This is a genomic window from Nitrosomonas sp. (assembly GCF_019635155.1).
Classification (GTDB): Bacteria; Pseudomonadota; Gammaproteobacteria; order Burkholderiales; family Nitrosomonadaceae; genus Nitrosomonas.
This window is the reverse complement of sequence record NZ_JAHBZY010000010.1, coordinates 1-57,671: the sequence shown is the minus strand read 5'-3', so window position 1 is coordinate 57,671 and position 57,671 is coordinate 1. Positions and strand designations below refer to the sequence as shown.

63 protein-coding genes (1 of these 63 running past the window's edge) are annotated in these 57,671 nt (G+C 47.9%); 23 read left to right on the top strand and 40 right to left on the bottom strand.

All coding sequences use genetic code 11. The features are described from left to right. The 13 genes from KF839_RS08520 to mraZ form a co-directional block, all read right to left on the bottom strand. Positions 1–111 carry the 5' portion of a D-alanine--D-alanine ligase gene (locus tag KF839_RS08520; RefSeq protein ID WP_292917415.1) on the bottom strand. Its footprint begins 807 nt before the window's first position, so 111 of the gene's 918 nt are visible here — the first part of the coding sequence; it begins with the start codon at positions 109–111; the stop codon falls past the left edge of the window. Further along, on the bottom strand, positions 111–1,055 hold the full coding sequence (murB, locus tag KF839_RS08515; RefSeq protein ID WP_292917475.1) for a UDP-N-acetylmuramate dehydrogenase: 945 nt from the start codon (positions 1,053–1,055) through the stop codon (positions 111–113). Before murB ends, KF839_RS08520 begins: the two co-directional genes overlap by 1 nt. Before the next feature lie 61 nt (positions 1,056–1,116). Continuing rightward, the gene (murC, locus tag KF839_RS08510) at positions 1,117–2,538 is read right to left on the bottom strand and encodes a UDP-N-acetylmuramate--L-alanine ligase (RefSeq protein WP_292917414.1); all 1,422 of its coding nucleotides are present in this window, start codon (positions 2,536–2,538) and stop codon (positions 1,117–1,119) included. Continuing rightward, positions 2,528–3,619 carry an undecaprenyldiphospho-muramoylpentapeptide beta-N-acetylglucosaminyltransferase gene (gene murG, locus KF839_RS08505; RefSeq protein WP_292917413.1) on the bottom strand — a complete coding sequence of 364 codons (1,092 nt, stop codon included), beginning with the start codon at positions 3,617–3,619 and terminating at the stop codon, positions 2,528–2,530. Before murG ends, murC begins: the two co-directional genes overlap by 11 nt. Then, positions 3,616–4,776 (bottom strand): putative lipid II flippase FtsW, encoded by a 1,161-nt coding sequence (ftsW, locus tag KF839_RS08500; RefSeq protein WP_292917412.1) that lies wholly within the window; start codon positions 4,774–4,776, stop codon positions 3,616–3,618. The genes murG and ftsW overlap by 4 nt, the downstream gene beginning before the upstream one ends. A gap of 3 nt (positions 4,777–4,779) precedes the next feature. Continuing rightward, positions 4,780–6,195, bottom strand: coding sequence for a UDP-N-acetylmuramoyl-L-alanine--D-glutamate ligase (murD, locus tag KF839_RS08495; RefSeq protein WP_292917411.1), 1,416 nt, complete (start codon positions 6,193–6,195; stop codon positions 4,780–4,782). Between the two features lie 7 nt (positions 6,196–6,202). After that, positions 6,203–7,288, bottom strand: a complete 1,086-nt coding sequence (mraY, locus tag KF839_RS08490) for a phospho-N-acetylmuramoyl-pentapeptide-transferase (protein WP_292917410.1) — start codon at positions 7,286–7,288, stop codon at positions 6,203–6,205. Continuing rightward, the gene (locus tag KF839_RS08485) at positions 7,279–8,685 is read right to left on the bottom strand and encodes a UDP-N-acetylmuramoyl-tripeptide--D-alanyl-D-alanine ligase (RefSeq protein WP_292917409.1); all 1,407 of its coding nucleotides are present in this window, start codon (positions 8,683–8,685) and stop codon (positions 7,279–7,281) included. Before KF839_RS08485 ends, mraY begins: the two co-directional genes overlap by 10 nt. Further along, positions 8,682–10,226: a UDP-N-acetylmuramoyl-L-alanyl-D-glutamate--2,6-diaminopimelate ligase gene (locus KF839_RS08480; protein WP_292917408.1), complete on the bottom strand. Its 1,545-nt coding sequence runs from the start codon at positions 10,224–10,226 to the stop codon at positions 8,682–8,684. The genes KF839_RS08485 and KF839_RS08480 overlap by 4 nt, the downstream gene beginning before the upstream one ends. Positions 10,227–10,231: 5 nt before the next feature. Continuing rightward, positions 10,232–11,962 (bottom strand): peptidoglycan D,D-transpeptidase FtsI family protein, encoded by a 1,731-nt coding sequence (locus KF839_RS08475; protein ID WP_292917407.1) that lies wholly within the window; start codon positions 11,960–11,962, stop codon positions 10,232–10,234. Further along, positions 11,949–12,257 (bottom strand): cell division protein FtsL, encoded by a 309-nt coding sequence (ftsL, locus tag KF839_RS08470; RefSeq protein ID WP_292917406.1) that lies wholly within the window; start codon positions 12,255–12,257, stop codon positions 11,949–11,951. The genes KF839_RS08475 and ftsL overlap by 14 nt, the downstream gene beginning before the upstream one ends. Further along, positions 12,250–13,206 carry a 16S rRNA (cytosine(1402)-N(4))-methyltransferase RsmH gene (gene rsmH / locus KF839_RS08465; RefSeq protein WP_292917405.1) on the bottom strand — a complete coding sequence of 319 codons (957 nt, stop codon included), beginning with the start codon at positions 13,204–13,206 and terminating at the stop codon, positions 12,250–12,252. Before rsmH ends, ftsL begins: the two co-directional genes overlap by 8 nt. A 23-nt stretch (positions 13,207–13,229) precedes the next feature. Next, entirely contained in the window at positions 13,230–13,676 is a 447-nt protein-coding gene (mraZ, locus tag KF839_RS08460) for a division/cell wall cluster transcriptional repressor MraZ (RefSeq protein WP_292917404.1), read from the bottom strand. Between the two features lie 313 nt (positions 13,677–13,989). Between mraZ and KF839_RS08455 the strand changes: the two genes are divergently transcribed. From KF839_RS08455 to KF839_RS08395, 13 genes are all read left to right on the top strand, one after another. After that, positions 13,990–14,607: a DNA-3-methyladenine glycosylase family protein gene (locus tag KF839_RS08455; protein ID WP_292917403.1), complete on the top strand. Its 618-nt coding sequence runs from the start codon at positions 13,990–13,992 to the stop codon at positions 14,605–14,607. A 105-nt stretch (positions 14,608–14,712) separates the two neighbouring features. Beyond that, positions 14,713–15,051: an addiction module antidote protein gene (locus KF839_RS08450; protein WP_292917402.1), complete on the top strand. Its 339-nt coding sequence runs from the start codon at positions 14,713–14,715 to the stop codon at positions 15,049–15,051. A gap of 296 nt (positions 15,052–15,347) precedes the next feature. Continuing rightward, positions 15,348–15,767 carry a hypothetical protein gene (locus tag KF839_RS08445; protein ID WP_292917401.1) on the top strand — a complete coding sequence of 140 codons (420 nt, stop codon included), beginning with the start codon at positions 15,348–15,350 and terminating at the stop codon, positions 15,765–15,767. Between the two features lie 7 nt (positions 15,768–15,774). Then, positions 15,775–16,575, top strand: a complete 801-nt coding sequence (locus tag KF839_RS08440; RefSeq protein ID WP_292917400.1) for a hypothetical protein — start codon at positions 15,775–15,777, stop codon at positions 16,573–16,575. A gap of 222 nt (positions 16,576–16,797) precedes the next feature. After that, positions 16,798–17,214, top strand: coding sequence for a nucleotidyltransferase substrate binding protein (locus KF839_RS08435; protein WP_292917399.1), 417 nt, complete (start codon positions 16,798–16,800; stop codon positions 17,212–17,214). After that, entirely contained in the window at positions 17,214–17,525 is a 312-nt protein-coding gene (locus KF839_RS08430) for a nucleotidyltransferase family protein (RefSeq protein ID WP_292917398.1), read from the top strand. The genes KF839_RS08435 and KF839_RS08430 overlap by 1 nt, the downstream gene beginning before the upstream one ends. Positions 17,526–17,579: 54 nt before the next feature. Next, on the top strand, positions 17,580–18,737 hold the full coding sequence (locus KF839_RS08425; RefSeq protein ID WP_292917397.1) for a cysteine desulfurase family protein: 1,158 nt from the start codon (positions 17,580–17,582) through the stop codon (positions 18,735–18,737). Positions 18,738–18,809: 72 nt separating this feature from the next. Continuing rightward, positions 18,810–19,559: a phosphocholine cytidylyltransferase family protein gene (locus KF839_RS08420; RefSeq protein WP_292917396.1), complete on the top strand. Its 750-nt coding sequence runs from the start codon at positions 18,810–18,812 to the stop codon at positions 19,557–19,559. A 6-nt stretch (positions 19,560–19,565) separates the two neighbouring features. Then, positions 19,566–20,021 (top strand): HIT family protein, encoded by a 456-nt coding sequence (locus KF839_RS08415; protein WP_292917395.1) that lies wholly within the window; start codon positions 19,566–19,568, stop codon positions 20,019–20,021. Next, positions 20,018–21,115: a fatty acid desaturase family protein gene (locus KF839_RS08410; protein ID WP_292917394.1), complete on the top strand. Its 1,098-nt coding sequence runs from the start codon at positions 20,018–20,020 to the stop codon at positions 21,113–21,115. The genes KF839_RS08415 and KF839_RS08410 overlap by 4 nt, the downstream gene beginning before the upstream one ends. After that, positions 21,115–21,855 carry a 2,3-bisphosphoglycerate-dependent phosphoglycerate mutase gene (locus KF839_RS08405; RefSeq protein WP_292917393.1) on the top strand — a complete coding sequence of 247 codons (741 nt, stop codon included), beginning with the start codon at positions 21,115–21,117 and terminating at the stop codon, positions 21,853–21,855. Before KF839_RS08410 ends, KF839_RS08405 begins: the two co-directional genes overlap by 1 nt. A gap of 13 nt (positions 21,856–21,868) precedes the next feature. Further along, positions 21,869–22,405: a DNA-deoxyinosine glycosylase gene (locus KF839_RS08400; protein ID WP_292917392.1), complete on the top strand. Its 537-nt coding sequence runs from the start codon at positions 21,869–21,871 to the stop codon at positions 22,403–22,405. A gap of 224 nt (positions 22,406–22,629) precedes the next feature. Then, entirely contained in the window at positions 22,630–23,703 is a 1,074-nt protein-coding gene (locus tag KF839_RS08395) for a VanZ family protein (RefSeq protein WP_292917391.1), read from the top strand. 48 nt (positions 23,704–23,751) lie between these two features. On the opposite strand, the gene KF839_RS08390 is transcribed toward KF839_RS08395, so the two are convergent. The 4 genes from KF839_RS08390 to KF839_RS08375 form a co-directional block, all read right to left on the bottom strand. After that, on the bottom strand, positions 23,752–25,128 hold the full coding sequence (locus KF839_RS08390) for a DUF4139 domain-containing protein (protein WP_292917390.1): 1,377 nt from the start codon (positions 25,126–25,128) through the stop codon (positions 23,752–23,754). A 107-nt stretch (positions 25,129–25,235) separates the two neighbouring features. Further along, positions 25,236–25,592: a DUF3135 domain-containing protein gene (locus tag KF839_RS08385; protein ID WP_292917389.1), complete on the bottom strand. Its 357-nt coding sequence runs from the start codon at positions 25,590–25,592 to the stop codon at positions 25,236–25,238. 232 nt (positions 25,593–25,824) lie between these two features. After that, positions 25,825–27,342 carry a methyl-accepting chemotaxis protein gene (locus tag KF839_RS08380; RefSeq protein WP_292917388.1) on the bottom strand — a complete coding sequence of 506 codons (1,518 nt, stop codon included), beginning with the start codon at positions 27,340–27,342 and terminating at the stop codon, positions 25,825–25,827. Positions 27,343–27,590: 248 nt separating this feature from the next. Then, on the bottom strand, positions 27,591–28,052 hold the full coding sequence (locus KF839_RS08375) for a YbaN family protein (protein ID WP_292917387.1): 462 nt from the start codon (positions 28,050–28,052) through the stop codon (positions 27,591–27,593). Positions 28,053–28,240: 188 nt separating this feature from the next. On the opposite strand from KF839_RS08375, the gene KF839_RS08370 reads away from it, so the two are divergent. The 4 genes from KF839_RS08370 (at position 28,241) to KF839_RS08355 (ending at position 33,456) form a co-directional block, all read left to right on the top strand. Continuing rightward, a complete protein-coding gene (locus tag KF839_RS08370; protein ID WP_292917386.1) occupies positions 28,241–28,708 on the top strand; it encodes an FKBP-type peptidyl-prolyl cis-trans isomerase in 468 nt (155 codons plus the stop codon). Between the two features lie 187 nt (positions 28,709–28,895). After that, the gene (locus KF839_RS08365) at positions 28,896–32,066 is read left to right on the top strand and encodes a DUF748 domain-containing protein (protein WP_292917385.1); all 3,171 of its coding nucleotides are present in this window, start codon (positions 28,896–28,898) and stop codon (positions 32,064–32,066) included. A 111-nt stretch (positions 32,067–32,177) separates the two neighbouring features. Next, the gene (locus KF839_RS08360; RefSeq protein ID WP_292917384.1) at positions 32,178–32,630 is read left to right on the top strand and encodes a DUF2141 domain-containing protein; all 453 of its coding nucleotides are present in this window, start codon (positions 32,178–32,180) and stop codon (positions 32,628–32,630) included. After that, complete coding sequence (locus KF839_RS08355; protein ID WP_292917383.1) at positions 32,602–33,456, top strand: alpha/beta hydrolase; 855 nt, start codon at positions 32,602–32,604, stop codon at positions 33,454–33,456. The genes KF839_RS08360 and KF839_RS08355 overlap by 29 nt, the downstream gene beginning before the upstream one ends. Before the next feature lie 123 nt (positions 33,457–33,579). On the opposite strand, the gene KF839_RS08350 is transcribed toward KF839_RS08355, so the two are convergent. After that, positions 33,580–34,128, bottom strand: coding sequence for a hypothetical protein (locus KF839_RS08350; protein WP_292917382.1), 549 nt, complete (start codon positions 34,126–34,128; stop codon positions 33,580–33,582). Positions 34,129–34,373: 245 nt separating this feature from the next. Between KF839_RS08350 and KF839_RS08345 the strand changes: the two genes are divergently transcribed. Beyond that, positions 34,374–34,856: a CinA family protein gene (locus KF839_RS08345; RefSeq protein WP_292917381.1), complete on the top strand. Its 483-nt coding sequence runs from the start codon at positions 34,374–34,376 to the stop codon at positions 34,854–34,856. Between the two features lie 19 nt (positions 34,857–34,875). Then, entirely contained in the window at positions 34,876–37,674 is a 2,799-nt protein-coding gene (locus KF839_RS08340; protein WP_292917380.1) for a PAS domain S-box protein, read from the top strand. Between the two features lie 35 nt (positions 37,675–37,709). Here the strand turns inward: KF839_RS08340 and KF839_RS08335 are convergent, their stop codons facing one another. Beyond that, positions 37,710–38,987 carry an APC family permease gene (locus KF839_RS08335; RefSeq protein ID WP_292917379.1) on the bottom strand — a complete coding sequence of 426 codons (1,278 nt, stop codon included), beginning with the start codon at positions 38,985–38,987 and terminating at the stop codon, positions 37,710–37,712. 98 nt (positions 38,988–39,085) lie between these two features. Then, positions 39,086–39,649 carry an HdeD family acid-resistance protein gene (locus KF839_RS08330; RefSeq protein ID WP_292917378.1) on the bottom strand — a complete coding sequence of 188 codons (564 nt, stop codon included), beginning with the start codon at positions 39,647–39,649 and terminating at the stop codon, positions 39,086–39,088. Positions 39,650–40,102: 453 nt separating this feature from the next. Between KF839_RS08330 and KF839_RS08325 the strand changes: the two genes are divergently transcribed. Together KF839_RS08325 and KF839_RS08320 are read left to right on the top strand one after the other, a co-directional pair. After that, positions 40,103–40,552, top strand: a complete 450-nt coding sequence (locus KF839_RS08325; protein WP_292917377.1) for a hypothetical protein — start codon at positions 40,103–40,105, stop codon at positions 40,550–40,552. Between the two features lie 165 nt (positions 40,553–40,717). After that, on the top strand, positions 40,718–42,064 hold the full coding sequence (locus tag KF839_RS08320; RefSeq protein WP_292917376.1) for a porin: 1,347 nt from the start codon (positions 40,718–40,720) through the stop codon (positions 42,062–42,064). 63 nt (positions 42,065–42,127) lie between these two features. On the opposite strand, the gene KF839_RS08315 is transcribed toward KF839_RS08320, so the two are convergent. The 5 genes from KF839_RS08315 to KF839_RS08295 all read right to left on the bottom strand — a co-directional run bounded on the left by KF839_RS08315 (position 42,128) and on the right by KF839_RS08295 (position 47,347). Beyond that, entirely contained in the window at positions 42,128–42,388 is a 261-nt protein-coding gene (locus KF839_RS08315) for a hypothetical protein (protein WP_292917375.1), read from the bottom strand. A 442-nt stretch (positions 42,389–42,830) separates the two neighbouring features. Then, entirely contained in the window at positions 42,831–43,829 is a 999-nt protein-coding gene (locus KF839_RS08310) for a VWA domain-containing protein (RefSeq protein WP_292917374.1), read from the bottom strand. A 390-nt stretch (positions 43,830–44,219) separates the two neighbouring features. Beyond that, positions 44,220–45,107, bottom strand: a complete 888-nt coding sequence (gene sucD, locus KF839_RS08305) for a succinate--CoA ligase subunit alpha (RefSeq protein ID WP_292917373.1) — start codon at positions 45,105–45,107, stop codon at positions 44,220–44,222. A 9-nt stretch (positions 45,108–45,116) separates the two neighbouring features. Next, entirely contained in the window at positions 45,117–46,295 is a 1,179-nt protein-coding gene (locus KF839_RS08300; protein WP_292917372.1) for a malate--CoA ligase subunit beta, read from the bottom strand. Between the two features lie 101 nt (positions 46,296–46,396). Continuing rightward, the gene (locus KF839_RS08295; RefSeq protein WP_292917371.1) at positions 46,397–47,347 is read right to left on the bottom strand and encodes an HpcH/HpaI aldolase/citrate lyase family protein; all 951 of its coding nucleotides are present in this window, start codon (positions 47,345–47,347) and stop codon (positions 46,397–46,399) included. A gap of 860 nt (positions 47,348–48,207) precedes the next feature. On the opposite strand from KF839_RS08295, the gene KF839_RS08290 reads away from it, so the two are divergent. Continuing rightward, positions 48,208–48,510 (top strand): hypothetical protein, encoded by a 303-nt coding sequence (locus KF839_RS08290; RefSeq protein ID WP_292917370.1) that lies wholly within the window; start codon positions 48,208–48,210, stop codon positions 48,508–48,510. Here the strand turns inward: KF839_RS08290 and KF839_RS08285 are convergent. Both KF839_RS08285 and KF839_RS08280 read right to left on the bottom strand, forming a co-directional pair. Next, positions 48,452–48,859 (bottom strand): lipoprotein N-acyltransferase Lnb domain-containing protein, encoded by a 408-nt coding sequence (locus tag KF839_RS08285; protein WP_292917474.1) that lies wholly within the window; start codon positions 48,857–48,859, stop codon positions 48,452–48,454. The two genes, KF839_RS08290 and KF839_RS08285, sit on opposite strands and share 59 nt — an antisense overlap. Before the next feature lie 159 nt (positions 48,860–49,018). Next, positions 49,019–50,092, bottom strand: a complete 1,074-nt coding sequence (locus KF839_RS08280) for an IS5 family transposase (RefSeq protein WP_292917369.1) — start codon at positions 50,090–50,092, stop codon at positions 49,019–49,021. Between the two features lie 65 nt (positions 50,093–50,157). Here KF839_RS08280 and KF839_RS14890 point away from each other — a divergent pair, with 65 nt between their 5' ends. After that, on the top strand, positions 50,158–50,322 hold the full coding sequence (locus KF839_RS14890) for an integrase core domain-containing protein (RefSeq protein ID WP_416362358.1): 165 nt from the start codon (positions 50,158–50,160) through the stop codon (positions 50,320–50,322). On the opposite strand, the gene KF839_RS08275 is transcribed toward KF839_RS14890, so the two are convergent. The 13 genes from KF839_RS08275 to KF839_RS08215 form a co-directional block, all read right to left on the bottom strand. Further along, entirely contained in the window at positions 50,298–50,540 is a 243-nt protein-coding gene (locus KF839_RS08275; RefSeq protein WP_292917368.1) for a hypothetical protein, read from the bottom strand. The genes KF839_RS14890 and KF839_RS08275 overlap by 25 nt on opposite strands. Beyond that, the gene (locus KF839_RS08270) at positions 50,537–50,767 is read right to left on the bottom strand and encodes an RHS repeat-associated core domain-containing protein (RefSeq protein ID WP_292917367.1); all 231 of its coding nucleotides are present in this window, start codon (positions 50,765–50,767) and stop codon (positions 50,537–50,539) included. Before KF839_RS08270 ends, KF839_RS08275 begins: the two co-directional genes overlap by 4 nt. Before the next feature lie 154 nt (positions 50,768–50,921). Next, positions 50,922–51,434: a hypothetical protein gene (locus KF839_RS08265; RefSeq protein ID WP_292917366.1), complete on the bottom strand. Its 513-nt coding sequence runs from the start codon at positions 51,432–51,434 to the stop codon at positions 50,922–50,924. Positions 51,435–51,477: 43 nt separating this feature from the next. Beyond that, positions 51,478–52,152 carry an RHS repeat-associated core domain-containing protein gene (locus tag KF839_RS08260; RefSeq protein ID WP_292917365.1) on the bottom strand — a complete coding sequence of 225 codons (675 nt, stop codon included), beginning with the start codon at positions 52,150–52,152 and terminating at the stop codon, positions 51,478–51,480. A 35-nt stretch (positions 52,153–52,187) separates the two neighbouring features. Further along, positions 52,188–52,373, bottom strand: coding sequence for a hypothetical protein (locus KF839_RS08255; protein ID WP_292917364.1), 186 nt, complete (start codon positions 52,371–52,373; stop codon positions 52,188–52,190). A gap of 75 nt (positions 52,374–52,448) precedes the next feature. Beyond that, positions 52,449–52,949: a hypothetical protein gene (locus KF839_RS08250; RefSeq protein WP_292917363.1), complete on the bottom strand. Its 501-nt coding sequence runs from the start codon at positions 52,947–52,949 to the stop codon at positions 52,449–52,451. 5 nt (positions 52,950–52,954) lie between these two features. Then, a complete protein-coding gene (locus KF839_RS08245; protein ID WP_292917362.1) occupies positions 52,955–53,722 on the bottom strand; it encodes an RHS repeat-associated core domain-containing protein in 768 nt (255 codons plus the stop codon). Positions 53,723–53,959: 237 nt separating this feature from the next. Then, positions 53,960–54,598 carry a hypothetical protein gene (locus KF839_RS08240; protein WP_292917361.1) on the bottom strand — a complete coding sequence of 213 codons (639 nt, stop codon included), beginning with the start codon at positions 54,596–54,598 and terminating at the stop codon, positions 53,960–53,962. Positions 54,599–54,740: 142 nt separating this feature from the next. Continuing rightward, positions 54,741–55,391: an RHS repeat domain-containing protein gene (locus KF839_RS08235; protein WP_292917360.1), complete on the bottom strand. Its 651-nt coding sequence runs from the start codon at positions 55,389–55,391 to the stop codon at positions 54,741–54,743. Further along, the gene (locus tag KF839_RS08230; RefSeq protein WP_292917359.1) at positions 55,382–55,933 is read right to left on the bottom strand and encodes a hypothetical protein; all 552 of its coding nucleotides are present in this window, start codon (positions 55,931–55,933) and stop codon (positions 55,382–55,384) included. The genes KF839_RS08235 and KF839_RS08230 overlap by 10 nt, the downstream gene beginning before the upstream one ends. Continuing rightward, positions 55,917–56,819 carry an RHS repeat-associated core domain-containing protein gene (locus tag KF839_RS08225; RefSeq protein WP_292917358.1) on the bottom strand — a complete coding sequence of 301 codons (903 nt, stop codon included), beginning with the start codon at positions 56,817–56,819 and terminating at the stop codon, positions 55,917–55,919. Before KF839_RS08225 ends, KF839_RS08230 begins: the two co-directional genes overlap by 17 nt. 109 nt (positions 56,820–56,928) lie before the next feature. After that, positions 56,929–57,264, bottom strand: a complete 336-nt coding sequence (locus KF839_RS08220; RefSeq protein WP_292917357.1) for a hypothetical protein — start codon at positions 57,262–57,264, stop codon at positions 56,929–56,931. Continuing rightward, on the bottom strand, positions 57,261–57,671 hold a 411-nt coding region (locus tag KF839_RS08215), incomplete at its 5' end, for a hypothetical protein (RefSeq protein ID WP_292917356.1). The genes KF839_RS08215 and KF839_RS08220, both read right to left, overlap by 4 nt.

Here is a 57,671-nt window from a genome sequence, read left to right as displayed (position 1 = left end):
GCTTCGGCGCAAGGCAGCTAACACCGCTTCTCCGCTTTGTAACGATATCTCACGTTCCGCAGATCGGCCGCCTAACAGAACCGCAACTTTACCGAAGTTATGGGCAGTCACTATGCCAACCTCCTTGGTTCCCCAATGACTCTAACCTCTGGAATCAAGTCTATTGCCGTTGCTTTTTTCACCCTGCGTTGAACCATCATAATCAATGCTTCGATATCCGCTGCGGTTGCATGACCGATATTGACAATAAAATTGGCATGCTTCGGCGATACCATGGCGTCTCCCAATTGGCATCCTTTTAAACCGCAGACCTCGATCAATCGTGCGGCAAAATCTCCTGGCGGATTACGAAATACCGAACCGGCATTGGGTTGATTCAATGGCTGGCTGGTCACGCGCTGCGATAGCAGTTGCTTGATTTTTTGCCGGGATTGCGCATGATCACTCGAGGACAGCCTGAAGAAACTCCCGGCAAACCATTCTGCCGACGCTTTTTCCGCCTTCTGCCGTAGCTTTACGCTGCGATACTCAATCTCGTATTCCTCTGGCTGGCGGATAAAGATTTGTCCGTTTCGATTGATAACTTTTACTTGCTCTACAAATCGCCACGTTTCCGATCCAAAACATCCGGCATTCATCGCTAATGCGCCCCCAACCGTACCAGGGATTCCGGCTAGAAACTCAACACCCGCCAAACCATGATTGGCTGAAAACCGCGCCACTTTTGCACAAGCGACCCCGGCGCCCGCATAAATCAGCCCGGTGGAATCATTTTTTTCAATCACTTGCAGATCGTTTAAGCGGGCATGCAAAGCAATCACAATACCGCGAAGACCACCGTCTCTAACCAGTAAATTGCTTCCCAAACCGATGACATAAATCGTCTGTTGCGAGAACTCTCGAAGAGCATTGGCCAAATCATCCAAATCCGCCGGAATGTAGTAACGATCGGCGATACCGCCCGCACGCCAAGTCACATGATGGCTCATCGGTTCATTGACACGCATCTCGCCGCGCAATGGAACTGCACCTGCTTCACCTGCAGTTCGATCCATCGCTACCATGTCCGGTCTCGAGTCGAGCAACAAAGCGATCATTTCCCATTAAGCTCCTGTTCTAATGCCCATTAACAACCGTCAACTTACTTCCCATTTGCGCTATCAACGGTGCCACCCGGGCCACCGATCCGGCTCCCATCACCAATACCACATCGCCATCTTGCACCACGCTAAGAATGCCATTCGCCAAATCATCGATTTCTTCGATATAAATCGGCTCCACTTTGCCTTGCACCCGGATAGCACGCGCCAGTGATTTGCTATCCGCAGCAATGATCGGTTCTTCACCCGCCGGATATACCTCAGTCAGCAACAAAAGATCAGCTTGCGACAACACCCGCGTGAAATCTTCAAACACGTCGCGCATGCGTGTGTAGCGATGCGGCTGAAAAGCAACAACCAGTCGCCTGTCTGGAAATGCGCCGCGCGCCGCTTTCATGGTTGCGTCCATTTCTGCCGGATGATGGCCATAATCATCAATCAATGAAAAACTTTTATGCGCGGATAGCCGAATCTCTCCAAATTGTTGAAAGCGCCTTTCCACCCCCTTAAATTCCGCGAGCGCTCTGGCGATGGCCGCGTCCGGCACACAGATTTCATTAGCAACTGCGATGGCAGCCAGTGCATTTTGAATGTTGTGAAGTCCGGGCAGATTAAGCGTGATATCCAAGTAACGAGCCGATCCGTTAACACCGATCACAGCGGTAAATTTCATTTGATGATGGTTATGCGTGATGTTGATTGCACGAACTTGCGCTGTTTCGGATAAGCCGTAAGTCGTAATCGGTTTGGAAATTGCCGGCATCACTTCGCGAATATTGGCATCATCCACGCAAATCACGGCCATCCCATAAAATGGTAGATGCTGAATGAAATCCACAAAGGTTTGCTTAAGCCGATTGAAGTCATGCCCATAAGTTTCCATGTGATCCGCATCAATATTGGTCACAACCGCCAGAACCGGCTGCAAATACAAAAACGATGCATCCGATTCATCAGCTTCTACCACTATAAATTCGCCACTCCCCAGCTTGGCGTGACATCCTGCGGCTTCTAGTTTTCCTCCGATGACAAACGTCGGATCCATATCAGCCGCCGCCAATATGCTGGCAATCAGGCTGGTCGTCGTGGTTTTGCCATGCGTGCCGGCAACCGCGATTCCGCTGCGCAACCGCAACAACTCGGCCAACATCATGGCGCGCGGAACTACCGGAATATTCTTGTTTTTCGCTGCAATCACTTCCGGATTATCCGGTTTCACGGCCGTCGAGGTTACCACCACATCCGCGCCTGCAATCTGATCACCGGCGTGACCGCCATACACGCGGATACCCAGTTTCGATAAACGCTGCGTGACCCGGTTGCTGACCAAATCCGAGCCGCTGACTTGATACCCCAGGTTCACAAAAACTTCGGCAATGCCGCTCATGCCTGCACCCGCAATTCCGACAAAATGAATGTGTTTAACTTTATGCTTCATGAAGAACTCCGCTTAATTCAATACATGCTTGCGCGACGATTTGAGTGGCTTCCGGTTTTGCCAGGCTTCGGGCGATCTTAGCCATTTCGAGCAATTTTTCCCGCGTCATACTCATCAACAAATCCGCCAATTTCCGTGCGTTTAATTCCGATTGCGGCAGAAGCACTGCAGCATCCCGGCTGGAAAGAAACCGGGCGTTCGCAGTCTGGTGATCATCAACCGCATGCGGATATGGCACCAATATGCTGGCTATTCCGGCGACACTCAATTCGGCAACCGTTAATGCACCGGCACGGCATATAACCAAATCCGACATGGCGTAACGTTTGGCCATATCATCGATGAACGCCAAAACTTCGGCCTCCAGATGCGAATCGGCATAATGCTTCTTAACCGCTTCCCAATGAATGGCGCCCGTTTGATGCACAACAACGGGACGCAAATGTTCCGGAATAAGATTAAGCGCTTGCGGAACCGTATCATTCAGAACTTGCGCGCCCAAACTGCCACCTACAACCAGCACGCGCAACTTTCCTTGCCTTACCTGATAGCGCTTTTCCGGTTCATCTATTTGCGCGATCTCGGCTCGCACCGGATTTCCCGACCACACAGTTTTTCCTGTTCCGGTCTGCATTGCATCCGGAAATCCGAGAAAGACCTTCTCCGCCAGCTTTGCCAAAATCTTGTTGGTTAACCCGGGAATCGAATTTTGCTCATGAATGACCAGCGGTTTATTCAGTAGCGACGACATCATGCCCCCCGGAAATGCCGGATAACCCCCCATTCCCAAAACCACATCGGGCTTAACCCGTCGGATGATGCGCAGACTCTGCAAAAATGCCCTGAGCAAACGCCATGGCAATAGCGCCCATGTCAACAACCGCTTGCCACGCAATCCTGAAAAACTAATCACTTCCGTTTGATACCCTCTTTGCGGCACCAGTTTTAATTCCATTCCCGCTTCAGTTCCCAGCCACACCACACGCCAACCGGCTTGCCGAAGATAATCAGCCACCGCCAAGCCTGGAAACACATGCCCGCCCGTACCGCCCGCCATGATCAGGATAGTACGCTCACTCATACGTTAAGCCCCCGCAAGCGTTGCCGATTTTCCCAGTCGATCCGCAACAGGACTGCCAGTGCGATGCAAATAGCCGTAATACTGCTGCCACCGAAACTCAACAGCGGCAATGTCAGACCTTTAGTAGGCAAGACACCCATATTGACGCCCATATTGATCAATGCCTGCAGCCCGATCCAGATTCCGATCCCTTGCGCCACCAGTGCGGAAAAAGGATTCCCCAGCTTCGCCGCTAAACGTCCGATTACAAATGCGCGGGTTATGAGCCAGAAAAAAAGAATGATCACGGTAACCACGCCCGCAAAACCAAGCTCTTCGGCCAGTACCGATAGTAAGAAATCCGTATGCGCCTCCGGCAAATAGAATAATTTCTCGACGCTGCCGCCCAGGCCTACGCCAAGCCATTCACCACGACCGAATGCAATCAATGCATGACTTAATTGATACCCTTTGCCGTATGGATCCTCCCACGGGTCCATAAATGCAATCACTCGATTCAACCGATACGGCGAGCTCAAAATTAATTCGTAGAGACCGACCGCCAATATACTGATCAGCGCGATAAAGATTTTCAAACTGACACCGCCAAGAAACAGGATGGACATGGCAAGCGCCGTAACGACAAAAAATGCCCCGAAATCAGGCTCCAGCAGCAACAAAGCGCCAACAACCGACAGCACCGCTGTAATGGGTAAAAAGCCTTTAAAGAAGGAATCGAGATCGATCACCTTACGATTGACGTAATCCGCCGCATACAGCACCATGCAGAATTTCATATATTCGGACGGCTGAATATTGACAACGTAGAGTGAAATCCAACGCTGGCTGCCATTGACTTCATGCCCGATGCCTGGAATGAGAACCAACACTAGCAATAACAAACAGATCATCAGCAAATAAGTTACATATTTCTGCCATACCTGCATGGGTATCTGAAAAGCGATTACCCCCAACAACAAACCAACCGCCAAATATGCGCTATGCCGCAATAAATAATGACCTGCACGATCAGCGCCAAATTGCGCCTCAGCAATCGCAATCGAAGCGGAGTAGATCATTACCAATCCGATACTAAGCAGCAATAACGCCGACCAGACCAGGGCTTGATCAAAATCACTCATGACTCTTGGTTTCTGGCTGTTAGCTTGATATATCATTGCTTAGTGCTTCTTCTGTCCAAAACTGAAAAATTTGTTCTCTATATCCTTGACCGCCGCTACAAATACTTCCGCACGATGGATATAGTTTCTGAACATATCGAAACTGGCGCACGCCGGCGAAAGCAGCACCACATCACCAACTTGCGCCAGCAAGAAGCTTTTCTGCATCGCTTCTTCCATCGTAACCGCAAAGTGCAAAGGCACACCGCAATTTTGCAATTCCGTTGCGATAATCCCGGCGTCGCGGCCTATCAGCACGACCGCCCGGGCATTATTGGTGACTGCATCTCGCATGAGTGAGAAATCCTGTCCTTTGCCATCTCCGCCAGCAATTAATATGACATTTTTTCGCATGCCATTTAATGCGGCCACAGTTGCGCCTACATTGGTGCTTTTGGAATCATCAAAGAACGTAACGCCATTGAATGCGGCAACCTTTTCCATCCGGTGCGGCAAACCGCGAAATTCCCGTAAAGCCGTCAACAAAGGCTCCAACGGGAGCTCCAACGAGCGGCATATTGACAATGCAGCCAATGCATTAGTCGCATTATGCAAACCGCTGACGACAAGATCGCTGGTTTTTATCAAGGGCCGATCACCCTCCATCAGCCACAGTTCATCGCCATTGTGCAGCATCCCGTAATCCGACTGCGTGGATGCGATATCCACCCCGAACGTTATGCACTTTCGCCCGGGCAATGCCATTGCATAAACCACGGGATCATCACGATTCAATATCTGGATAGCATTGTCATCGTGCTCATTCAGAAAAACTCTTGTTTTAGCCGCCATGTAATCTCCCATCGCGGCGTAGCGATCCAGGTGATCTTCGCTCAAATTCAATACCGCCGCGACATCGGCATTCAGATTAGCCGTGGTTTCCAATTGAAAACTGGATACCTCCAGCACCCAGGCTTGCGGCCAATCGCCGGCATCGAGACGCTGCATCAGTGCTTCTAAGACTGCAGGGCCGATATTTCCAGCCACTTCCACATTCCAGCCCGATTTCTTAAGCATTGCCCCAACCATCGAGGTTACCGTTGTTTTTCCGTTCGATCCGGTAATTGCCAGGATTTTGGGTTTTGGCAAATCCGACTGCTCCAGCGCCCACGAAAACAGCACCATATCGCCAACCACCGGTATGCCTTGCTTTACCGCTTGCTGAACACATGGATCCGCAACCGGAACGCCTGGGCTGATCGCAATCAGCTCGATGCCGTTCAAAATTGGGCTTTCGAATTTTCCGGTAAAAGTTTTCACATCCGGATGCTTATCCATCACTTCCTTTAATGCCGGGGGTTGCTGGCGACTATCAGCAACGCATACGTTTGCGCCCTGACGTGTCAGCCATTTCACCATGGATAAACCTGTTTCACCCATTCCAAGCACCAAGATTGTTTTACCCCTTAAATTCATCTGCTGCTCATCTTAATTTCAATGTCGATAGCCCTATCAATACCAAAATAATGGTAATAATCCAAAATCGCACGACCACTTGGTTCTCTTTCCATCCTTTCAATTCAAAATGATGATGCAACGGCGCCATACGGAAAATCCGCCGGCCTAGCAATTTAAACGATGCAACTTGCAGCATCACCGATAGCGCTTCCACTACAAAAACCCCTCCCATGATCACCAGCACGATCTCCTGGCGCACTATGACAGTCACAACCCCCAGCGCGGCACCCAATGCCAGCGCGCCGACATCGCCCATGAACACTTCCGCGGGATATGCGTTAAACCATAGGAATGCGAGACCTGCGCCAGCCATTGCCCCACAAAATACCGATAACTCGCCAACGTTCGGGATATACGGAATACCCAAATACTTGGCAAATACCACATGGCCGGTGACATAAGCAAAAATCGCCAGCGCGCTGCTGATCAAAACCGTCGGCATAATCGCCAGGCCATCCAGCCCATCGGTCAAATTCACGGCATTGCTGGTGCCGACAATGACAAAATAAGTCAACACAACGAAGCCTATTGTCCCTAGTGAGATCGCCACCTCCTTGAAAAACGGAACGATCATATCCGTTTGCTCCGGTAACTCCGCAATGGAAACAAGGTAGGCCGCCACACCGATAGCGATTACGGACTGCCAAAAGAATTTTGATTTGGCCGACAGTCCTTTCGGATTACGATGCACAACCTTGCGATAGTCGTCCACCCAGCCGATTATGCCAAAACCTAGTGTGGTTAAAAGCACGACCCAGATATAGCGATTACCCAGATCGGACCAAAGCAAGGTTGTCAATACGATTGACATCAGGATCAAAGCACCGCCCATGGTCGGTGTACCCATTTTCACCAGATGGGTTTGCGGACCGTCATCACGAACGGATTGCCCGATCTTATAGGCTGTCAGTTTGCGTATCATGATCGGACCGATAATGAACGAAATCACCAATGCGGTTAAGGTAGCCATAACCGTCCGCAAGGTAATATAACCAAATACATTGAACGCTCGAATATCCTGTGCCAGCCATTGCGATAAAGTCAGCAGCATGATAACTCCTCAGGCTGCTCCAACTGCTTGACCACCCGCTCCATATGCATAAAACGCGAGCCTTTTACCAGCAAAGTGACATCCTCCGCCAGCAAGCTCTCGGTAGCACCTAACAACTCATCGATGGATCCAAAGTGCCGTGCGCCTTTACCGAACTCTTCCGCAGCGTAAGCGCTCAGTTCACCCAGTGTAAGTAATTGATCTAACCCTGCATTGCGCGCATCCCGACCAATGGTGCGATGCAAATCGATCGCCGAGTGACCCAATTCACCCATATCACCCAATACCAGTATTTTTTTACCTTTTGCAGCAGCCAATACGGCCAATGCCGCTCTCACCGAATCGGGATTGGCGTTATAGGTGTCATCAATCAGCAGTGCATGATGCAGGCCGCATTTCTTTTGCAATCGCCCCTGAACACCCCGGAACGATTCCAATCCGGCTCCAATCGATTCGATCGGTATGCCCACTGCCAGAGCCGCGGCGGCAGCCGCTAATGCATTGTAGATATTGTGCTTTCCCAGCGCATGAAGTCTTACTTCGATTGAACCGCCAGGCAACTGAAACAGGATCCGGTTGCCTTCATGATCCGTTTGCAATTGCGCACTGATTTGTGCTTGCGGTGCAATCAATCCAAAATCAATGATCCGGTGAACACCGGCCATTTCGCGCCATAATGACGCATACGGATCATCGGCATTGATCACTGCTATCCCTTGCGGCCCCAATCCATTGAATATTTCTCCTTTGGCTTGCGCAACCGCCGCTACGGAACCTAAACCTTCGATATGCGCTGCACCGGCGTTGGTGATCACAGCGACATCAGGCTTGGCCAATTGCGTCAGATAAGCGATTTCCCCGACATGATTCATACCCATTTCTATCACTGCATAGCGATGATGAGACCGCATCCGCAATAACATTTGCGGCACGCCGATGTCGTTATTCAAATTACCCTCGGTCGCCAGCACGCCCTCGTTCTGCCCGGCAAGCAAGGATGATTCCGCTGCCGTTGCTTGCCGCAATATTGCCGCGATCATTTCTTTAGTAGTGGTTTTTCCGTTACTGCCGGTAACGCCGATCAAAGGCATCGCAAAATGGCTTCTCCATTGTGCAGCCAAACGCCCCAGTCCCAGTCTCGTATCCTTTACGCGAATCAATGGGAAATCTTGTGGCAGATCAACAGCATCGGCTGTTAGCGGCACTATCGCAGCAACCGCTCCTTTCAGCTTGGCGCTATGAACGAAACGGCTGCCGTCGAATTTATCACCGGTTAATGCCACAAAGAGCTCACCTCCGGTAAGCGTGCGGCTGTCGGTACTAACACCAATAAACCGCGCATCCGGTCCGTTCCATTCGGCCTGTAAAATCGTTGCGGCTTGCTGGACCGTTATCATGATTGCACGCGCGCCTTTTCGGACAAATCTTTTAATACTTGCTGCACCACATCCGCATCGCTGAAAGCCAGTTTCTTTCCCTTGATTTCCTGGAATTTCTCATGACCCTTGCCGGCGATCAGGATCATATCCCCTTTGCGCGCATTGGCTATGACCTGGTAGATTGCCAGCGCTCGTTCAGTTTCTATCTGGTAATTCGTTTTTACTGTACCGGCAACAATATCTTTAATAATTTCCATGGGATCTTCCGATCGCGGATTGTCGCTGGTAAAAATAACCTCATCCGCCAGCCGGGTTGCGACTTCACCTATTAACGCGCGCTTTCCTCTGTCGCGATCGCCGCCACAGCCCACCACACTGAACAATCTTCCACGTTTTGCCATATCGTTTTTTTGATTCATTGTCCGCAACAATTCTCGCAATGTGCACAGCACTTTCTCGAGTGCATCAGGAGTATGCGCGTAATCCACTATGACAATAGGCTGGTCAACCCCCCCGTATTTTTCCATCCGCCCCGGTATGGGTTGCACAGATTGAAGCGCCCGGACCACATCCGGCAATTGAATCCCGCTTGCCAGCATCATCGCTGCGACTGCCAGCAAGTTGGATGCATTGAATTTACCCAGCAAACCGACTTTTAAATGTTCGTGATTATCCTCAAATTCGATGTCAAACTCCAGACCATCGATATCAAATTTTAGATTGGCGCCATATACCATACTGAATGAATCGGGATAGCGTTTTTCCGGATAATAAAATCCATAACCCATTACTTTTGTTGATGGATTAGTGATCTGTCTCGATAACTCCACACCCAGCACATCATCCATGTTGACAATCGCATATTTCAAGCCCGGCCAAAAAAACAAGCGCGCCTTGGCCGCGGCGTAAGCATTCATATCCTTGTGATAATCCAGATGATCACGTGATAAATTGGTTAGCACGGCCATTGAAAAAACGGTGCCATTGATTCGCCCTTGCACCAAACCATGCGATGAAACTTCCATGACCGCAACCTGCGCTCCTTGCGCTATGTACTTGGCCAAAGAACGCTGCAATACCGTTGGATCGGGCGTGGTATTTTCGGTTAAACCGAGATCGCCGCTAAATCCACTGCCGAGCGTGCCCAATACGGCGGTTTTTCTTCCCAAGCTCGCCATGGCTTGCGCATACCAGTGACTACAGGATGTTTTGCCGTTTGTCCCGGTAATTCCAACCATCCATACCTTTTCCGAGGGATGATCATAAACATGGCTGGCAATCAGGCCGGCATTTGCTTTCAGCGCCTCGATCGGCAACGACGGAATATGCCAATTGGCGTTCCAGGTAAAATTGTGCGGATCCCAAAGTATTGCATTGGCACCGGCCACGATTGCCTGCGGGATGAATTTGCGGCCATCGGTATTTTCCCCCGCATACGCCAGAAATGTGTCCCCTGGTTTTATAAGCCGGCTATCCGTAACCAGATTCTTGATCGCTACCCCCAATTCATCAATCCGTTGGTGATCAAACACCTTTTCAGCATTCCTATTGGCCGTCATCACGTTCATCCTTCGTCACCTATTTCCGGTGTTGCGGTGAAAGTAATGACATTGTTCGCAGGCGCATCGGGAGGTATATTTAGAATGCGTAATGCGCTGGACATCACCTTATTGAAAATGGGAGCCGCCACGGCACCGCCGAAATATTTGCCTGCCGAGGGCTCATCGATCATCACGGCAATAATCAGACGCGGATTCGATACCGGGGCATAACCCACAAAGGTTGAGATATAGCGTTTATTGTCATAATTGCCGCCAATCAGTTTGTGCGCCGTTCCGGTTTTACCGGCGACGCGATAACCGCTGATTTGCGCCAATGGTGCGGTACCGCCGGGCTTCGTTGCCATTTCCAGCATCTGACTCATGGCCATCGCGGTATCCCGCGAAATAACCCGTTGCCCCATAACCGGCATGTTTTGTTTCATTAGCGAAACCGGTTTCAATTCACCACCGCTGGAGAATATCGTATAGGCTCGGGCCAATTGCATCAGGCTGGTTGATATGCCGTGACCGTAGGACATGGTCGCTTGCTCGATCGGGCGCCATTTGTTGTAAGGCCGCAAAATGCCGCTCGCTTCGCCGGGGAAGCCGGAATTGGTCAATGCGCCGAAACCCGAGCGATTAAACATTTCCCACATGGTTTGAGGTTCCAGTGACAACGCGATCTTGGCCGTACCGACATTGCTCGATTGCTGAATGATTTGCGCAACTGTCAGATCGCCCTTGTTGCTGACATCCCGAATAGTTTTTCTGCCGACTTGCCACATCCCTGGCGCCGTGTGAAAGACAGTGTTCGAGTTAACCTTACCGACTTCCATCGCAATTGCGACTGTAAACGGTTTTAACGTGGATCCGGGCTCGAAAGTATCGATCAACGCACGGTTACGAATTCTTTCGTTAGTAATCGTTGACCGCCTGTTTGGGTTATACGCGGGAAGATTGGTCAACGCCAAAATTTCGCCCGTTTGCGCATCCAGTACGACGATGCTGCCCGCTTTTGCTTGATTTTCCAATACCGCATTTTTCAATTCCGCGTGCGCCCGGTACTGAATTCTGCGATCGATCGATAACACCAGATCTTGACCGGGCTTGGGCGGGCGGATATTTTCAACGTCTTCGATAATTTGCCCTTTGTTATCCTTCAATACCCGGCGGCGCCCCAACTCACCCGCCAGCAAATCCTGCCAACCGCGTTCAACACCTTCCTGGCCTTCGTCATTGATGTCGGTAAATCCCAACACATGGGCTGCAAATTCGCTTTCCGGGTAATACCGCTTGGATTCATGCAGCAAATGGATACCCCGGATCTTCAGCTTCATGATTTTCTCGGCGGTATCCGGCACGATTTGCCGCTTGAGATAAACAAAACGTCTGTTTTCTTTATTGATTAACGCATTGATTTCAGCGCTCTCCATCTCCAGTAAACGCGCCAATTGCTTCAGTCTTTCGGGATCAATTTCGATCATTTTCGGATCAGCATAGATCGAGGCAACGGGTGAACTGATCGCCAAAATGTGGCCATTGCGGTCGGTAATCATGCCGCGATCCGCATTCATGTCGACCACCCGGCTGTAACGCGACTCGCCTTTCTTCTGCAAAAAATCGTGGTGCATGCCTTGGAGATACGCTGCACGAACCGCCAAACTGATGAGACCAAGCGCTAATAAACTGAACAACAGGATCGAACGCCATGCCGACAGTTTGATTTGCGGTAACGCGGTTTTAATCTTGATCATGATGCACCTCCGCTTTCGAACGATCTTCCGCCGCATTAATCGATACAATTTGAATACTCGAAGCTGGCGGCACCACCATCTTCAAATGTTCTTTCGCTATTTGCTCGATACGCCCATGCATGATTAATGTGCTCTGCTCCAGTTGCAATCGACCCCATTCAACTTCCAATTTCTGCTCGATCTCTTTCTCTTTCTCCCATGCCATGAAAAGCTTGCGCACGGTATGCTGCGATGTCACCACGCCCAGCGAGCACGCGATCAATACCAGGACAAAAAAAATATTCAACTTAAACATCCGCTGATCCGTCTAATTGAATTTTTTCAGCCACACGCATCACCGCACTCCTTGCCCGGATATTTTCCGTCACTTCAAATTCGCCCGGGCGAATTGCCTTGCCAATTACTCGTAACGATTGCTTGCTAAATCTTTTCAGTTCACTTTGCCGCAGCGGCACTCCGCGCGGTAATTCGTCTGTACTGGCTGCTTTTCGCATGAACTGCTTCACCATCCGGTCTTCCAGCGAATGAAAACTGATCACTACCAATCGCCCGCCCGGCTTCAGCATTTCCACACCCTGCGGCAGCGCCTGCGATAATTCTTCCAGCTCCCGGTTTAAATGAATCCGTATCGCTTGAAAAGTCCGCGTCGCCGGGTGCTTACCATGCTCGCTTTCACGTTGTTTGACGCGCACCACTGCCGCAACAATCCCGGCGAGCTGGCTGGTCGTAGCAATCGGCTGTTGCACTCTTGCCGCCACAATCGCACGCGCAATGGATTTAGCAAACCGCTCCTCGCCATATTCCTTAATCACTTTTTCCAGCTGTTCCGTCGTTACGTCCGCCAGCCATTCCGCCGCCGTTTGCCCAGCCGATGTATCCATGCGCATGTCCAGTGGCCCGCTCGCACGAAAACTGAAACCGCGCGATATTTCTTCCAATTGCGGCGACGACACCCCCAAATCCAGCAAGATGCCATCAACCTGCGTAACACCGAACGCCTGCACCATCCGTTGCATCTGCGAGAAACTGCCGTGACATATGCAAAACCGGGAATCCTCAATCGTTTCACCGGACTTAACCGCTGCAGGATCTCTATCCAATGCGATCAACCGACCATGCTTGCCCAATCGCGACAAAATCAAACGGCTATGACCACCACGGCCAAAAGTTGCATCCACATACACGCCACCCGGTTTGACCGCCAATGCATCAACAGCTTCGTGCAACAGCACCGGTGTATGCATGGACCGCTCGGTTGCCGCGTTGCCTACAGTGAAAATCCATGCAGCTCTGGCGGCATATCGCCGCTCTTGAGCGCCAATGCATTTTCAATCTGTACCGTCCATTGCGATGCATCCCACAATTCAAACTTATTGCCCTGCCCAACCAGCACCACATCCTTGGATAAACCAGCAAACTCGCGAAGCGGCGGCGACACCAAAATACGGCCAGCGGCATCCATCTCGACATCGCAAGCATTCCCCATCAACAACCTTTGCAAGTTGCGGATTACTGGATCAAAACTGGAAAGATTATTGAGTTTTTGTTCTATCGGTTCCCAGGCTGGCTGAGGGTAAATCAGCAAACACTTGGAAGGATCAACCGTCACGATTAAGTGACCGGAGCAAGAAGACACCAGCTCGCCACGATATCTTGCGGGTATCGCAAGCCTACCTTTCGCATCCAGACTGAGCTGCGTGACGCCACGAAACATGCTGTCTCCTCATATTACGGAAAATTCATCGAGGCCCACCAAATTTTCCCACATTCTCCCACTAACTCCCACTTTAATCAAAAAATCCGCACTAGTCAAGCAGGAAATTGGGTTTTTATAGTTATGCGACAAAGACTTAATGCTGTCGCGGCTTGCATTCAAATGATCAATAAAATGTTCAAATAAATAAGATAGATAGAAGAAAAATGAAATGTGAGTTATCAATCTGATTGAAGAAATGGGAGAAAACGGGATTGTTTTCGAAGGTAAAAAAATGCACACTCGCGATTTCAATTTCCCACTTTAACCGCCGATGACACCCGCTTATTGGACGCAAGCGACCCAAGAATTGGCCGCCCGCGATACCGTGATGCAGCAATTGATCGCGCAATTCGCCGATGCCGCGCTGGAATCGCGTGGCTGCGCATTCACCACGCTGGCGCGTTCGATCGTCGGCCAGCAAATTTCCGTCAAAGCCGCGGAAAGCGTGTGGCAACGGGTCATCGCCACGATTCCCGAAATTACCCCGCACACGATTGCCGCAGCCGAACAGGAATTATTGCGATCGTGTGGATTGTCCGCGCGAAAAGTGATGTACCTGCACGACCTGTCGCGGCACTTCCGCGAAGGCGACTTGAATGAAACCGCATGGGAAAACTTGGACGATGAAACCATCATCAAGCAACTGATTCAGGTCAAAGGCATCGGCCGCTGGACCGCGGAAATGTTTTTGATATTCCACCTGCACCGCCCGGACGTGCTGCCGCTCGACGACATCGGCCTGCAACGCGCAATCAGCCTGCATTACTTCGATAAACAAGCCGTCGACAAAAATACCCTGATCGAAACCGCCAAACCGTGGCAACCCTGGCGCTCGGTCGCCACCTGGTACTTATGGCGCAGCCTGGATCCGCTGCCAGTGGCGTATTGAGATTTTGAGTTTTTGTTCAATTGACGCATGCCAATCATGAAGTTACACTCAACCAGGCAGCCTCAAAATCGCTTTACGACTGGAGTGTGACTTTCAGGAATACCAATGACCGATAGCAAACTTCACACGACACCATTCGATGTTGCCGAACATCTGAGAACCCCGGAAGAAATGGCCGCCTATCTCGAAGCATGCCTTGAAGAAGCCGGTGACGATGCCGCCTTCATCGCCCGCGCACTAGGTAACATCGCACGCGCCAAAGGCATGTCACAAATAGCCCGTGATTCCGGATTGTCGCGCGAAAGCCTGTACAAAGCGCTTTCAGGTGAACGCAACCCGAGCTTTGACACAATTCTGAAGGTAATCCATGCATTAGGAATCAAACTTCATGCAACGGCAGCACCAGCATCGGATCAGCAGACCGCTTCTGAGGTTAATGGATGATATTTTTTAGCTATCTGGCTAATTCTAGTTAAGCGCTTTGGAAGGACACGACACAATGAATCAACGAATTCTTGTTGCATCACTATCCCTTTGCCTAGTCACAGGGTGTACAACCAGAGATGGACACATCGCTGTATGTGAATGGGAGACTGAACGAGCGATGGTTTCTTATACACAGATTGATCGAGAGTCCACGAAACAAAATCTCATCGGAATGTGTATGAAGTCAAAGGGTTTTGTTCGTGACTCTAGGGGCCAATGGATCTACCACCTCTTCGCGTACTGAGTTTTGTGCAATGGAACGCCTAATTCACTTGGCAATCGCATTCCGAGACGCGATTGAAGCATGCCCAAGAATAATGTTGCCAATTACTTTCTCCAATTTTCCACGCGGGGCCTGCGGAGACGTGACACCTTTGCTCGGAGCATTTCTGATTGGGCATGGTTTCGAACCATTTGATTACATGCTTGGTGAGCGAGGGCCTTCGTCTCACGCTTGGTTACAGCGTGGCGATCTCGTTGTTGACGTTACAGCCGATCAGTTTGATGATTGCAATTGTTCCGTAATCGTTTCTCATGGCTCCGTGTGGCACCGCCAGTTTGATGGCAAAAGACAGCACATTGCTGATTACCGCATCTTTGACGAAAGAACGAAAGCGATTCTTGGCAGCGCGTATTCAGTGATTATTGCCAACTTGCCATCGACACTCAAATAGGACAAATATGCCACTATCATTGCAAGACAGAGTTCGTTTATATGGTGCACTCCGATCAGAGCTAAATAAGTTATCCGTTCAGGATATTCGGAATACAGTAGCTGCAGCTGGTTTTGATGTTTCGAAGATCCCCGCAAAGGCCGAAGCCCGCAGCGGCCTCGGTAGCAGAGCCGAAGTAATGCCGGTCATTGATCAGCTATATGGTCAAATGCATGAAGATCAAAAAGAAGCGGCATTATGTATTTTGGCAGAACGGCTCATCGGTCGTAACGATGAATTCGATTCTAGTGTGCAAAACATATTAAGTCGACATGGATTCCAATATCTACATGGCACTCTCGTTCCCGTAGCTGCACTGGACGCCCGAGAGTCCAAATTCATACCTCCATCCGCAGCGACAGAGTTAGCTCGAGCAATGTCCCGTCTTCTTGAGGGAGACTATAGTGGAGCAATAACTTCTGCTTGTGGAGCCGTAGACTTAGTTACACAAGATATTTACAAAACGCATGATCTCGGCGATCCAGGCAAGTCGTCATTCCAAACAAAAGTGAATACCGCACTTCAACGACAAAAAATTTTTGAAACTATGGCTCAGGAGTTTGAGCAAATTGGAATGAAGCAAAATGATGTCAATGATTTGATATGTGAAATGAGAAAGTCTAGTAATCATGCGGCGCATGCACTCCAAATACTACGCCGGGCAATGGGTGATACGCACGGCTCTAAGCCCGCACTTCGGCAAACCGCATACGATGCTATCAAATGGTCATCAGCTCTTTGTGGAATTCTTGAACGTGCTAAGGAATAACGAACAAGAAAATATCACTACCGAAATCAGATCTTGAATTGTGCACACAAACATTCAAAACTATTCAACAAGCAGCATTTTTTTAATTGCAATATTTAGAAAAGAAGCTATTTTGTAGTGAGAAATGTACCGATTGCTTTCTTGAATCTACTCCCTTTTTCCATCATCCTCTTTACTCTGGGCATTTGTTTATAATCCATCATCTCATCTAATTTGCACCTCATGATCAACTACCAATACTTTCAGAAATCGCTGAATCACTTGCAAGCGCAATTTTTAAACTACCAATCGCTGGATCCGGCATTGCCGAAGTTGATGCAGGAGGCGGTGGCAGAGTCGGTGATTCAGCGTTTTGAGGTGTGTTATGACTGCTTGTGGAAAGTGTTGAAGCGCTACCTGGTTGAAGTATTGGGCATTCCGGAGATACCGAACAGTCCGAAGCCGATTTTCCGGTTGGCTGCTGAAAACAACCTGTTGCCTTCCGCTGTTGAGCGATGGCTGGATTATGCCGAAGCGCGGACTCATACCACGCACGATTACAGCGGCGAGAAAGCCAAGGCATGTTTGTCGCTGATGGGCGATTTTATTCGCGATGCGACTGCGCTTTATCAGTCGCTGAGTAAGCAAACTGGAAAGTAATGCAGGCTCTTGATGTTACGCCAGATCAGCGCAGAATCCTGCTCGATCTGCTGAATGACTATCTGCCTGACGTGACGGTTTGGGCTTACGGTTCACGTATCAAAGGAACGGCGCGCCCGCAATCCGATTTGGATTTGGCGGTTTTTGCATCCGCGGAGCACAAGCGGTCTGTCGCCGCATTGAAAGAAGCATTGGAAGAAAGTCAGCTGCCGTTCCGGGTCGATTTATTCGTCTGGGATGAAATCCCGGCACAGTTTCGCGACAATATTCAACAGGCGCATGTGGTTTTGGTCAATGCGCGTTCGTCATAACTCACTCTTCAGGTTTATCATACGGTCTTTACCGATTGATCACATTCAAAATTTATGGAACCAGTCTATTTCGACCACAACGCCACCACCCGCGTCGACGATGCGGTTCTTGAAGCCATGCTGCCGTATTTTCAGCAGCAATTCGGCAACGCGTCGAGCCGTCATAGCTATGGCATCCAAGCGCGGCGGGCGATTGATAAGGCGCGCAAGCAGGTGGCGGAGGCAGTCGGGGTGCAGCCGGTGCAGGTGATTTTCACCAGCGGCGGTTCGGAAGCGAATAATTTGTTCATTCGCGGTGCGGTGGATAGTTTGAAGCCCGACAATCTGTTCATTAGTGCGATCGAGCATCCGTGCGTGCTGAAACCGGCGCAGGCGATTGCGCGGCGTAGTTGCGAGGCATGGAACATACATCAGTTAGCGGTCAATGCGGACGGACAAGTCGATGTGACTGCTGCCGGAACCGCGATGCAAGCGGCTAAACCGGGGGTGGTATCGGTGATGCTGGCGAACAACGAAACCGGCGTGATTCAGGATGTCGCCGCCATTGCCAAACTGGTCCGTTCACAGGGTGGATACGTGCATACCGACGCGGTGCAGGGATTGGGGAAAATTCCGGTGGGTTTCACCTCGCTGAAAGTCCATGCAATGACGTTGTCGGCGCATAAGATTTACGGTCCGAAGGGGGCGGCAGCGTTGATCGTGGATAAACGACTGTTGCTGAAACCATTGATTTATGGCGGCGGGCACGAGAACGGCTTGCGTTCCGGCACCGAGAACGTACCGGCGATTGTCGGCTTCGGCCTGGCGTGTGAATTGGCAGCCGCACGCCAGACGGAAACCGCGCAGCATACCGCCCGCTTACGCGAGCAGCTTGAAGCCGGTTTGACCGGTATGGGCGCGGTAATTTTCGGCGGACAGGCGTCGCGTATTCCGAATACTTGTTATTTCGCGCTACCGGATATTGAGGGCGATACGCTGGTGGTGAAGCTCGATAAAGCCGGTTTTGCTGTTGCCGCCGGGGCGGCTTGCTCCAGCGTCAATCCGGGACAAAGCCATGTACTGAGTGCGATGGGTATCGACCCGATGCTGGCGCGCTGCGCGGTGCGCGTGAGCCTGGGGCGCGACAACACGGTGGAACAAATCGATGGCTTTTTGCGCGCCACACACCAAATTGTTGCGGAGTTGCAGCAAATGGGCGGTATTTCGCTTTAATAACGCACGCTTTTTGCAAACTTCGCTACAATGCCGGATTGATCAAACTGCTCCGCGCAATTAATCCCGTTTATGACAAATCCAACCGTACAGCCGATCAAAGCGATCATTCTCAGCGCCGGTCAAGGCCGGCGACTGCTGCCGCTGACCGAAAATACGCCGAAATGCCTGCTGCCGGTCGCCGATAAGCCGGTATTGGCGTGGCAAATTGACGCATTACTCGCCGCCGGCATCGGCAACATTACCGTTATTACCGGTTTTCAAGTGGGATTGATCGAAGAATTGCTGCAACAGCAGTATGCGCAATATCCCGGCATCAACATCCTTTTCAATCCTTTTTACGAAGTGGCGGATAATCTCGCGAGCTGCTGGATTGCGCGCGGTGAAATGGATTGCGATTTTTTAATCCTGAACGGCGACACCGTGATCGAGCCTGCCTTGCTAAACAAAGTCTTGAATTCACCTGCGGCGCCGATTACACTCAGCGTTGATTTTAAGAACAGCTACGATGCCGATGATATGAAAGTACAACTGGATACCGGCGGATGGGTGCAACAAGTCAGCAAAATTGTGCCGCCGCATCAGGTTAATGCGGAGTCAATCGGCTTGATTTATTTTCGGGGTGACGGTGTGCGTCTGTTCCGGCAGGCGGTGGAAGAAGCGTTGCGCCACCCGGCGGAATTGAAATCGTGGTATCTATCGATCATTGACCGGCTCGCCAAACAACATCAAGTGAATTCCTGTCCGATCAACGGATTACGCTGGTGCGAAGTCGATTTTATTGAGGATTTATCGCGCGCTGGCATTATTTTCAGCCAATAACCGGATATGACAAGCCTTTCGATTCCATCCGAATTTAACGCCACAATGCGCAAATTCGGCGCACCGCAAACCATTATCCGTTCGTATCGCTACTGGTCGGTGTTGCTGCGCCCGGCGCAAGCCACGCTGGGTGCGTTGGTATTGGCTGCGCACGAACCGGTCACGGCATTTTCGCAACTAAGCACGGCCAGTTTCACCGAACTGCATGAAGCTACACGCGATATCGAAACCGTACTGACCAAAGCATTTCACTACGATAAGATCAACTATCTGATGCTGATGATGGTCGATCCGGATGTGCATTTTCACGTGTTGCCACGCTATGCGCAGGCTCAATCGTTTGCCGGTATCGAATTTACCGACGCCGGTTGGCCGGCAGTGCCGAATTTAAGCCACGTCAATGCTACCGGCGCGGCGATCAATCAACAAATTATCGATCATATTCAAGCTTGCTGGCCATGAGCGACACTGTCAATTCCTCCGAAGCCGAAGAAAAAACACCTTACGTCAAGGAATTTCCATTGCGTGAAGCGCATCATCTGGTGCGCGACTTGATGACGCCGAATCCCTGGATCTACTGGACCGATTTTCTGTTTCATATCACCCTCGGCTGGGCCGCTTTTATCACGGCCTTACTTTCTCCGCTATTTTCACTGTGGCAACTGGGAAGCTTTGTAGTCGCCGTGTTGGCTTTGTACCGTTCCGCGATCTTTGTACACGAACTAGCGCATTTGAAAAAAGGCACGTTTCAAAATTTTCGCCTGATATGGAACATTCTGAGCGGCATCCCATTTATGATCCCGTCGTTTACTTACGACGGCGTGCATAATGACCATCACAAACCGGATGTTTACGGCACGACTGCGGACGGCGAGTACCTGCCGTTCGCCACGCGTAAGCCGGCGGAGATAGTGATTTACGTATTGTTGTCGTTTTTGATTCCGATCGCATTGGCGGCACGCTTCGTGCTACTGACACCGATTTCGTACCTGATTCCGCCGTTGCGTAGAATCGTTTGGGAACGCGCTTCGTCGCTGACCATCGATCCCACTTACCGGCGCGCACCGGATGCAATCCGCAACGATCTCAATTGGCAGCGGCAGGAACTCGGCGCTTTTGTATTCGGTGCCAGCGTCATCGCGATGGTCTGGTTCGGTGTGTTACCGGTTTCGGTGCTGGTATTGTGGTACCTGATTGCTGTCACCATATTTATTCTCAATTCGCTGCGCACATTGGCGGCGCACGCCTACCGCAATCCCGGCGACCGCAAAATGACCTTGCCGGAACAATACCTCGACTCAATCAATATTCCCGGTAATATCCTGGTCACACCATTATGGGCGCCGGTCGGATTGCGTTATCACGCCACTCACCATTTGTTCATGAGCATGCCATACCATAATCTGGGGCGGGCGCAACGCCGCTTGGTTAACGAGCTCACTGACAATTCGCAGTATATTAAAACCATCCGCAGCGGCCTCTGGCCGGCACTCAAACAAATTTGGCGCGAGTCGTCAGAGGTCACCGCAAAAGCTTCGCAACAGCAAAACAGTTGATGTTGAAAACCATCCACCCGCCCGCAGAAGATCCGCAACCAGTCATGAACAAGCTGGTACTGCTCCGGCATGGACAGAGCCTCTGGAATCGCGACAAAATATTTACCGGCTGGAGCGATGTCGCTTTGAGCCCGAAAGGCGAGCAGGAAGCCAAGCAAGCAGCTTTTCTGCTGCAGCAAGCCGGTTTTACATTTGATCTATGTTTTACCTCGATGCTGCAACGCACGACTACAACCGCGCGTATCGTGCTCGCGGCGATGCAACTCGATATCCCGGTTCATCAAAACTGGCGCTTAAATGAACGTCACTATGGCGCGCTGGAAGGAATGGAGCGATGGCCGGCTATAAAACAATTCGGCGTCTGGCCGATTCTCGGTTGCCAAATCAAATTTGACGCCATGCCGCCGGTGTTGCACCGCGACGATATCCGATACCCGGGTCATCAGCGGTTGTATCACGGCATCGACCCGGCGCTGCTGCCGGCTGGCGAGAGCATGCAGCAAACACGCGCGCGCCTTGCGCCCTACTGGCTCGATACCATTTTGCCGGAAATCCGGCACGGCAAGCGTATTCTAATCGTTTCCCACCGCAATACTTTACGGGTGCTGCGGATGCTGCTGGATCAACTGACGCCGTTGCAAGTGATGAAGCAAAAATTTGCGACCGGACGACCTATCGTGTACGAATTGGATCAACAAGGCCGGGCACTGCAACATTATTATGTGGATCAACGAATCTGAGCTTCGATTCAAGATGGCGCTGATTCACAGCTTTGCTCCGATCGTAGGTAGTCATGCCAGAATCCTGATCCTTGGCAGCATGCCCGGTACAGCATCACTTGCCGCCAATCAATACTACGCGCATCGCCGCAATGCATTCTGGCCGATCATGACTTCATTCCTGCGAATTCAAGCGGATGCGCCGTATCATGAAAAAGTCGCCGCCCTGCAATCATCGCCAATCGCACTCTGGGACGTGCTGCAGTCTTGCAAGCGCTCAGGTAGTCTGGATTCCAGCATCGAAATCGACACTCAATCAATCAACGATTTCCAAACCTTTTTTTCAAACTATCCCACTATTTGCTATATCTTTTTTAACGGCAGCAAAGCCGAGGCCTGCTTTAAACGCTTCGTTCCGTTAACGAATGATGTTAAGTCCATGAATCTATCGCGCTTACCTTCGACCAGTCCGGCAAATGCCCGACTATCGCTTGAAGACAAGTTTAGAATCTGGCACAAAACCATTAATCAGGCGTTAGCAATCGATCATCCGCTCCCGGAAACAAAATAGGAATACTTGACTACCGAGCATGGAATACGTTTAACTAATACATGCAATGAAAAAAACTTCTAACTAAATACAAGGAACTCGTGAAATGAAAAAACTCGTCATTATTGCTTTTGTCATTTTCGCAGCCGGATATGTGGCGTTAATGATTCAACATTTTTAATGAAGCTTTAATTAATAACGCACATCGAGAGGGCATATAGCGCATCGCATGTTAAAAAAATTGCATGACCTTTGCCATCAATCAAGCAACGGTTTTTTATGCGGATATGCCCTTATTTAACGTCAACTGCCTGCTGTTCATCTTCCTGGCTTTAACAACCCTGGTACTGCATACTCAGATTGATCAGTATGAACCAATCGGAACTGATATTCTGGACGGCGATTGGAAATATCGTCCTGCACGCAGCAATCACGTCGAAATCTCCGGCAATACCCTCACCCTTTATTCCGACGATGCGAATACTGGCATCAGCGTGCAGCACGACTTATTTCCGGTAAAACCGGGCACCCTCATTTTGGTATCTGCCGAAGTGAAATGCATAAATGTTGTCCCTGGTAAAAATACTTGGAGTTTAGCCAGAATTCTGTTTGCACAAAATGACGGCAAATCAGATCAATGGCAGCTGCCACATACAGTGGTCAAACTGACCGGTGATCACGATTGGAAAACTTATCAAACAGCTTTTTTAATTGACGAGGATACTCAATCGATCAAATTGTATGCACAAATAAGTCAATCAACCGGGCTGCTGAAAATCAGAAATATCCGTGTTTTTCCCGTCTTGGAAAATGAAATTTATCCAACAGTGAAAAAGATTATTCTGACGGCTTGGGGGGGATTTTTCTTGCTTCTGGCCGGCTCACTGCTTTTCGCTCATCAGAAAAACATTGTTCTCCGCGTTACGTTGCTAGTTCCCTTGATTTCTATCCTTGCCGGCACAACGGTTCCGAGCGATATTAAAATTTCATTGTTGGACGAAGTCAAAACTCAGATCCATGCGGAGAGCGATACTTTCAAAGAAATGATTCCGTGGGACTTGGATAAGGTCGGTCATGTGTTTTTCTTTTTTCTACTGGGACTGATAATTCGCGTGACAATGGCGGATGGATCTATCTTCCAAATTATTGCTGTCGTTCTGATGCTGGCAGCCGGAACTGAAATAACGCAGTTGTATATCGAAGGGCGAACACCACTGCCAAGCGATTTCTATATTGACATCGCGGGTGCTGCTGCTGGTATCGTTTTGGCATCACTTCTGGGGTTTATTGGAGGAAAGGTTTTTGCTGCCAGGAAGTGAATCGGAGTCCGGTTAATTCTGCTTCGTTTTCCCTGCTGGGGAATTCACTCAAAATTTCACACGCACACGATATGTGAGTGCGGATGAACCCTCCGCAGGCACTGCCACTTTCCATTCCGCGGTATTGCTAACCGGTTTTTTGTGAGGATGATTTTCCTCCAGCATTTTCCAGTCGCCCGGAATAGGCTCTTGCACAGTCACTGTGACCGCTTCTTTCTTAGCATTTTTAATCACGATTTCATAAGCGCTCTCAAATTGATTTACATTGTCGCCTTTGTTTAAGCTCTTGAAGTCAATTTGTTTCTTATTGGCTGTCACATCAAATGCTTGGCCTAACTTGATGCGCACCGTCTCGTTTTTAGGTGTGTGATCAATGTTATCCTCCCCGACAAATTGCGCATTTCCGGCTTGATCACGTTTGTACACCCGGATCGTGCCTTTGGGTAAGGGTATTCCTAATCGGTCTGCCTGTTTATTATCAAATTGCACCATGACACTCACTTTGTTTTTCCGGCCCAGATCACCATGTCCGGAAAAGTAATAATAGTCGTTCCCCATCAGAATAAGTTCTTTTCTTATCGGAATGCTGGAAGCATTCAGTAACGCAACTTGCTTGGATTGATTCTCATTGATCGTCGTCAATCTATCCAAGCTATATAAGTGATACTCCATTAACGATTCTTGGGCCATTGAAGGAGCTGCGGCGTCCATCGCACCTTTCGCATGCATCGCTAGCGGCCTTATGACTTCATTTTGCACCCGGTTGATATCACCAGCCACCAGTTGCAATCTTGCATTGACATAACTGGTACCGCTGGTATTAACCAATGTAACCCAACCCGACAAATCCATCCGCTCGTCACTATCGTTGAGTTCCGCCACATAATCCGCTTTCCAGGATAAACCACCGGTCAAATAGCTAAGCTCGAGCTTTTGTATTGTTTGACCGCCAATCACTCCTTTCATGACCAAAGTAGGTCGATCACGTAAATTATCAGGCACATTCTCAAAGATTATTCTGCCCGGCACTCCAGTTTCTATGCGATCGGCAATTTTGAGCACGACGCCATCATTAACAGCCAATACCGTCGCACTTTCTTTACTTTCTACGCCGGTAGCCGGATTAATTCTCGCAACAGATACCGTCTTCCCTACATATTTATTCAGAAGACTTTGTGGCGTCAGCAAGTCAAAATTAAAATTTTGCTCAAGGACCGTAAGACCGGTTGGATCACTGATACTCCGCAACAATGCGGTTTCAGGCCGGATCAGCGCGCTCACATCACGCCAGGCCAAATTAAACTCGCCATTGATGATGTCAATATGCCGCAAATCTTTTACTAGCGCCAAATCATTGTTATAAATAGTGACGGCGACCGATTTCTGATCTTTCAGAGTACTTAACAACTCTTCGGAATCGGTCATCGCGGCTGCAAAATTGTAAAACCATACACAACAGAATGTAATTAACCCATGACTAAACTGACGATGAATTTGGACCATTTTCATGAGGCGCAACTTGTGTTTTAAGATTATTTGTCAGGTTTGGAGCGCCCGAAAGATAAAACTTTAGCGGTTGGCGCATTCTCGAGTGATTTAAGTATTTCTTTAGGTTCTTGGAGTACTTTTAAGAGCCCATTATCGCCAAGAACATTGGCCCACATTTTCTGGGATATCTGCAAACAAGCGGCCATAGGGTTACTTGCTTGCCTGCGTATTTGATCGACTTGCCACTGCAAGCCCGTCATGCGCTGCCTTAAATGCAATGGTGACTGCGTTATCAGATCATCGATCATTTGTTGTCGCAGCGCTTCGAATTTTTCGGGCTCCTGCTGTGCAAGCTGCGACCAAAGATCAAAGTCAAAATCTGGTGCTTTTTCTTCATCCATAGAAATATTAGCATCCCATTCTTAACGAATATGCTCGCTCTTGGTTGATGATACTCGTTGAAACTAATTGATATAAGCCAGCAAGAACTTACTGCGAAATACCCAAGCTATCATCAGCTTTGTCTCATGAGAGACGAAACACTACATGGGTTATTATAGGTGAAAAATAAAAAAGCCGGAGTCCAGTATCATTTGAAATCCGGCTTTTTGTTGGATGCAGCTTTACTGCAGGTTATTTAAACTGATCTGCCAAACCAGAGAGCATTTTAACTTTCTCGGTCATTGCACGGCTCGATGTCGATAATTTTTCAACCAGCTGCCCATTATGCTGAGTGACCTCGTCAATTTGTGAAATCGCCTGGTTGATTTGCTCGATCCCGTTGGCTTGCTCCATAGATGATTGAGAAATTTCACCAACGATGTCCGAGATTTTCTTAACACTGTTTGTAATCATTTTCAATGAGTCAGCGGACTGATTAACAAGCTGCGTACCACCTTCCACTTTAGCCACGCTATCATTAATAAGATCCTTAATCTGTTTTGCAGACTCTGCGCTACGGCCAGCCAAAGTGCGCACTTCATTAGCAACCACTGCAAATCCCCGTCCCTGCTCACCGGCTCGTGCTGCCTCAACAGCCGCATTCAATGCTAGCAAGTTGGTCTGAAAAGCTATCTCGTCAATGACATTGGTAATGTCGGCAATTTTTTTACTACTTTCGTTAATTTGTGACATTGCCTGAATAGTGCTGGAAACCACATCGCCGCTTTTCTCGGCCTGTTTACGCGCTTCCATAACCAATATATTGGCTTGTTTTGCATTTTCAGCATTCTGCTGAACCGTAGAGGTAATTTCCTCCATGCTGGAAGCGGTTTCTTCCAAACTGGATGCTTGATTTTCAGTACGCCCAGACAAATCAACGCTACCTGTAGCAATATCTTCCGCTGCATGTTCCAGTATCAGCGATGAATCTTTCACCCGGCCAATAGCGGTGCGAAGTTTTGCGACTTGGAATATCTGCGCATACTCCAATTGCCCCAGCTCATCAGTCCGTCCGGTATAAACGTAACGCGCTACCGGATCATTGTTAATTTTTTCAGATTTCGCGGCTAACGCTCGGAGAGGGGCGAGCATTTGGTAAATCACCGAAAAACTAATCATGCTGCCTACTGAAAATCCGATTAATGCAAAAAGTAATGAAACCTGTTCTGCTGCCGCCAGGCCGGCAAACAGCAATGCAAAAACACCCGTAATTGCCAGCGCAATTTTGGTTGATATTCCCATAGGAAATCGAGTGAGTTTTACTGCATCTAATTTTGAACGCTTTTTATCTTCAGGAGATTTTTTTGACATGATCTTAGCGTACAGAGCCTCCGCACGATCAACCCAAGCTTTTTCCGGTTTAACCCGAACCGATTGGTAGCCAACAATTTTGCCATCTTCATACTGCGGACTGGCAAAGGCATCAACCCAATAGTGATCACCACTCTTGTGACGGTTCTTTACCATACCCATCCATGGATTTCCCGCTTTGAGCGCTTCCCATAACATTGCATAGGCTTCAGGCGGCACATCGGGGTGACGAATGATATTGTGATTTTTATTTTCGAGCTCTTCCCAGGTATAACCACTCATTCGCACGAAATCTTCGTTCACAGCTGTGATCGCACCTTTCATATTAGTAGTCGAGATAATCACACAATCATTATTCATTCCCATATCGCGTTGGGTAACGGGCTCATTAATTCTCATAGCATATTCTCACTCTGTTGAACAAGGAAGGTAGGTAGGTTTTTTCTTACGACAAAAACCTTAGTTACTTTAGTATTTTTGCTATGCTATTGAAGAAAAAATTTTCACATGCGCATAAGATAATGAAAAATAAGGTTTTACATTGACCCGCTATCCGATAAACATCAATACTTTCTTATCGGGATCCCTGCACTTAGCAGTGCCATTTCGCTAACAATGACTACATATCAGTAGGAATTATTACTACCTTAGCTCTCGGATTCTCTTTCAGGTATGCGCTTTATATAAAAGGCTAAAACGCCGCCAATCACAACCAGCATGACCTTCTGCCAAATTTCCGGGACAATCAAAATGGAACTCCCGAATGAGATTGCCATCAATAGATAAGCCCAGCGCTTAACACGCGGTGGAATACTGTGATAGAGCTGCCACTCACGAATAATCGGACCAGCTATACGATTTTCCAGCAATTTCCGATGAAAACGTTCCGAGCCTCGCGCAAAGCAGGCGGCTGCCAGCAAAATAAAAGGAGTTGTGGGTAACACTGGCAAAACAGCACCCAATATCGCCAGGAATAGTGCTAAAAAACCCGCGCCCAAATATAAAAAACGAACAAATGGCGATTCATGCAGACACAACAAGTCGACCGATTGCACGTTTCCGGTTAATCGAACATTTTGGTTTGGCTCACGCGGTTCTGATACACTCATTTGAAATTAGTCGATTTCTCGAATGATTTGAAAAAGACGATAGATTATTGCCAGTTAGACAATATAAATCAAGCACTATCAGCGCGTCATAACGCCCAAAAATGATCGCTAAAAATGAAATGGCGTTACCAGCTATAATATAAGGCGCTATTCTTATTAACCTGGTTTCTTTTATTGTTGAGGACACTATGAAGAAGATAAAAGCATCATTGAGTTTCATTACTATCCTGCTTGCACTGGCGATACTTCCCCAAGCGACCTTTGCTTATAAGGATTCGGCTAGCAGCACGGACGATCCTGCATTTCAAAAAATTGACACAAAAGTCGGTACCGGTGAAGAAGCTGAAATCGGTAAAACCGTTAATGTGCACTATACCGGCTGGTTATATGACGAGGATGCTCCGAACAAGAAAGGTCCCAAATTTGACAGCTCGCACGATCGTAAGGAACATTTTTCATTCATGCTGGGTGCCGGGCGAGTAATCAAAGGCTGGGACAAAGGCGTTCAAGGTATGAAAGTGGGAGGACAACGCACATTGATCATCCCGCCATCGATGGCTTATGGTTCACGCGGCGCAGGCAATATTATTCCACCGGATGCTACGTTGATTTTTGAAGTGGAGTTAATCGGCTTAAAATCCGGTTCGTATCATTAGCCTTAACCTGAAAGATTCGTTCGTCCAGCGGATGAATCTTCAGTTGCGTGACCCACATAATCACTAGCCCGTTAGCCTCGTTGTACGTTATACGTTGTATCTTGAGACAGGATAAATTCACCACCGCTTGTTGATTAATCAGCATACGAAACCATCAACCGGCGGCAGAAACTGAGGGAGTTCCGTGATGACTGCAACCGGACAGCAACTTCACATGAAACGATTCCGCCGACTTGGTATCGGCTTTGGTATCGCAAGCGCGCTGATTGCACTGCTTGTCGCACTCGGTGTATTCTGGTTACCCGGCTTTGCCAAATCACAACTGGAAACACGCTTATCCGAACTGCTTCAGCGTCCGGTTACTATCGCGTCAATGGAATTCAAGCTGCATACGCTTGAGTTAATTGTTCACGACTTTCGAATCAACGACAAAGCGATCTCTCCAGAAACACCCGCTCCGTTGCTTTCATTCCAAAAATTGCATGTCGACCTAAGTATTGAATCGCTTAAACACCGAGCGCCGGTAGTCTCCGCAATAACACTCACAAATCCGCAAATACGCTTAATCCGAGAAACCAATGGACAATTCAATATTGCCGATCTGCTGGAAAAATTCGGTAAAACCGACGATAAAGATACTGAGCCAGACAAGCAAGCCAATCAATTTTCTATCAGCAATATCAACATTCAAGATGGTCGCATCGAATGGATCGATCGCAATAAAAACAGCGAGAGCACCATTTCGGAAATCAATTTGAATATTCCCGTCATCGCCCGCTTAAACGGCGCCGAAACCGCTTGGATAGAACCGCGATTCAGTGCCAAAATTAATGCTGCACCGGTTTCATTGACCGGTAAATTACAGCCCTTCGCCGCGCGGCAAGAAGCGACACTGAATTTGAAATTCGATAATATCGACATTGCGCATTACAAGCGCTACTTGTCGCTGCCGAAAGGTGTTCAACTGTTAACCGGCTATTATGACGGTGATTTAGCCATCACTTTCGATCAAGAATCCGACAAAGCGCCTAAATTCCTGTTAAACGGCACCACTACACTGCGACAGCTCTCTTTCCGTAATACCGCAGTAGCGACCCCCTATCAGGCCAGCTTGCAAAAACTCAATATCGCCTTCACAAAAACCGACCTTACCGGTAATGCGCCATTCCGCATCCAATTAAACAGTAATAAAATTGCGTTGATCCGCCAGAGCGATAATGAATCGGTCCTGGCGCTGGACAAGTTAAACATCAAAAGCATCAGCGTCAATAAAAACAAACAGCGCATTGCATTGGGCGACATCGCGCTGGATGGCCTTAAAGTTTCACTCCGGCGCGATGCACAAGGCGTAATTGATATCACTAAGTTATTCAGTTCCCAAACCGACATTGAAGCGGAAGCCACAGCTACCGTTGTGGCTGCGCAATCACGTATTCCGATTCCGTTGCATAAGCCTTCGCCAGGCTCAAGGAGCGCGATAACCACCGAAACCCAACCGGCAGCGGCAACTACTGCCAGCAGCAAACCGTGGACACCTGAGATTAAAAGCATTCAGCTTACCAATACCACACTCCGCTACGAAGACCTTTCGCTGGCTAAAGTCGCACCAATGGTTATCGATTCGTTGAACTTAAGTCTTGATAACATTGACCCGCACGGCGTCAACCCGCTTCATCTCATTTTGCAAGGACAAGTGAATCAACATGGCAGCATCAAAGCCAGCGGCTCTCTTGCATGGTCACCACTTGCTGCGGATTTGTCGCTCGATCTCAATTCTGTGGATATTGTATCTTTACAAGGCTGGTTGGGCGATCAATTGACCGTATTATTAACAAGCGGCGATATCTCCTTTAGCGGAAATATAAAAGCAGGTGGGGATCCTTTGAAAACTGAGATTAAAGGCCAGAGCAAATTGGCCAATTTCAATTTCTTTGATAGCCATCGCGCACATGATTTGCTGCATTGGAAAAAACTGGATATCGGCCAGCTCAATTTTATCAGCGACCCTCTTCGCATTGATATCGGCTCCATTCATCTGAGCGACTTTTTTGCGCGCATGACCATCCGGCCGGATGGCACGCTCAATCTGAAGCAAATCATCCGGCAAGAACAAAAAGCGCAGGATGCAGTGGCAGATACTGCCACCGCAAGCGCTTCACCGGCCAACACCAAACATGAAACACCGATTCATATCGATAAAATTTTTCTGCAAAATGGCCGCATCAACTTTAATGATCGTTTCATTAAACCGAATTATCACGCCAATCTGACCGCGCTCAACGGGCAAGTCGGTCCGCTGTATCCGGGCAAGTCAGGCAAAATCGATATTCGCGGCATGGTTAGTCAAATAGCACCATTACAAATCAGCGGAACAATTGATCCATTCAGTGCCGAATTGCTGCTGGATATCGTTGCGCATGTGAAGGATATCGATCTGCCGCCATTAAGCCCCTATTCGGCAAAATACATTGGTTACGATATTGAGAAAGGGAAATTGTCCGCAGATGTCAACTATCAAGTGGAAAATGGCGCACTGACCGCCGATAATAAAATCTTTCTGGATCAGTTCACTCTTGGCGAAAAAATCGACAGCGAGGCCGGATCGCTTCCAATCAGCCTTGCAATCGCGCTGTTGAAAAACCGCCGCGGTGAAATTAACATCCACCTACCGCTCAAGGGATCGATCAACGATCCCGACTTCAATCTCGGCGACATCATTTTTCAAGCAATTATCAATCTGATTACTAAAGCGATTACTTCCCCGTTCTCGCTACTCGGCGCGGTCATGGGCGACGGTGAAGAGATTTCGGAGATTCCCTTTGCCTCTGGTTATGCCACGATCGAGGAATCATCCGCCCAGAGACTGCAAACCTTGGCCGATGTGTTAAAAGACCGGCCCGCACTGGAACTGGAAATTTCCGGCCACTTCGATCCGGTAACCGACCATGAAGGACTAAAACACGCCATCCTGAAAAACACTGTCAAAGCGTATAAATTGGCGGATGATGCAAAAAAAGGTATAGCCGGCGGCACCATCGAGCAACTGACATTAACCCCGGAAGATTATGATAAATACCTCGAAATTGCTTACAAAAAAGAAAATTTCGACAAACCCAGAAACGCTATCGGCTTGGCAAAAACCCTGCCCAGTGCTGAAATGGAGCAACTGATGCTAGCGCACATCACGGTCAAAGACAACGACTTGCAAGTGCTAGCGGAAAATCGTGCGATCGCCGCGAGGAATTGGCTCATCGAAAACGGCAATGTCAACAGTGAACGGATTTTTGTTGTCGGCAGTCACAAAGATACCAGTGATGAACAGCACATGGGTAGCCGGGTTGAGTTTTTATTGAAGTAAGCGTTGTATTTTTCCAATTTCAGCTATTGAATGATTATTTCTCAATTTACTATGAAACACCGATTGTTTTGGGAACCGCTATCTCAGGTTCTATTCATTTGCCTGCTCATAGTGTTTTCGGCGCATTCCCATGCCGCCGAATCGCTTGCCATTAAACCGCATGAACAACCGGATACTTGTAACCCGAATGTTCCTCAAATCCGTGTAACCATAAACGGCGTGGGATCGGGTGGTGTGCTCAATGTTGAGCTGTACGACAATCCGGATTACTTCCTATTCAAAAAAGGGCGGGTGCTCAAGATTCGTGTTCCGGCATTGGAAACGCAGCAAAAAGTCTGCATGGACCTGACCCAGCCTGGTACCTACGCGGTGGCGGTTTATCAAGATTTGGACAGCAACCGCAAATTAAAAAAACAGTGGAACCAGCTCCCGCTTGAGCCATTTGGCTTATCGAACAACCCCGAGCAGCATTTCGGTTTTCCCAGATTCCGGGATTCGGCTTTTACCACTGGCCGTTTGGGTGCGGATATAGCGATTGATCTTAAACAACCGCCTGATCCATAACATCATGCGCATGTTAAGCAATCTTTTTATTACCCTGCTGATCGCTTACGTTTTCTTGGTGTTACTGGTGTATCTCATGCAATCCCGCTTGGTTTATTTCCCTGACAAGCACCTCAGCAATACACCCAGTGCACTCGATCTGGATTATTCTTCAATCAGTATCCCAACCAACGACGGTGAAACGTTGCACGGCTGGTGGATACCGGTGATGGAGGCCAAAGGAACGATCCTGCTGTTTCACGGCAATGCCGGCAATATCTCTCATCGTATCAATTACTTGACGATGTTTAGAAAGCTCGGCTACAACACTTTATTATTCGATTATCGCGGCTATGGCCAAAGCAGTGGCAAACCATCGGAATCCGGTACCTATCTGGACGCACAAGCGGCTTGGCGCTACTTGACTGAAACCAAAGGCATTTCGTCTGAACACATCGTTTTGTTCGGCGAATCGCTTGGCGGCGCCGTGGCCGCCTGGCTGGCTGCCCGGGAAAAACCGGGGCTGCTCGCGCTGGCTTCGGCATTTACTTCCGTTCCGGGACTGGCTGCGGAAATTTATCCCTTCTTACCGGTACGCTGGATCAGCCAGTTTGAATATAACACGTTAAGATCGTTGCAATCGGTCCGTTGCCCGGTTTTTATCGCACACAGTCCGCAAGATGATATTGTGCCGTTTCACCATGGCCGGCAATTATTTCAAGCAGCCCATGAACCCAAGCAGTTTCTCGAACTGGAAGGCAGTCACAATACCGGCTTTATTTTTATGCAACCTGCATGGAAAAAGACTTTAGGTACTTTTATGGGCGATCATTTAAGTTCTGAATAATTGTCATTTTGAGCATCGTGAGAAATCGATAGTAGTGACTAGCCAAGATTCCTCATTTTATTCCGTGACATATAAATATTATTCAGAGACCCTTCAAATTCCATCCTTTCAGCAAATTCTTCATTAATCCCTTCGATTACCGTGCTCATGATCTTTTTTGCCTCGACCTCCATGATCATCTTTGTCACGGTCTTTATGATTGCCGCGCCCAGGATGATCGCGCCCCCCCTCTCTGTCTTGAAAATACTGCTGTGAATGTCGGTGCGAATCACCATTGCGTTCCCGATAATGATCGGATTCGCGCCCGCCATAATAGCCTCCTGGTTGTGGACTCTGGTTGTGATAATGTGGCACATAGACATTGTTGTACCATTCTTGTTGCACAAAATAAACGGGCTGATAGCATGCGTTATAACGGTGGCAATATTTGTTCCATCGTTTGGCATGGCCCGGAGGCACATATAAGTATATCGGCTGTTGTTGAACAGCTATCGCGGGGGGAATCGCCAAAACCGGATTCGGAAAAATCAATTGCGGTACCGGATACTGATTACCCAAGGTGATTTGGCCATAAAATCCAGGTTGACCGATGCTGATGGTAACGCCTACATCACCTGCCAATGCGGGTATTGGAATAACTGAAGCCAGTGCTATCAATAAAAAAGTTCGCATGTGGAAACCTCTTGTGCATGAAAAAAACATGGTTAAAAATGAAGTATGTCTTTGGCTATTTCTTTAAATAGTACTTTACTCTCGGCATCCAAGTAAAAAAATAAATGGCTGTATCCAAACAATACGATTCCCCTATAATCGTTTTGACGGTGATCACCTATATTCGCTATGAAAAATAGCATCGTAATATTAAACACAGAACACAGGAGTCCAAAATTTCTGGCATCAAGCAAACCACTTACGATTTGGCTGCCAAAGTCGGAGTAAACCTTACCGCACGAGGCTGGATGCTGGTAACCGCCGAGTCTTGTACCGGTGGCTGGGCCGGGCAGGCTATCACCGCCATATCCGGCAGTTCCGCATGGTATGAACGCGGTTTTATCACTTACAGCAACACCTCAAAACACGAAATGCTTGGCGTGCAAAAAACTACACTGGATCAATTCGGCGCAGTTTCGCCACAAACAGCAACGGAAATGGCAGCCGGCGCGCTAAACCGGAGTTATGCGCAAATCAGCATCGCCATCACCGGCATTGCCGGACCAGATGGCGGCACTGCCGAAAAACCGATCGGGATGGTGTGTTTCGGTTGGGCTCACAAAAACGGTTTAATACGGCAGGAAACATATTATTTCAACGGAAATCGCGAAACTATCCGGTATCAGGCGGTTATCACTGCCTTGCAAGGTGTTCTGAAACTAATCGATGAAATACCGCTGATTGCCTGACGATCATGAGCTTTAACCGATGAACCGCAACACTTCTCTGCTCAAAAGGCATTATGTTTTTCTCTCGGTTCTGTTGATCGGTGCTTGTCTGCTTGCTATGGGAATTTATGTCGACCGGCTGCATTCCCGTCATAGCCAGCATGAATTGCACAATTCGATGTTAATCCGGTTGAGTCTGTTGCGCGCCAACCTGGAAGGAAAAATCACCAGCAATGCGCAATTGGTTCAAGGGTTGGTTGCTTCGATTTCCGTTGAACCGAATCTGTCGCAAGACAAATTTGCGGAACTGGCGCGTCATTTGTTTAACAAACAATCGCAACTGCGCAACATCGGCGGCGCCCCCGATCTGGTTATCCGCTACATGTATCCTATCCAGGACAATGAAGCGGCTATCGGTCTCGATTTGCGCAAGCACCCCGAACAACTCGATGCAGTTTTACGGGCACGCCGCAGCGGTCAAATGGTGTTAGCCGGACCACTTGATCTGGTGCAAGGAGGACTCGGCTTGATCGCACGCATACCGGTATTTACGGATGACCCTGAAACCGGCAATCAGGTATTCTGGGGCGCCATTTCCGCAGTCATCGACGTGAACCGGCTGTATCGAGCCAGCGGCTTGCCGGATTTCGCCCGGGAATTCGATATCGCCATCCGCGGTAAGGATGGGTTAGGTAAGGACGGTGAAGTATTTTTCGGCGCCGCGCAAATTTTTGAGCAACAACCGGTATTGCTGGATATCACCTTGCCAACAGGTTCCTGGCAAATAGCGGCGATTCCGAAAGGCGGATGGCCTACGGTTAGCAGCGATCAATTATATTTCCGCTTAGGATTGATTGTTACCGGCGCGCTAATACTGTTGCCATTGATCATCATCGGTAAATTCCACCAAAAAAGGCTGGCAAGCGAAGTACGCCTAAATGCGCTATTCGAGATGTCACCGGTCGGAATTACCCTTAACGATTACCGTACCGGAAAATTTCTCGAGGTTAATAACGCCTTGCTAACACCCACCGGTTATACCCGCGCGGAATTGTTGAATCTTACTTATTGGGATATTACGCCCAACGAATACTTCCAGGGTGAGAAAGAGCGGCTGAATACTTTGGATCGGCAAGGATATTACAGTGCTTTCAAAAAGGAATATATCCGCAAGGATGGCAGCCGTTATCCGGTTGAATTGAACGGCGTGGTCATTTACGATGCTTCCGGACGAAAGCTTATCTGGTCGATTGTGGAAGATATTACGATCAGCTTGCACGCTGAACGCGCGTTGCTTGAAAGCAAGAAAAAATACCAGCAACTGGTCGAAAATATTGGCGATAAATTCGTCATTTACAGCCACAAAGCACATACCGGTGTCATGACTTATGTGACCGGCGGTATGGAAAAGATTTTCGGATTGAATAATGCGGAAGTGATTGGCAGATCCTGGGATCAGCTAATCAATTGGCTGCCCGATTCCCGTGAACAAGCCTATGGTGTGGTTAAAAGCATGATTGCAGGAGAAATCGGCTTTTTCCAGTTCGAGATGAGTTTCATTCACCCCAATGGCACTGAACGAACGATTCTCGCCTCCTGCCATCCTGCAACCGATGAGCAGGGTGACATAGCCATCGAAGGCATCGTTGAAGACATCACGGAACGTAAAGCCGCCGAGCGCGCAATAATCGCCGCACAGCAAGAAGCCGAACGCGCCAATAAAGCGAAATCCGAATTTCTCTCGCACATGAGCCATGAACTGCGTACCCCGATGAATGCCATTCTGGGCTTCAGTCAGTTATTGGAAATGGAAAAACTCGATGAATTACATTTGAAATATATCAAGGAAATTAGAAACGCCGGTGTTCACTTGCTGACGTTAATCGACGATGTGCTTGATTTGGCTAAAATCGAATCAGGACGAATCGATTTGAAACTGGAAGCGGTTGCGCTAACGCCGCTGCTGGAAGAATGCCTGGTGTTAACCGAGCTGCAGGCTGCCAGGCATGCAATTGTTATGACGCATACCGATTGTACTGACGCCGTGCTGCGTGCGGATCGCATTCGCCTGAAGCAGGTATTGATTAATTTGTTGTCTAACGCCATCAAATATAATCGCAAGGGTGGCAAAGTGCATATCGATTGCCGCCACTCCAATTCCCCCGGTTTTGTCCATATACGAATTACCGACACCGGAAAAGGGATCGCTGCAAACAAACTGATTGAGCTTTTTCAGCCATTTAACCGTCTTGATGCTGCCTATTCCGGGATTGATGGCACCGGTATCGGACTTTATTTGACGCGCCAATTGGTGGAATCCATGCACGGCCGGATCGGGGTCGATAGCACACCGGATCAAGGCAGCACTTTCTGGTTTGAATTGCCCATTGATTCCTTGTCCGGTTACTCCGCGACATTCGTCGACTTACCCTCAGCGGGCCCCTTCTTACCCTTGCCATCACCACACAAAGAGCAAGTCATTGTCTACATTGAAGACAATGTATCCAACATCGAGCTGGTCAAACAATTCATGAACCATCGCCCGCAAACCCGGCTACTGACAGCACTCACGCCGGAGCAGGGACTGGAGCTGCTCCAACAACACCAACCGGATTTAATTTTATTGGATATCAATTTGCCGAGCATGAGCGGCTTTGAAGTACTCAATCGCATCCGGCAACTACCCGCCTACACCACCACACCGGTGATCGCGGTGACCGCCAGAGCCATGCCGGATGATATCGAAGCCGGCCTGAAAGCAGGCTTTACCGCTTATCTGACGAAGCCTCTCGATATCGAGCGATTTCTGAAAATCATCGACAGCATTGATCGCCTTTGATCGTTGCCATAATTCTGTCAGTCCGTCCGGTTCTATTATTGTCTGAAATAAAACCGCTTATAAATCCATTCCGCAGTAAAGCAGAAAAACACGATAAATAGCGCCACCATAACCCCTGTCATATTGGCATTCCATTGCTGTTGTATCAAAACGGCCAAGGCAAGCGAACACAAAACAAACCCGCTGAGTGGCACGACATTGTTACTTCCTGTAGCAGCGGACAATCTGTATCCCGAAAGATTGACAACAGAAAAAATAAGCAGGAATCCGACGCTACCCGCTGTCGAAATGCTTTCCAGATTCAAGGTATTCGACAGGATCAGGGTCAGTACCGCGGTAATCAGCAATCCGACCGGCTGGTTCCATAACTGGTATGTCAATTCCCTGGGCAGTTCGTCGTCCTCGGCTATTTCGTAACTGACCCTGCTGCCGCCGTACAACGTTGCATTGATTGCTGAAAACGTTGAAATAAGCGCAGCAACGGTAATGATGATAAATCCGGTATTTCCGAGCAATGGTCTTGCAGCTTCGGCAAGCACATAGTCTTTTGAATCGGCTATTTTGTCGAAAGACAAGGATCCTACGGTTACGACGGCGATCACAATGTACAGAACAATTACAAAAACCACGGAGTAATAATACGCCCGGGGAATGTTTTGTTCCGGGTTCTCGATGTCAGGCACCGCATTTGCGATCAACTCAAAACCTTCATACGCCACAAAAATCACCATTCCGGCTGTAACGAGCAGAAGCGGTTTTTCCCAGTTTTCAGGCGAAAGCTGCGGTAAATTCGGATTGCCGGTCAATCCATAAATACCGATAGCGACAAAAGCCAGCAAGATGATCAATTTGATTATAACTGCATAGGATTCAATTTCTCCAACCACCTTTATGCTGAAATAATTGATCGCGGAAGCACACAAGACAACGAGACTTGCATAGATATGATAATCCACAGTGCTGTTCACAATGCTGAAAAGATTGGGCGCATACGAACCGAATGCCGACGCGTAAAGTGACAGCATGATGACGTAGCTTACCCACAGAAGATTATTGATACCGCCGCTGAAGACAGTATAACCAAACCCTTGGTTAACAAATTTCACGGTGCCACCTCTGTCGGGATAAGCCAGCGACAGCTTCACATAGCTGTACGAGGTTACCAGGGCAATAATTCCGGCAAATAAAAACGCCACAGGCGTTCCTCCTTTAGCCAGAATAACTGCCAACCCCAGCACGGCAAAAATACCGCCGCCGACCATTCCGCCGATCCCGATTGATATGGCCTCTTTCAGTCCGATTTTTTTGTTCATTTGCAGCTGTGATATTAACTCTTTTATTTTATTGCCATCAGCTTGTATAGAATGCACATCTTAAAACCAATGAAGACAACAAACTTCCAGGCGTTGTATCAATGATCCTTGAGGTTCCTTATTGCGAAGGATGTTAATATCAGCATGGTGCCGTTCATGATCAAGTTGATCGCAAGCAAAGTCCCAAGAGCAACGCCGGCCAGTTGATCAATCTGAACGAAAAGGGTGATGCCCAGCAGGATCGGAATGACACCACCGAACAATAACCAGCTCCAACCGCGAAAAGCCCGCAGCTGAAAGGCATAAAAAATCTGCGCGCCGCCATAGACTACCAGTAGCACCGCAACGACAAGCGTAAGGCTGATAATGCCGTCCAGCGGTCTGAGAATAAGTACAATACCCAGTAGCACGGACAAGACACCCGATGCGGCAACCCAGAATTTTCCTTTTTGTCCGCTTTGAAAGGCCTGCAAGATACTCGCAATGCCGGAAAAAACGAATATCCAGGCAGCCAGCATTTCTGCGGTAAAAGTCGCAAAGAACGGGCGATATACGGAAAAAAAGCCTCCGATCAGACAAATAATTCCTACGATCAGAAACCAGTACCAATGGCTGCGTAATTCATGAATATCTTCGGGCTTCAGGTCAATAACGGTTTTCATACGATTTCAATCCCATAAAAATTGTCTAGATTCACTCCCACGAGCAGACGGCAAAACCCGGCTTTCATGGTTTTATCCTATTGCAAAAAAAATGGAGCGACGGAAAGCATTGTACTCCGGTATTCCACCTCTCTTTCGACCCTGGCGGGTCGCATGCGTTCAGCAACACGCCATTTTGCCATTCATGAGAGAATGGCTTGAAGCAGAGTAATCAATTGATTGACCGGGATTCGATAGAGAAAGCGTTATTGGTTAAAAAAATACCCATTAACTTTCAGATAAATCTGGAATCACATCAGAAATCACGAGATTCCACAAATATTTCAATCAGATAATTCTCCTGGGTGCATTAATCTAAGGGTTTCCCCTAGAACAAAACCAGAGTTTCCCCAATATTAATCCTTCACTTGCTTCGTTATTATGCACACCATAATCAATTGGGAGCCATTCATCATGAATAAAAAACTATCTGTCTATCTCGCTATTGTACCTATCTTCATGGTATTGATCGGTTGCGCACAAGTCGGATCGGTCAACCCGCAAGACACAGTTGGTAAGAATGCAAAAACCCATCAAGAGCATAATAACTTGGCTTCGTACTACGATAACATAGCTATGGAAATGGATAGCAAAGTGGCACAAAATAAAGCCCTACTCAAAGATTACGAAGGCCATAGCGAATACTATGGAAGACGTGGACAGGATTTTCATTCTCACGCAACGGCAAATCTTCGTCATTATGAGCAAGAAGCACAAAATGCGTTGAAAAAAGCTGAATTTCATCGCAAGATCGCAGCGGAATTGCTGAAACGGGACTACGCTCAATCATCTGAAGCCGATCCAACTGCTACCCGCAAAATTAAAGTAAAGCTGGAATCAGATTCAGACAATAAATTGAATTAAAATCATTGGATAAAAATACTATTCATATCCATTATGTAACTTTAAAGCGTATCTAAGCGCAACCTATAGGAAATTCCATTCCCCTTGCTTTCGGTCTTAATAAGACCGGACGCGGGGGAATGGAATTTTTGCGTATTCCGGAACCTCACAAATGCTTATTGATAAATGATGCGAACGTTTAAACTGCTGGCTGCTGTCGCAAGCAGCGCATTATTTTGTGCTTTTTTTTCAGGAACTATCCAGGCTGCCGATCCGCTACAAAATTTTATCAAATACAGTCGGTTGGAATTAGGCGGCTGGGTCAATGGCGGTGCAACCTTCAATCCGAGTCAATCGGGTGGATTCAACGGCCCGGTGATTTTTGCCGATCAAGCGAACCGCTTTCAATTAAACCAATTGAATCTGTTTTTACGCCGTTCGGTCGTCTCCGAAGGGAAAGCATGGGATTTCGGCGGGCGCTTCGATTTCATGTTCGGAACCGATGCCATCTTCACGCAAGCCTTCGGTGTGCCAACCTTTGATGTCAATTCCGGCGAACCGCTCAAGCGAAACAACTGGGATTTGGATTTATGCTGCAATTCATCGCGAACCTACGGCATCGCATTACCGCAAGCGTATCTGGAAACCTTTGTACCGATCGGTAATGGATTGAATGTCAAGCTCGGACACTTCTATACCCCGACAGGCTTTGAAACCGTTCCGGCGCCCGATAATTTCTTTTATACACGCGCATACACTTTGAATGTTGGCGAACCTTTCACGCACACCGGCATGTTGGCCAACTACACCATCAATAATAACTGGCAGATTCTAGGGGGGCCGCTTACCGGCAGCGCCAATGGCGGTTGGGATGGCGGCTGGGACAAGCAATTGGGAAATTGGTCCGGGCTCGCCGGGTTTACCTGGACAAACGACAGCAAAGCAACCACGTTTCATTTTTCCGGAACGTATGGACATGTTTCCACTCGGACTGATGAAATCTGGGCATTCTACAATGTGGTCTTACAACATAAAATAACACCCAAAACGTTGCTGGTTCTGCATCATGTGTATGGTGAAGTCAGCGGAGTGCTGCTGAACAATTTGAAATATACCAACGTCGTTCGAGATGCCGAATGGATGAGTGCCATTGTGCATTTGTACCACGATTTCACCGACAATCTGGCAATCGGTGCGCGCGCTGAATGGTATCGCGATCAAGACGGTTTCCGCAATCCGTCGCCGTTCCGGATCGCCGCCGCCACCAATGTAGTCAACGGTGCCGCAGTAAGTTATGCGGGCAACCTGAACAGGGTTACGATAACCCCGGCCGATTATTACGATCTAACTGTCGGTTTAAATTGGAAAGCTGCCAAATCGTTAGGACTGAAATCCGAATTATTGCAGAAATTACGCATCCGCCCCAATATCCGCTACGACCGGGTGGATGCCTTCCGCGCGGAAGCATACCGGCCTTTTGCAGGCCATAAAGACCAAATTTTGTTTTCTCTGGATTTTGTACTGCCCTTCTGATCTTGCCCAGCGAATGCTGGAAAGTGTCGTGCAAGCATCTCAATACGATTGGCGGCAAATTGATCAACTGCTTTCCCGTCTCTGTTGCCACTTCAGCGTTCCATAGGTACCCAGGTAAGTCCCGATAAACGCTGCCACGACATACGCGTGATTCTCGACATAATTGGTAATGGTAAATGCATTGGCCAGTATCAGCGTCGCCGACCAAAACGCCGCAGCATGCGGGTTTTTATTACTGAGGTTAATGAAATACAAGGTACCGCAAACGTTAGCAAACCCCATGGATAGGGCAACCAAACAAAAGGTAACAATCGAGAAATCCATATTATTGCCCGATAATCAGGCCACTTGTTATTTCATACCTCATTATAATTCGGTGCAATAACTCTTGCGCGCGACTTTGCTATCAACGACCCCATGGAATTAAAAAATCCGCATCGGTGTGAAATAGTGCTTAAATGCAGTGAAAATGATCCGGCAAAATAGCAATGGCATTCATGCAGAAAGGATAGCGTTATTGGGTGTATTCGAATGCACTGCGAAATAAATCGATTTGTTCAATCAATAAAGCGGTTAACCTTACGTTCGGCCTACCTCATCGGACGACACTATCATTAGTTATAAATTAAGCTAACAAAGGGAGTCCAACATTTACCTGATGGCTTCTAAAAATTTTAGAGTGATTTGCTCGAATGATATCGCTAGCAACAAAAAAGGCCGCATCATGTAAGAATGCGACCTTCATTTACATGGTGCAGCTTCCTCGTTAGTCGGCAATACGGCGACGACTTATCCACCCGATCAGCACTAAGCCCATGCCAAGCATTGCGTAGGTGCTAGGTTCAGGTACAGCGGTGAGTATCAGTTCCGCTGTAGCGCTATTGCCTACCGTGTCATATGCAACCGCAGTGAAGATATTGGCACCAAAGAATAGTGTGGCGTTGGGTAGTACGAAGTTACCCAGGCCATCAATAGCGATATGGCTGATGAACGAACCATCATTCATCGTTACATCCACGTGATCGATACCAACCAGATTGCCAGCCGTGCCATTGAACAGATCCACTAAACCGGTTAGATCGCTGGCGTTAGTATAGATGCCGTTCCCTGCAGTAGCGATACTCTGCATCGTCAACACGTCATGGCCAGGAATACCTACAGTATGAATAGCATCGACACCGAAACCCAGTGCGGCAGCAGCACTGGCAACTGCAGCAGCGCGATTGCTCTCGCCGTCTGACACCACCACCATCATTTGGGTGCGGCCATCGGTATGATTGGAACCGATAAGCTCGGTAGTTGCGCGATCGATACCTGCGTCAATGGCTGTTCCGCCCGAAGCATCAATTGCTGCGATTGCCGAAAGCACCGAAGCTGAGTCGCTGGATAACGGTGTAAGTCCTTGAAGAAGCGAAGCACTACTATCGAAATCGACTACGGCAACCGAAGTACTACTCACCGGCAGCGCATTTACCAGCGCGGTAGAAGCTTCTTCCAACCAAGCGTTGCGCGTTTTTCCGCTATCTATAATTCCCATGCTGCCGGATGAATCAAGCACCAAAGCAAGGTCGAGACCGGTACCACCAATGATGCCGCTGGCATTGGCATTACCAAACGGATTCACCACTTCACCTACAGAATACGTTGCAAGAGGAGAGGGTCCTGTCCACGATACCGCCACTGCAGCCAACGATGCACTCGATACACCGAATCCAAATGATGCTACTGCGGAAACTGCAAGCCAATGTTTGATAATTTGTTTCATCAGTATTTTCCTTTATCGATAATTTTTGACCATACCGCTACGAGATATTTGCTCAGAAATGAATAGCAGAGATAAAAAACTACTATCCACCTAATGGCAACAAGATTCTAACCAATCCATCTCTATCGGAACAGATGTCATTTGTCCTTCGTAAGGTGCTATTTCTCAGCATCTTACCGGAAAAATATCCCGAGTAGATAAGGCTCTTTAAAGTAACTTATCGCAGATCTTTCAGACAAAGCCCCTTTTGCTTTTTGATACCGGATTTCTTATAAATAACTGAAATTTCGGTTTCGCATTATTTTTCCCGCGGCAAAACAAAAAACCCGGAGGTTAACGCCTCCGGGTTTTTTGTTTTAACTAATTTTAACAACAACTACAATGACAGAATTACAGCTTCGCCAGCACTTCCGCGATGGTTTGTCCCATCAGTGACGGGGTCGGGCAGATGGTGACGCCGAGTTCTTTCAGCATTGCGACCTTTTCGGCGGCGCTTTCACCGGCAGACGAAATGATCGCCCCGGCGTGGCCCATGCGGCGGCCTTCGGGTGCGGTCAAACCAGCGATGTAAGCGACCAGCGGTTTGCTCATGTTTTCTTTGGCGAATTGTCCGGCTTCGACTTCTTGCGGGCCGCCGATTTCGCCGATCATCAACGCGATTTTGGTTTCCGGATCTTGCTCCAATCTCTCCAGAATGTCGCGGTGCGAGCTGCCGGGGATCGGGTCGCCGCCGATACCGACGGAAGTGGTAATGCCGATACCGAGCGCGCGCATTTGGTCGGCGGCTTCATAGCCCAAGGTACCGGAACGACCGACCACGCCGACATTGCCGCGGATGTAAATATGGCCGGGCATGATGCCGAGCATCGCGCGGCCCGGGCTGATGGTTCCGGCGCAGTTCGGGCCGGTCAGCAGCATGCGGTCTTCTTTCGGAAAACGGCGCAGAAAGTTTTTCACCGTCATCATGTCTTGTGTCGGAATACCGTCGGTAATCGAGACGCAGTATTTAATACCGGCATCGGCAGCTTCCATGATCGAATCCGCGGCAAAAGCGGGTGGCACGAAGACGATGCTGGCTTCCGCGCCGGCTTGCTCGACGGCTTCCTTAACCGTGTTGAATACTGGTAATCCGAGGTGCGTTTGCCCGCCTTTTCCGGGTGTGACGCCACCAACCACGTTGGAACCGTAGTCGATCATTTCCTGCGCGTGAAAGGTACCGATTCTGCCAGTAAACCCTTGAACAATAATGCGTGTTTTTTCGTTGATTAATATCGCCACTTTATACTCCTAAGCTTTCGCGACGACTTCGTTACGGGCACGGACGACTTTTTCCGCGGCTTCCGCTAACGTATCGGCGGTGATGATCGGCAGACCGCTGTCGGCAATGATGCGGCGGCCTTCTTCCACGTTGGTGCCCGATAGACGTACCACCAGCGGCACTTTCATATCGATGTTCTTGACGGCTTGCACCACACCTTCGGCGATCCAATCGCAGCGATTGATACCGGCGAAAATATTGACCAGCATCGCTTTGACGCCGGAATCCGCCAGCACCAGGCGGAACGCTTTTTCGGTGCGCTCGGCGGATGCGCCGCCGCCAACATCGAGGAAGTTGGCGGGTTCGCCACCGGCCAGTTTGATCATATCCATCGTCGCCATCGCCAGACCGGCGCCATTGATCATGCAACCGATGTCGCCGTCCAGTCCGACATAACTCAAACCGGCCTCTCCAGCTGCGACTTCACGCTGATCAACTTGGGTATTGTCGCGCAACTCAGCAATGCGGTGACGACGGAACAATGCGTTTTCGTCGAAGACCATTTTCGCGTCGAGCGCCACGATGTCGTGATTAGCGGTAATCACCAGCGGATTGATTTCCAGAATATTAGCATCCAAGTCTCGTAGCGCGCGGTAGCAGCCTTTGATGGTTTTCACCGCCTGATTCAGTTGCGCCGCATCGATGCCCAAAGCAAATGCCATTTTACGTGCTTGAAAATCCTGCAAACCGACCGCCGGTTCGACGTAAATCTTGATAATCGCTTCCGGATTGGTCACCGCCAGTTTCTCGATTTCCATGCCGCCTTCGGCGGAACCGATAATGATCACACGTTCACTGGTACGGTCGATCATGAACGACAGATACATTTCCTTGGCGATGTTGGTGCCTGCTTCGATATAAAGCCGGGAACAGATTTTCCCCGCCGGACCGGTTTGATGCGTCACCAATTTTTTACCGAGCAAGCTTTCGGCGGCCTGCTCAACTTCCGCGTGTGTTCTGCAAACTTTGATGCCGCCCGCTTTACCGCGCGCACCGGAATGAATCTGTGCCTTGACGACCCATACGTCGCCTTCTATTTCCCTGGCGCGTTGCACGGCTTCCACCACGCTATAGGCCAGACCGCCTTCAGCGATCTTGACACCGTATTCCGCCAGTATTTCCTTTGCTTGATATTCGTGAATATTCAATTCAATTCCCCAATAATCGCAACTACTGCGTTAATTAATCATTACATTGTCACTCGTCATAAAGCTAAAGGCCGCTCAACGCGGCCTTTAGTCATTAATCATTAACCGTTTTTAGCGGCTATCGCGTCGGCGATTTTCACCACATTATTGGCCATTCTTTCGGATGCCGCATCGATCAAACGGCCATCCAGCGCCGCAGCGCCTTTACCCTGTGCGGCAGCTTCCTTGAGCGCCGCGAGAATGCGCTTGGCTTTTTCGATTTCGCGCTCCGGTGGTGTAAACACGTCGTTTGCCAATGGAATTTGCGTCGGATGAATTGCCCATTTACCCTCACATCCCAGTGCGGCGGCGCGCTTGGCTGCCAGGATATAACCATCGGGATCCTTGATGTCGCCGAACGGCCCATCAATCGGGCGCAACCCGTAAGCACGGCAAGCGACAATCATGCGGCTGATAGCAAAATGCCATTGATCGCCGGGATAATCCGGATTCAAACCGCCGATATTGGTGGTTCTGGCGCGATTGCTCGCCGCGTAATCGGCTACGCCGAAATGCAACGCTTCCAATCGTCCCAGCGCGCCATTGCGCGCAATGTCTTCCACATTGGCCATGCCGAGCGCGGTTTCGATCAGCGCTTCCAAACCGATGCGGTTTTTCAATCCCTGCTGCATCTCAAGCTGGGTAACCATCGCCTGTACCATGTAAATATCCGCGTACACGCCGGCTTTCGGGATCAGCAGCGTATCGATCTTACCGCCCGCTTGCTCGACCAGATCAACCACATCGCGCACCATATATTGCGTATCCAAACCATTGATACGCACCGAAACGGTAATGCCGTGACCTCTCCAATCCAAGTCGTTAAGCGCTTGAATAACATTTTTACGTGCTTGAACTTTATCGTCCGGCGCAACCGCGTCTTCCAAATCCAGGAAAACAAAATCAACACCGCTATTCAGCGCCTTTTCAAACATGCCGGGGCTGGAACCTGGAACCGCCAGTTCGCAGCGCTGTACTCGCTGAATTTTTGTTTCATAAAGCGTGTGACTCATTTTTCCTCCAGAATAAAAATTATCTAATGATCAAAGGCCCATCAACAATTTGCCGGTTGCATCCCATGTTCTCGCAACATCATTCACCGGGTACGTGCTTAAAAACAAAACAGAAAAGAAAACATACGGTGGTTCGTAATTTAACAACGCGGACAGTCGTGAAGAGGTGAATGGATAGATTGGTTTTTTTGCTTACTTTTAAAGGCTAATTATTCAGCGAATTATATCCATTCCGCGGGAATTTATCTACTGAGTCAGCCCTGCTGAATACCGGATGGGGAAGCCGGGGTAGTATTTGAAGAGTTAATCGCGGCAATCATGCAAGAAAAAACCGCATGTTCCACCGCAAATTCTTGATGATGCAACGCCCCTGGGGGGCGCAAGCTTATTCAGACCGGCTGCTATGGCGCAAATCCGCGGACATTCCAAATCATTAGCATCGCACTCAGCTCGATGAGCCACCGTTGACCAATGATCAATATAACTACAGCGCCCAACCGCAACAGAAATTATCTGATTTTTCTTTGATTATCATGGCGCTAACGACGATATGCAGCAAAGCAAGAATGCTCAGCAACAGCAAATAATTTGAATAGCCGATATGCCAAAATAACCTTTCAACCAAGATGGTGCTCAGAGCAATCAACACACTTACTGGGAATAAGGCAAATGGCTTTTTTGGAACTCTCATGGGCTAAAAGAGGTTTTGCATCACTTGGCATTGTTAGCCCTAGAAGACACTAGCTTATCTGGACTACTTACTTCATTCTCAAAGAGTCAGCAAATTCCACCATATATAACCCATCACCATGGCAAGTATAAAAAGTACCCAGTAATTCTTCATGAAGAAGCCATACCAAATGGCCGCACCTATGACAGCATATAGAATGACATTCACAGCTATCGAAATTAAGAAAGCTTCTGAGAAAAAGCTTTCGCTACTACTTGGCGCTAACATTATCAAAGAACTGGGCCAGACAATGAGCATTATGTTTACAAGTATCGGTGGGAACACTGAGATTACCGATGAAATTACTTTGAATATTAATGGAACAAAAACTCCAGCAACTATTGCAAACAAGGTAATAAATTTTGTCATGCTCATTATTGAGCCGATCTGTATTGTTGCTGCAAGTTATAAAATAGATTCCCTGGAAGAATAGTTTGCGGTGTATTAATTCCACCAGCACGAAGCGCATCTCGTACTGTTGTAGTGCAATTTCTATCATATAGACGATAATTGCCAGGGTACTGCACACGACGGTTGATTGCAGCTTGAATAGCTTGATCTTGCTCTGGAGTCGTCGGGATAGTAATTGGCTTTATGGGTGTTTGCACATCTGATTGCATTACACCTGATACTGATAGTCCATTAAGAATTTTTGAATTTGATGCATCAGCTACAGGATAAAATCCTGTTGTATTGAGTGTGTTAACTCCAATACCTACATGCCCAAATACAAAAGCACCGGGATAAAGTGCTATCGTTACATCTAATCCAAGAGGATCCACAAAACCCAACGGACTCTGCCCCACATACCCGTAGAAAGACTTCTGCACAACCCCGAAAATTTTGCTGTAGTGAGAGAGGAAAATTTCCGGATGACACTGGTTATGCGTTTTTTTGGCAGGAAGTGAAGTTTTCCCATTTTTTAGGGGAGTTTTCTACCCTTATCCAGCATTTGGACGGATTGATCCCCTTGACGGCTTGTCCACAAAAATTTTGTTGGCAGCTTTTTTCAGATTCATGCAGATACTTTTCAGTATCATTTGGGCGTTGACTTTTACCGTACCGAAGTAGCTGGCGCGTCCCATTCTGAATAAGCGTTTGATTGTGCCGAAACACTGTTCGACGATATAACGTTTCTTGCTGATCAATTGATCAGCCAGCTTCTGGCGTATTGAGAGTGGTTTGTTTTTATACGCGCGATGCATGATTGCGCTCTTGATCTTTTGCTTTCTTAGAAATTGCCGATTGGCATTGCTGGTGGATCCCTTGTCAGCATACACCCGACTCGCCTCGATATGCGCAACATCGATAGCTGCCTCGAAATGTATCATTTCGCTCTGGTTAGCAGGGGCGGTGTGAACCCCACGCACATAGCCGTCTTGTGCGTCCACTACCAGGTAACTGCGGTAGCCAAACTGCGACTTCTTGCCTTTCTTTAGCCAAGTCGCATCCGGATCCGCACTTTGTTCTTCGGTACAACTGATTCCAGGCTGACTGCCATCTTCAAACTGAACAGCCTTACCTTCGGCATCCACCTCCAGGGTGATAGTCTTTTTAGGGCGTGCCGCTGACTCAATTAACGTGGCATCAATTACCGCTCCCGTCGCACCCTTGATCATTAATCCGTTTGATTGAAGCTGTTCATTAATAGAGGCCAGCAGATCATCTAGCCGGTCGCCGCTCACTAGCCGATTACGGAACCGGCACAAAGTAGTTTCGTCCGGTATCGCATCCGACAAGGACAATCCACAGAATTGTAGAAAATCAATGCGTACACACAGCGCTTGCTCCAACGCGGCATCCGATAAACTATGCCACTGACCCAGCAGGATCGCTTTGAACATCATCAGCGTATCAAACGGTTCCTGTCCTCCACCATGCGATAACTCGCGCTTGTATAAACCCGTAAGCTTCGGACGTAATTCCTCCCAGTCAATCAGCGCATCAATCTTCATCAGAACATTATCTCGCTTCAATCGCTCTGCTAATTCCAGTGTTCCAAATCTCATTTGCATCTTTTGCTCCAACTCTCTTTTACCTCTCACTATTTTAGTGGGTTATTTGATTAGCATGGGAGATTGTGCAGGGGTCTTTTTCCTTTAAAGACTGCGCCGATCGGCGCATTCAGCTTTTCCGTTTCATTAACTTCTACAATACCGTGAAGCCACATAAGGGTTTGAATAATGCTACCCCTTATGAAATACTCAACGCTTATTTCAATCAACCTCTCTGTAAACAACCCTGAGATTTCTTACAATTTAGTAGTCCTCCACCAACTGCTCCTAAAGCTGCCGATGACCCGACTTCTGTCCAATCTATGCATTCTAAATTGCCATCATTTCTCCAGAACTGCATTGCAAAATCAAATACACCACCCACCACAGCACCTACACACCAAGGGCACAATCCATTCGGATCAACAAACACCATTGAATTGCTGTTAGCGTATTCATATACATTCATCCTCCCGCCAACCCAATCGGATCGGGTGAGAGGTATCTTCCTGTCTCCGGTTCATAATAGCGGAAATAGTTGTAATGCAGGTTGGTTTCCTTATCAAAATACTGCCCGGGGAATCGCAGGTTGTATTCAAACAATTGCGCATTGCCGTCCAGATCTTCATCAGGCAGGTTGGCGCCGAACGCGTGCGTATTCTCCCAGCGCCAGACAATGGTGTTGGTCTGATCCACGATCACCCGCGGAGTGTTGAGGTGGTCGGCGTGGATTTAACGCACCCGAATTAAACCAGTGGCGGCGAGCGTTATCAATGCTGCTCCCGATCTGCGGCCGCATATCCTGATCTTGATCCGGATCATGCAAATCTATCCAGTTTCTCTTTTTCAGCTAACGAGACAGAATTGCTTTTAAAGATGAGGCATTATCGCCAAGATATACAATGTCACTAATCCGCCATCCATCCCCGATTTTCTCCAGATGATACATTAAATTTATCTTTGTCTTATCGGGTGGATATATAAATTCCACAGCGATATTATCGCCTTCCGCAGAACTTATTGACATCTCCATTGCTGCGGGATCTTGTGATGCAAAAATTGCATCAAATTCAAGATTGCATAACTCACCTTTACGGGCCTGTTTACACTTTGCTTCTTTCAAAAAAAGATTCGCTAACTCTGGAGAGAAGAATTTACTGAGAATATCCAGCGACTGTTCTTCTATTGGTTTGCCAAAATACCTTTCAGTATCTACCGAAATATCAAAAATAGCACTCCAACCAAAATCTCCATACAATTGATAAACAATGCTTTTTCTCCCGTCTAGTTCTGTACCATTAACCACAGGGAAAGTTAACAAAATAAACCCTAATAGCAAGCTCTTGGCTATAATATTTTTCATAAATCTTCCTGTCTTCTGAGTACAACCGATCCCATTTTCACCATTAGTGCTCATAACATTCGCAATCTGGTGCTCGGTAGATTTGGTATGAGGAATTTTGATACCCTCTGCCCGGATAAAAATTATTTTGGAGAAAGTCTGAGACCCATCTATTTCCAGTAAATGTTTGTATGTGTCCATGTTGACTTCCACCAGAATATGGTTGAAAAATCACAGTATCCCCAATTTCTGGAATATAGTTCTGCGAAGGGACCGGTATGAATCCATTTTTTATTAAAATCGGTGCATAATCTTTAGCCGAAATTGGGTGCCCTCTTGTATCCGCCCCTCCTGCTTCTAATCCTTTTCTGACATATCTGGCACATCTGTGTTGCGAAGTTAAATGTGCATGTTCATTCATCCAACTGGCATATTTGACACTATCAAAAAACAAACCGAGAAGATCAATCAAATTAATTGGATCTCCTTTTACATACCCCCAAACATTTATCCCTCCCGCCAACCCGATCGGGTCGGGTGAGATATACCGCCCGGTCTCCGGTTCATAATAGCGGAAATAGTTGTAATGTAGGCCAGTTTCCTTATCGAAATACTGCCCGGGGAAACGGGGGCTATATTCAAACAGTTGACCATTGCCTTCCGGGTCTTCGTTAGGCAAGTTCGCACCGAACGCGTGGGTGTTGTCCCAGCGCCAGACGATGGTGTTGGTTTGATCCACGATTACCCGCGGGGTGTTGAGGTGGTCGGCATGGATTAGTGCACCTGGATATCACCGGTGGCGGTGGGTTTTGTGATCACGCCGACCGGAATATCGCTAAGCCAGATGGTTTCTTGTCTGATCAGCCAATCGTCAGCCGGTGCGGTTGTAGCAGCATTGTCTTTATACTCCCCGATCAATTGCCCCGATAGATCATAGAAGAACAAGAACCTCGGACTCAACGGGCCATTTTTGATGATGCGTTAATCCCGGATGAAGAAAACCTTTCCAGGCTACTTACTTTTTTGAATACATTATCACAGCATCAACTCTATCGAGAGTAAGTTTTTTTCTGTACGAAACTCATTAAAATCAATGTCATCAACATCAATCCCATAAAAAAAATGAAGCCTTCGATCATTAATTTCTTTCAATTCAAAATAATCTGCCCCATCTGGGTAAGATAAATTGATATTTTGAGGACCAATGAGCCTTCTTAGAGATGGCTGTTCATGAGCACAAGTAATTTCAAAAATTCCAGGTTTTCCATAAATTGGGCCTGACGAAAATACTAGAGACTCTTCGTTTATCCATAAGAAACCGGTAACATCATCTGCCACATGAGTCAACTCTCCATTAATGCTTTGAACTGATAATTGCAGAAAACCACCTTGTGCAGACACTGTTAATACCGCTGTGCACATCTTCCCAGGGGATGGATAAGCGCCTTGTTCCTTCAATGCCGTTGCTGCCATAGAACAGGTAATAATGGAAAACAAAAAAACAAAACCTGAAACTACTCGATAACCTATAGCCATAATTTCTAACGAATTTCGATAGTGGTCAAAGGATCGTTGATGGTGCGCTGATACAAATCAAGAATATCTGCATCATTCATTCGAATGCATCCTTCTGTGCGAGACTGATAGCTACGACGCCCTCCATGTAAACCGATACCACGTTGACGTGCGACGTCTGCGCGGTTACCCCGTGCATCAACCGCCCCAATAGGCCAGAAGTAAGGCCCATACCTAATATCCCCGGAAGTATTTATCGGTAACTGAACAAGCCAGGTGCCTGCCGGAGCAGGACCATTACTTCCTATTTTATTGGGGTCACCTGATGGATTTATCGTGTTATTTCCAGCTGCATAAGTAACGATCTGACCATTTTTGAAAGTAACTGATATTGTATTGTTGTCTCGATCTACTAAAGCCGTTGACAATCCTGAGTAATCAACAAAACTCAACGGATTCTGCCCCACATACCCCCAAACATTCATCCCTCCCGCTAGCCCAATCGGGTCGGGTGAGATATACCGCCCGGTCTCCGGTTCATAATAGCGGAAATAGTTGTAGTGCAGGCCGGTTTCCTTATCAAAATACTGCCCGGGGAAACGGAGGTGGAATTCAAATAATTGGCCGTTGCTGTCCGGGTCTTCGTTGGGCAAGTTCGTACCGAACGCGTGGGTGTTCTCCCAGCGCCAGACGATGGTGCTGGTTTGGTCCACGATCACCCGCGGGGTATTGAGGTGGTCGACGTGGATGTAGTGCACCTGAATCGGACCGGTGGCGGTGGGTTTCGTGATCACGCCGACCGGAATATCGCCCAGCCAGACGGTTTCTTGCCGTACCAGTCAGTCATCTGTTGGCGTTGCTGCGTAAGCATTTTCACAATATCCTACTGTCAATTTCCTAACAAAATCATTCAAGTAAAATTGCTTCGAGCTCAGTGGGTTGTTATACGCAATGTGTTGACAACGTGTGTTATGGAATTTTGGTCTTGGCATTGTTATTCCTGGATGATGCAAGCTTATCCGGTTACTTGCTTACATTAATGATCTCAATATTTCTAAAATTTTATTCATTTCTTCATAATTATTTTTTTGGGAATCAGAGGCTTGCTTTGTAAAAATCCATTCAGCCATGCTATCAATTCTATCTTTATAAAATTGATGTAACGCTTTTATTGACACTCGTGGTATTGGAGGATCCAAAATCCACCACTTTTCTTGATCGCGAATTAACTGGAGTGTTACAACATCTTGTTTCAAATCATCAGCAATTATTTTTCTTCCTGGTAGCCCACTACCCATACTTTTTGCTATTCGATCAAAAACGACTGTTACAACCGCAGTATTTTTTTCAACTATAATATTTGTGATTTCAAATGATTTAACAACAAAAATTGGGTCCGCCTCAAATGCAATAACTTTTCCAAGTAATTCAGGATCTTTTCTGCTCTCTTCTTTTCGTCGACTTGTTGTATATTTTGTAATATCCATTCGTATATCTGGATCACCCTCGAAGTCAGCGTAGCAAAATTTTTCCGCAACAATCCTTACAGCATCAACTTCAACCTCATTCAGCGATTTAGCCCAGATACTATGATTGAATGATACACAGCATACAATAGCTAATAGGAGAGATATATTCTTCCTACTTAATATTATTGATTGGTTTGTCATATCGATACCATGTTACTGGCCCCATTGATTTTTCCCACCAAATTATCTGAGCAGTACCAAATGGCACCCCTGGTCTGCGAGCGGACCAGGAATCATATCTAGCACCTGCTTTAGGATCGAAAATTAATACATGACCATTCCATTATCCCACGTCACCCGGCTGAGGCTTATTATCAGGAGCAGGCTTAAAACGTGGATTATTCGGAAACATATTAGAATTCGAATATTTATAAGGAAAACCTGCCTCGTCATAGATTTTCCAAATAGACCCAGAACAATCAGCTCTATCTCGACTTGATCTTGCCCCACCATTTTCGTAATAAGGTACCCCTGACCAAGTTCTAGCAACTTCAGTAATCCGTTGCCCTTCCTCAAACGAAATTAGTTCCAAACCCAGCAAATCAAAATTTAAAACTGGATTCCCGCTCACATACCCCCAAACATTCATCCCTCCCGCTAGCCCAATCGGGTCGGGTGAAAGGTATCTTCCCGTCTCCGGTTCATAATAGCGGAAATAGTTGTAATGCAGGCCGGTTTCCTTATCAAAATACTGCCCGGGGAATCGCAGGTTGTATTCAAAAATCTGCGTTGCATCCATCGGATTCTCGATTGGCAGGTTGGCGCCGAACGCGTGCGTGTTGTCCCAGCGCCAGACGATGGTGTTGCTTGTATCGGTGATCACCCGTGGGGTGTTGAGATGGTCGGCATGGATGTAGTGCACCTGAATCGGACCGGTGGCGGTGGGTTTCGTGATCACGGCAACCGGTATGTGCTTACAGGTTCTCACTTCCATCGGCTGAACTGGAGCAAACGCCCTTTTTCTGAGAATTCAGTTTGGCTAACTCCATTAAGCCAACTAACCGAGGAGTAACCCTTCGAAATAAGCTCTTCCAAAACATCTTGAAGCACTTTAGCTTTGGTGGAAACTAAACCAATCAAAGGAATGACTGTTGGGGCGATCGCAATTTGACCATTTGCGATTAAGTCGAGGATCGCGAGTAAGCCTGACTCGCTTATGAAACATGGCTCATGTCCAGCCGCAAAGCGGACACTCGAATTTTTAGCACCTAGGCGCTCAGCAATACGTTCCCATCTCTCAAACCCAATTGCCACGTAGCCATCCGGTGTTACCCCAATATGAACGTATGCGTGCTCTAATGATTTTGGTTCGAAAATTGCCTCATAGCCAATCAAATAATCGTCATGCGGATCGTTTTTTGGATTCGTTTCTTCTCTAAATACTACTGTAGTAGTATGTTTTGAAATGAACCATTCGGACAAAAGCACTTTGGCTCGTTCAGGCGTTAGCACCGGCAGATTATTTCTTACAGCCACAAGAATCTCCTGCTGCTCGATTCGCTCCACCACCTATCACACCGCTGACCGCACCATCGCGTAAAGGGCTCGCTAATGGTGAAATTGCTGTTCCAGGTATATCAGTTTTACTTCCATTAACCACTGCTCGTAATACATTGGAATTGTCTGAAGCTCGATATCCCCATCCAAATCGAGTGCTTGCATTATTCAAAACTCCTGCAGATTCTGAATAACCGTACGATGCAGCCTTAGTACCGCCACGACCTAACAAGAACCCCGTTGGCCCTAAACCAGACAATGCAGCACCGGATAGAGCAGTAGTAACAATACTTCTTCCATCCAGACACTCAAGATCGCCACCATTTTGGAAAAGTTGGAGGGTCAGATCAATGCCAGCGCCAATTAATCCACCTATAACAATTGGAGCGACAAGAATTTCACCCGTCGGATCCACAAAACTCAGCGGATTCTGCCCCACATACCCCCAAACATTCATCCCTGCCGCCAACCCGATCGGATCCGGCGAAATGTACCGTCCCGTTTCAGGTTCATAATAGCGGAAATAGTTGTAATGCAGATTGGTTTCCTTGTCGAAATACTGCCCCGGGAAGTGCAGGTTGTATTCAAAAATCTGCGTTGCATCCATCGGATTCTCGATGGGCAGGTTGGCGCCGAACGCGTGGGTGTTATCCCAGCGCCAGACGACGGTGTTGGCTTGATCCACGATCACCCGCGGGGTGTTGAGGTGATCGGCATGTACATAGTGCACCTTGATCGGTCCGGTGGCGATAGGTTTCTTGATCACGCCGACTGGAATATCACCCAGCCAGATGGTTTCTTGTCTGACCAGCCAACTGTCCGTTGGTGTGGCAGTGTTTGAGTTATCCCGGTATTCCCCGATCAATTGACCGGCAGGATCGCAAAAGAAGAAAAACTTGGGACTCTACAAGCCATTCTTGCTAATTCGTTGATCCCCGATGACGCAACCTTTTCCAGGCTAATTGCTTCACAGATTAAAGAGTTAACAAAGTCCACCATAGATAACTCATAACTACACCAAGTATACCGGCAATCCAATACTTTTTCATGAACAAGCCTAGCCAAATAGCTGTGCCAATGAGCGTATATAGTAATAAATTTAGTATTGCAGCAATTATAAAAGCTAAAGAGAAAAAACTTTCCCCACTGCTTGGTACCAATAAAAAAATAGAGCTGGGATATACAACCAGCATAGTATATAAAAGTGTAAGTGGGAAAATAGGTATCACTAGAGCAAGTATTTTGAATATTAATGGAATAACCAGTCCACCTACAATCGCAAATACTGCAATAAACTTTTCTTTGCTCATCGAGAGACTGATCCAAATTGTTGTTGCAGATTGTTAAAAAGAACTTCTGGAAGAATAGTTTGTGGAGTGATAATCCCTCCTGAACGAAGTACATCACGCACTGTTGTAGCACAATTCCTATCGTATAGACGATAACTACTTGGAAATGCCGATCGACGATTAATTGCAGCTTGAATAGCTTGATCTTGTTCCGGTGTAGTTGAAATGATCAACGATTTAATCGGAACTCGCTCATCTAGCTTCATCACACCAGAAACAGGTAATCCATTGAGTATTCTTGAGTTTGAGGCCGTATTTATTGGATAAAATCCAACAGTAATATTCGAGTTCACTCCGATTCCGATGTGTCCAAACCCAGAAGCTCCCGGATAAAATATTACCGTAACATATAATCCCATCCGATCCAC

What these genes read in the sequence shown, in the direction of transcription:
- murB (WP_292917475.1), bottom strand. Translation starts at nt 1,055, where the DNA reads ATGGATCGAACTGCAGGTGAAGCAGGTGCAGTTCCATTGCGCGGCGAG.
- murC (WP_292917414.1), bottom strand. Translation starts at nt 2,538, where the DNA reads ATGAAGCATAAAGTTAAACACATTCATTTTGTCGGAATTGCGGGTGCA.
- murG (WP_292917413.1), bottom strand. Translation starts at nt 3,619, where the DNA reads ATGAGTGAGCGTACTATCCTGATCATGGCGGGCGGTACGGGCGGGCAT.
- ftsW (WP_292917412.1), bottom strand. Translation starts at nt 4,776, where the DNA reads ATGATATATCAAGCTAACAGCCAGAAACCAAGAGTCATGAGTGATTTT.
- murD (WP_292917411.1), bottom strand. Translation starts at nt 6,195, where the DNA reads ATGAATTTAAGGGGTAAAACAATCTTGGTGCTTGGAATGGGTGAAACA.
- mraY (WP_292917410.1), bottom strand. Translation starts at nt 7,288, where the DNA reads ATGCTGCTGACTTTATCGCAATGGCTGGCACAGGATATTCGAGCGTTC.
- KF839_RS08485 (WP_292917409.1), bottom strand. Translation starts at nt 8,685, where the DNA reads ATGATAACGGTCCAGCAAGCCGCAACGATTTTACAGGCCGAATGGAAC.
- KF839_RS08480 (WP_292917408.1), bottom strand. Translation starts at nt 10,226, where the DNA reads ATGACGGCCAATAGGAATGCTGAAAAGGTGTTTGATCACCAACGGATT.
- KF839_RS08475 (WP_292917407.1), bottom strand. Translation starts at nt 11,962, where the DNA reads ATGATCAAGATTAAAACCGCGTTACCGCAAATCAAACTGTCGGCATGG.
- ftsL (WP_292917406.1), bottom strand. Translation starts at nt 12,257, where the DNA reads ATGTTTAAGTTGAATATTTTTTTTGTCCTGGTATTGATCGCGTGCTCG.
- rsmH (WP_292917405.1), bottom strand. Translation starts at nt 13,206, where the DNA reads ATGCATACACCGGTGCTGTTGCACGAAGCTGTTGATGCATTGGCGGTC.
- mraZ (WP_292917404.1), bottom strand. Translation starts at nt 13,676, where the DNA reads ATGTTTCGTGGCGTCACGCAGCTCAGTCTGGATGCGAAAGGTAGGCTT.
- KF839_RS08455 (WP_292917403.1), top strand. Translation starts at nt 13,990, where the DNA reads ATGACACCCGCTTATTGGACGCAAGCGACCCAAGAATTGGCCGCCCGC.
- KF839_RS08450 (WP_292917402.1), top strand. Translation starts at nt 14,713, where the DNA reads ATGACCGATAGCAAACTTCACACGACACCATTCGATGTTGCCGAACAT.
- KF839_RS08445 (WP_292917401.1), top strand. Translation starts at nt 15,348, where the DNA reads ATGGAACGCCTAATTCACTTGGCAATCGCATTCCGAGACGCGATTGAA.
- KF839_RS08440 (WP_292917400.1), top strand. Translation starts at nt 15,775, where the DNA reads ATGCCACTATCATTGCAAGACAGAGTTCGTTTATATGGTGCACTCCGA.
- KF839_RS08435 (WP_292917399.1), top strand. Translation starts at nt 16,798, where the DNA reads ATGATCAACTACCAATACTTTCAGAAATCGCTGAATCACTTGCAAGCG.
- KF839_RS08430 (WP_292917398.1), top strand. Translation starts at nt 17,214, where the DNA reads ATGCAGGCTCTTGATGTTACGCCAGATCAGCGCAGAATCCTGCTCGAT.
- KF839_RS08425 (WP_292917397.1), top strand. Translation starts at nt 17,580, where the DNA reads ATGGAACCAGTCTATTTCGACCACAACGCCACCACCCGCGTCGACGAT.
- KF839_RS08420 (WP_292917396.1), top strand. Translation starts at nt 18,810, where the DNA reads ATGACAAATCCAACCGTACAGCCGATCAAAGCGATCATTCTCAGCGCC.
- KF839_RS08415 (WP_292917395.1), top strand. Translation starts at nt 19,566, where the DNA reads ATGACAAGCCTTTCGATTCCATCCGAATTTAACGCCACAATGCGCAAA.
- KF839_RS08410 (WP_292917394.1), top strand. Translation starts at nt 20,018, where the DNA reads ATGAGCGACACTGTCAATTCCTCCGAAGCCGAAGAAAAAACACCTTAC.
- KF839_RS08405 (WP_292917393.1), top strand. Translation starts at nt 21,115, where the DNA reads ATGTTGAAAACCATCCACCCGCCCGCAGAAGATCCGCAACCAGTCATG.
- KF839_RS08400 (WP_292917392.1), top strand. Translation starts at nt 21,869, where the DNA reads ATGGCGCTGATTCACAGCTTTGCTCCGATCGTAGGTAGTCATGCCAGA.
- KF839_RS08395 (WP_292917391.1), top strand. Translation starts at nt 22,630, where the DNA reads ATGACCTTTGCCATCAATCAAGCAACGGTTTTTTATGCGGATATGCCC.
- KF839_RS08390 (WP_292917390.1), bottom strand. Translation starts at nt 25,128, where the DNA reads ATGACCGATTCCGAAGAGTTGTTAAGTACTCTGAAAGATCAGAAATCG.
- KF839_RS08385 (WP_292917389.1), bottom strand. Translation starts at nt 25,592, where the DNA reads ATGGATGAAGAAAAAGCACCAGATTTTGACTTTGATCTTTGGTCGCAG.
- KF839_RS08380 (WP_292917388.1), bottom strand. Translation starts at nt 27,342, where the DNA reads ATGAGAATTAATGAGCCCGTTACCCAACGCGATATGGGAATGAATAAT.
- KF839_RS08375 (WP_292917387.1), bottom strand. Translation starts at nt 28,052, where the DNA reads ATGAGTGTATCAGAACCGCGTGAGCCAAACCAAAATGTTCGATTAACC.
- KF839_RS08370 (WP_292917386.1), top strand. Translation starts at nt 28,241, where the DNA reads ATGAAGAAGATAAAAGCATCATTGAGTTTCATTACTATCCTGCTTGCA.
- KF839_RS08365 (WP_292917385.1), top strand. Translation starts at nt 28,896, where the DNA reads ATGACTGCAACCGGACAGCAACTTCACATGAAACGATTCCGCCGACTT.
- KF839_RS08350 (WP_292917382.1), bottom strand. Translation starts at nt 34,128, where the DNA reads ATGCGAACTTTTTTATTGATAGCACTGGCTTCAGTTATTCCAATACCC.
- KF839_RS08340 (WP_292917380.1), top strand. Translation starts at nt 34,876, where the DNA reads ATGAACCGCAACACTTCTCTGCTCAAAAGGCATTATGTTTTTCTCTCG.
- KF839_RS08335 (WP_292917379.1), bottom strand. Translation starts at nt 38,987, where the DNA reads ATGAACAAAAAAATCGGACTGAAAGAGGCCATATCAATCGGGATCGGC.
- KF839_RS08330 (WP_292917378.1), bottom strand. Translation starts at nt 39,649, where the DNA reads ATGAAAACCGTTATTGACCTGAAGCCCGAAGATATTCATGAATTACGC.
- KF839_RS08325 (WP_292917377.1), top strand. Translation starts at nt 40,103, where the DNA reads ATGAATAAAAAACTATCTGTCTATCTCGCTATTGTACCTATCTTCATG.
- KF839_RS08320 (WP_292917376.1), top strand. Translation starts at nt 40,718, where the DNA reads ATGATGCGAACGTTTAAACTGCTGGCTGCTGTCGCAAGCAGCGCATTA.
- KF839_RS08315 (WP_292917375.1), bottom strand. Translation starts at nt 42,388, where the DNA reads ATGGATTTCTCGATTGTTACCTTTTGTTTGGTTGCCCTATCCATGGGG.
- KF839_RS08310 (WP_292917374.1), bottom strand. Translation starts at nt 43,829, where the DNA reads ATGAAACAAATTATCAAACATTGGCTTGCAGTTTCCGCAGTAGCATCA.
- KF839_RS08295 (WP_292917371.1), bottom strand. Translation starts at nt 47,347, where the DNA reads ATGAGTCACACGCTTTATGAAACAAAAATTCAGCGAGTACAGCGCTGC.
- KF839_RS08290 (WP_292917370.1), top strand. Translation starts at nt 48,208, where the DNA reads ATGGCCGCACCTATGACAGCATATAGAATGACATTCACAGCTATCGAA.
- KF839_RS08280 (WP_292917369.1), bottom strand. Translation starts at nt 50,092, where the DNA reads ATGCAAATGAGATTTGGAACACTGGAATTAGCAGAGCGATTGAAGCGA.
- KF839_RS08275 (WP_292917368.1), bottom strand. Translation starts at nt 50,540, where the DNA reads ATGAATGTATATGAATACGCTAACAGCAATTCAATGGTGTTTGTTGAT.
- KF839_RS08265 (WP_292917366.1), bottom strand. Translation starts at nt 51,434, where the DNA reads ATGAAAAATATTATAGCCAAGAGCTTGCTATTAGGGTTTATTTTGTTA.
- KF839_RS08250 (WP_292917363.1), bottom strand. Translation starts at nt 52,949, where the DNA reads ATGGCTATAGGTTATCGAGTAGTTTCAGGTTTTGTTTTTTTGTTTTCC.
- KF839_RS08240 (WP_292917361.1), bottom strand. Translation starts at nt 54,598, where the DNA reads ATGACAAACCAATCAATAATATTAAGTAGGAAGAATATATCTCTCCTA.
- KF839_RS08235 (WP_292917360.1), bottom strand. Translation starts at nt 55,391, where the DNA reads ATGGAAGTGAGAACCTGTAAGCACATACCGGTTGCCGTGATCACGAAA.
- KF839_RS08220 (WP_292917357.1), bottom strand. Translation starts at nt 57,264, where the DNA reads ATGAGCAAAGAAAAGTTTATTGCAGTATTTGCGATTGTAGGTGGACTG.